At 69.8% G+C, this 55,499-nt stretch carries 50 protein-coding genes, 1 tRNA gene and 3 pseudogenes (2 of these 54 only partly in view); 38 read left to right on the forward strand and 16 right to left on the reverse strand.

The genetic code is table 11. The features are described 5' to 3' along the window. The 3 genes in view from ACO07H_RS09840 to moaA are tightly spaced (at most 40 nt apart) and all read right to left on the reverse strand, a layout consistent with a single transcriptional unit that may run on beyond the window. A protein-coding gene (locus ACO07H_RS09840) for a GNAT family N-acetyltransferase (protein ID WP_422013564.1) crosses the window boundary here: on the reverse strand, positions 1–173 show its beginning. Its footprint begins 355 nt before the window's first position; the window shows 173 of its 528 coding nt (coding positions 1–173); it begins with the start codon at positions 171–173; the stop codon falls past the left edge of the window. Then, positions 166–687 (reverse strand): molybdenum cofactor guanylyltransferase MobA, encoded by a 522-nt coding sequence (mobA, locus tag ACO07H_RS09845; protein ID WP_422018624.1) that lies wholly within the window; start codon positions 685–687, stop codon positions 166–168. Before mobA ends, ACO07H_RS09840 begins: the two co-directional genes overlap by 8 nt. Before the next feature lie 40 nt (positions 688–727). After that, the gene (gene moaA / locus ACO07H_RS09850; protein WP_422013566.1) at positions 728–1,846 is read right to left on the reverse strand and encodes a GTP 3',8-cyclase MoaA; all 1,119 of its coding nucleotides are present in this window, start codon (positions 1,844–1,846) and stop codon (positions 728–730) included. A 73-nt stretch (positions 1,847–1,919) separates the two neighbouring features. Between moaA and ACO07H_RS09855 the strand changes: the two genes are divergently transcribed. The 13 genes from ACO07H_RS09855 (at position 1,920) to ACO07H_RS09915 (ending at position 13,714) form a co-directional block, all read left to right on the forward strand. Then, the gene (locus ACO07H_RS09855; protein WP_422013568.1) at positions 1,920–2,861 is read left to right on the forward strand and encodes a carbohydrate kinase family protein; all 942 of its coding nucleotides are present in this window, start codon (positions 1,920–1,922) and stop codon (positions 2,859–2,861) included. A gap of 74 nt (positions 2,862–2,935) precedes the next feature. Beyond that, the gene (locus tag ACO07H_RS09860; protein WP_422013570.1) at positions 2,936–3,739 is read left to right on the forward strand and encodes an enoyl-CoA hydratase-related protein; all 804 of its coding nucleotides are present in this window, start codon (positions 2,936–2,938) and stop codon (positions 3,737–3,739) included. After that, positions 3,739–4,167 (forward strand): hydroxyphenylacetyl-CoA thioesterase PaaI, encoded by a 429-nt coding sequence (gene paaI, locus ACO07H_RS09865; protein WP_422013572.1) that lies wholly within the window; start codon positions 3,739–3,741, stop codon positions 4,165–4,167. The genes ACO07H_RS09860 and paaI overlap by 1 nt, the downstream gene beginning before the upstream one ends. Next, positions 4,164–5,462 carry a phenylacetate--CoA ligase PaaK gene (gene paaK / locus ACO07H_RS09870; protein ID WP_422013574.1) on the forward strand — a complete coding sequence of 433 codons (1,299 nt, stop codon included), beginning with the start codon at positions 4,164–4,166 and terminating at the stop codon, positions 5,460–5,462. The genes paaI and paaK overlap by 4 nt, the downstream gene beginning before the upstream one ends. 108 nt (positions 5,463–5,570) lie before the next feature. Beyond that, positions 5,571–6,575: a 1,2-phenylacetyl-CoA epoxidase subunit PaaA gene (gene paaA, locus ACO07H_RS09875; protein WP_422013576.1), complete on the forward strand. Its 1,005-nt coding sequence runs from the start codon at positions 5,571–5,573 to the stop codon at positions 6,573–6,575. Between the two features lie 11 nt (positions 6,576–6,586). Further along, complete coding sequence (gene paaB / locus ACO07H_RS09880; protein WP_422013578.1) at positions 6,587–6,880, forward strand: 1,2-phenylacetyl-CoA epoxidase subunit PaaB; 294 nt, start codon at positions 6,587–6,589, stop codon at positions 6,878–6,880. 128 nt (positions 6,881–7,008) lie between these two features. Continuing rightward, a complete protein-coding gene (gene paaC, locus ACO07H_RS09885; protein ID WP_422013580.1) occupies positions 7,009–7,776 on the forward strand; it encodes a 1,2-phenylacetyl-CoA epoxidase subunit PaaC in 768 nt (255 codons plus the stop codon). Beyond that, positions 7,773–8,240 (forward strand): 1,2-phenylacetyl-CoA epoxidase subunit PaaD, encoded by a 468-nt coding sequence (gene paaD, locus ACO07H_RS09890; protein ID WP_422013582.1) that lies wholly within the window; start codon positions 7,773–7,775, stop codon positions 8,238–8,240. The genes paaC and paaD overlap by 4 nt, the downstream gene beginning before the upstream one ends. Before the next feature lie 8 nt (positions 8,241–8,248). Then, on the forward strand, positions 8,249–9,310 hold the full coding sequence (gene paaE / locus ACO07H_RS09895) for a 1,2-phenylacetyl-CoA epoxidase subunit PaaE (protein WP_422013584.1): 1,062 nt from the start codon (positions 8,249–8,251) through the stop codon (positions 9,308–9,310). Between the two features lie 144 nt (positions 9,311–9,454). Continuing rightward, on the forward strand, positions 9,455–10,072 hold the full coding sequence (locus ACO07H_RS09900) for a TetR/AcrR family transcriptional regulator (protein ID WP_422013586.1): 618 nt from the start codon (positions 9,455–9,457) through the stop codon (positions 10,070–10,072). A 20-nt stretch (positions 10,073–10,092) separates the two neighbouring features. After that, complete coding sequence (locus tag ACO07H_RS09905; protein WP_422013588.1) at positions 10,093–11,238, forward strand: ABC transporter substrate-binding protein; 1,146 nt, start codon at positions 10,093–10,095, stop codon at positions 11,236–11,238. A 95-nt stretch (positions 11,239–11,333) separates the two neighbouring features. After that, on the forward strand, positions 11,334–13,382 hold the full coding sequence (paaZ, locus tag ACO07H_RS09910; protein ID WP_422013590.1) for a phenylacetic acid degradation bifunctional protein PaaZ: 2,049 nt from the start codon (positions 11,334–11,336) through the stop codon (positions 13,380–13,382). Continuing rightward, positions 13,382–13,714 carry an MmcQ/YjbR family DNA-binding protein gene (locus ACO07H_RS09915; RefSeq protein WP_422013592.1) on the forward strand — a complete coding sequence of 111 codons (333 nt, stop codon included), beginning with the start codon at positions 13,382–13,384 and terminating at the stop codon, positions 13,712–13,714. The genes paaZ and ACO07H_RS09915 overlap by 1 nt, the downstream gene beginning before the upstream one ends. A 3-nt stretch (positions 13,715–13,717) precedes the next feature. On the opposite strand, the gene ACO07H_RS09920 is transcribed toward ACO07H_RS09915, so the two are convergent. After that, positions 13,718–14,461, reverse strand: a complete 744-nt coding sequence (locus ACO07H_RS09920) for a C40 family peptidase (protein ID WP_422013594.1) — start codon at positions 14,459–14,461, stop codon at positions 13,718–13,720. A 235-nt stretch (positions 14,462–14,696) separates the two neighbouring features. Here ACO07H_RS09920 and ACO07H_RS09925 point away from each other — a divergent pair, with 235 nt between their 5' ends. Then, the gene (locus tag ACO07H_RS09925) at positions 14,697–16,607 is read left to right on the forward strand and encodes a propionate--CoA ligase (RefSeq protein WP_422013596.1); all 1,911 of its coding nucleotides are present in this window, start codon (positions 14,697–14,699) and stop codon (positions 16,605–16,607) included. A 46-nt stretch (positions 16,608–16,653) separates the two neighbouring features. Further along, a complete protein-coding gene (locus tag ACO07H_RS09930; RefSeq protein ID WP_422013598.1) occupies positions 16,654–18,633 on the forward strand; it encodes a M3 family metallopeptidase in 1,980 nt (659 codons plus the stop codon). Positions 18,634–18,902: 269 nt separating this feature from the next. Here ACO07H_RS09930 and ACO07H_RS09935 read toward each other — a convergent pair whose 3' ends face one another. After that, positions 18,903–19,379, reverse strand: a complete 477-nt coding sequence (locus ACO07H_RS09935) for a hemerythrin domain-containing protein (RefSeq protein WP_422013600.1) — start codon at positions 19,377–19,379, stop codon at positions 18,903–18,905. Positions 19,380–19,423: 44 nt separating this feature from the next. Beyond that, positions 19,424–20,821 carry an argininosuccinate lyase gene (gene argH / locus ACO07H_RS09940; RefSeq protein ID WP_422013602.1) on the reverse strand — a complete coding sequence of 466 codons (1,398 nt, stop codon included), beginning with the start codon at positions 20,819–20,821 and terminating at the stop codon, positions 19,424–19,426. 69 nt (positions 20,822–20,890) lie between these two features. Here argH and ACO07H_RS09945 point away from each other — a divergent pair, with 69 nt between their 5' ends. The 4 genes from ACO07H_RS09945 to ACO07H_RS09960 all read left to right on the forward strand — a co-directional run bounded on the left by ACO07H_RS09945 (position 20,891) and on the right by ACO07H_RS09960 (position 25,239). Beyond that, complete coding sequence (locus tag ACO07H_RS09945) at positions 20,891–22,000, forward strand: sensor histidine kinase (protein ID WP_422013604.1); 1,110 nt, start codon at positions 20,891–20,893, stop codon at positions 21,998–22,000. After that, complete coding sequence (locus tag ACO07H_RS09950; protein WP_422013606.1) at positions 21,997–22,818, forward strand: LytR/AlgR family response regulator transcription factor; 822 nt, start codon at positions 21,997–21,999, stop codon at positions 22,816–22,818. The genes ACO07H_RS09945 and ACO07H_RS09950 overlap by 4 nt, the downstream gene beginning before the upstream one ends. A gap of 198 nt (positions 22,819–23,016) precedes the next feature. Then, positions 23,017–24,069 (forward strand): hypothetical protein, encoded by a 1,053-nt coding sequence (locus ACO07H_RS09955; RefSeq protein WP_422013608.1) that lies wholly within the window; start codon positions 23,017–23,019, stop codon positions 24,067–24,069. 105 nt (positions 24,070–24,174) lie between these two features. After that, positions 24,175–25,239, forward strand: a complete 1,065-nt coding sequence (locus ACO07H_RS09960) for a glycine zipper 2TM domain-containing protein (RefSeq protein WP_422013610.1) — start codon at positions 24,175–24,177, stop codon at positions 25,237–25,239. Between the two features lie 141 nt (positions 25,240–25,380). Here the strand turns inward: ACO07H_RS09960 and ppc are convergent, their stop codons facing one another. Further along, positions 25,381–28,182: a phosphoenolpyruvate carboxylase gene (gene ppc / locus ACO07H_RS09965; protein WP_422013612.1), complete on the reverse strand. Its 2,802-nt coding sequence runs from the start codon at positions 28,180–28,182 to the stop codon at positions 25,381–25,383. Between the two features lie 249 nt (positions 28,183–28,431). On the opposite strand from ppc, the gene ACO07H_RS09970 reads away from it, so the two are divergent. The 7 genes from ACO07H_RS09970 to ACO07H_RS10000 all read left to right on the forward strand — a co-directional run bounded on the left by ACO07H_RS09970 (position 28,432) and on the right by ACO07H_RS10000 (position 34,896). After that, positions 28,432–29,868 (forward strand): ATP-binding protein, encoded by a 1,437-nt coding sequence (locus tag ACO07H_RS09970; protein ID WP_422013614.1) that lies wholly within the window; start codon positions 28,432–28,434, stop codon positions 29,866–29,868. Then, positions 29,868–30,554 carry a response regulator gene (locus ACO07H_RS09975; protein ID WP_422013616.1) on the forward strand — a complete coding sequence of 229 codons (687 nt, stop codon included), beginning with the start codon at positions 29,868–29,870 and terminating at the stop codon, positions 30,552–30,554. The genes ACO07H_RS09970 and ACO07H_RS09975 overlap by 1 nt, the downstream gene beginning before the upstream one ends. 49 nt (positions 30,555–30,603) lie before the next feature. Continuing rightward, positions 30,604–31,542, forward strand: a complete 939-nt coding sequence (hemC, locus tag ACO07H_RS09980) for a hydroxymethylbilane synthase (protein WP_422013618.1) — start codon at positions 30,604–30,606, stop codon at positions 31,540–31,542. Next, the gene (locus ACO07H_RS09985) at positions 31,539–32,312 is read left to right on the forward strand and encodes a uroporphyrinogen-III synthase (protein WP_422013620.1); all 774 of its coding nucleotides are present in this window, start codon (positions 31,539–31,541) and stop codon (positions 32,310–32,312) included. The genes hemC and ACO07H_RS09985 overlap by 4 nt, the downstream gene beginning before the upstream one ends. Before the next feature lie 113 nt (positions 32,313–32,425). After that, positions 32,426–33,478: a uroporphyrinogen-III C-methyltransferase gene (locus tag ACO07H_RS09990; protein WP_422013622.1), complete on the forward strand. Its 1,053-nt coding sequence runs from the start codon at positions 32,426–32,428 to the stop codon at positions 33,476–33,478. 2 nt (positions 33,479–33,480) lie between these two features. Beyond that, positions 33,481–34,728, forward strand: a complete 1,248-nt coding sequence (locus ACO07H_RS09995; RefSeq protein ID WP_422013624.1) for a heme biosynthesis HemY N-terminal domain-containing protein — start codon at positions 33,481–33,483, stop codon at positions 34,726–34,728. A gap of 91 nt (positions 34,729–34,819) precedes the next feature. Further along, positions 34,820–34,896, forward strand: a tRNA-Arg gene (locus tag ACO07H_RS10000). Positions 34,897–35,294: 398 nt separating this feature from the next. Here ACO07H_RS10000 and ACO07H_RS10005 read toward each other — a convergent pair. The 3 genes and pseudogenes from ACO07H_RS10005 to ACO07H_RS10015 form a co-directional block, all read right to left on the reverse strand. Then, positions 35,295–35,608: pseudogene (locus tag ACO07H_RS10005) on the reverse strand (ATP-binding protein); the annotation flags it as partial. 91 nt (positions 35,609–35,699) lie between these two features. Continuing rightward, positions 35,700–35,927: pseudogene (locus ACO07H_RS10010) on the reverse strand (Arm DNA-binding domain-containing protein); the annotation flags it as partial. A 200-nt stretch (positions 35,928–36,127) separates the two neighbouring features. After that, the gene (locus tag ACO07H_RS10015) at positions 36,128–37,042 is read right to left on the reverse strand and encodes a YicC/YloC family endoribonuclease (RefSeq protein WP_422013626.1); all 915 of its coding nucleotides are present in this window, start codon (positions 37,040–37,042) and stop codon (positions 36,128–36,130) included. A gap of 45 nt (positions 37,043–37,087) precedes the next feature. Between ACO07H_RS10015 and ACO07H_RS10020 the strand changes: the two genes are divergently transcribed. The 5 genes from ACO07H_RS10020 (at position 37,088) to hemW (ending at position 41,562) form a co-directional block, all read left to right on the forward strand. Then, the gene (locus ACO07H_RS10020; protein ID WP_056195338.1) at positions 37,088–38,056 is read left to right on the forward strand and encodes a serine/threonine protein kinase; all 969 of its coding nucleotides are present in this window, start codon (positions 37,088–37,090) and stop codon (positions 38,054–38,056) included. Beyond that, positions 38,053–38,958, forward strand: a complete 906-nt coding sequence (locus ACO07H_RS10025) for a PP2C family protein-serine/threonine phosphatase (RefSeq protein ID WP_422013629.1) — start codon at positions 38,053–38,055, stop codon at positions 38,956–38,958. Before ACO07H_RS10020 ends, ACO07H_RS10025 begins: the two co-directional genes overlap by 4 nt. A gap of 75 nt (positions 38,959–39,033) precedes the next feature. Beyond that, positions 39,034–39,765, forward strand: coding sequence for a ribonuclease PH (rph, locus tag ACO07H_RS10030; RefSeq protein WP_422013630.1), 732 nt, complete (start codon positions 39,034–39,036; stop codon positions 39,763–39,765). Between the two features lie 2 nt (positions 39,766–39,767). Continuing rightward, positions 39,768–40,373, forward strand: coding sequence for an RdgB/HAM1 family non-canonical purine NTP pyrophosphatase (gene rdgB, locus ACO07H_RS10035; RefSeq protein WP_422013632.1), 606 nt, complete (start codon positions 39,768–39,770; stop codon positions 40,371–40,373). A 4-nt stretch (positions 40,374–40,377) separates the two neighbouring features. Continuing rightward, positions 40,378–41,562: a radical SAM family heme chaperone HemW gene (gene hemW, locus ACO07H_RS10040; RefSeq protein WP_422013634.1), complete on the forward strand. Its 1,185-nt coding sequence runs from the start codon at positions 40,378–40,380 to the stop codon at positions 41,560–41,562. A gap of 43 nt (positions 41,563–41,605) precedes the next feature. Here the strand turns inward: hemW and ACO07H_RS10045 are convergent, their stop codons facing one another. Genes ACO07H_RS10045 through ACO07H_RS10055 form a run of 3 tightly spaced genes read right to left on the reverse strand, consistent with a single transcriptional unit; the run spans position 41,606 to position 44,219 of the window. Next, positions 41,606–42,694, reverse strand: a complete 1,089-nt coding sequence (locus ACO07H_RS10045) for a protein-glutamate methylesterase/protein-glutamine glutaminase (protein WP_422013637.1) — start codon at positions 42,692–42,694, stop codon at positions 41,606–41,608. Positions 42,695–42,704: 10 nt separating this feature from the next. Further along, positions 42,705–43,364: a chemoreceptor glutamine deamidase CheD gene (gene cheD / locus ACO07H_RS10050; protein ID WP_422013639.1), complete on the reverse strand. Its 660-nt coding sequence runs from the start codon at positions 43,362–43,364 to the stop codon at positions 42,705–42,707. 3 nt (positions 43,365–43,367) lie between these two features. Next, a complete protein-coding gene (locus tag ACO07H_RS10055) occupies positions 43,368–44,219 on the reverse strand; it encodes a CheR family methyltransferase (protein ID WP_422013641.1) in 852 nt (283 codons plus the stop codon). Positions 44,220–44,438: 219 nt separating this feature from the next. On the opposite strand from ACO07H_RS10055, the gene ACO07H_RS10060 reads away from it, so the two are divergent. From ACO07H_RS10060 to ACO07H_RS10090, 7 genes are all read left to right on the forward strand, one after another. Beyond that, positions 44,439–45,164: a GGDEF domain-containing protein gene (locus tag ACO07H_RS10060; protein WP_422013643.1), complete on the forward strand. Its 726-nt coding sequence runs from the start codon at positions 44,439–44,441 to the stop codon at positions 45,162–45,164. Next, the gene (locus ACO07H_RS10065; protein ID WP_422013645.1) at positions 45,161–45,973 is read left to right on the forward strand and encodes a MinD/ParA family protein; all 813 of its coding nucleotides are present in this window, start codon (positions 45,161–45,163) and stop codon (positions 45,971–45,973) included. Before ACO07H_RS10060 ends, ACO07H_RS10065 begins: the two co-directional genes overlap by 4 nt. Positions 45,974–46,021: 48 nt before the next feature. Then, positions 46,022–46,420, forward strand: coding sequence for a group II truncated hemoglobin (locus tag ACO07H_RS10070; RefSeq protein ID WP_422013647.1), 399 nt, complete (start codon positions 46,022–46,024; stop codon positions 46,418–46,420). A gap of 320 nt (positions 46,421–46,740) precedes the next feature. Further along, positions 46,741–48,942, forward strand: coding sequence for an ATP-binding protein (locus ACO07H_RS10075; RefSeq protein WP_422013649.1), 2,202 nt, complete (start codon positions 46,741–46,743; stop codon positions 48,940–48,942). A 26-nt stretch (positions 48,943–48,968) separates the two neighbouring features. Continuing rightward, positions 48,969–49,427, forward strand: coding sequence for a response regulator (locus ACO07H_RS10080; protein WP_422013651.1), 459 nt, complete (start codon positions 48,969–48,971; stop codon positions 49,425–49,427). Next, positions 49,420–51,420, forward strand: a complete 2,001-nt coding sequence (locus ACO07H_RS10085) for a response regulator (protein WP_422013653.1) — start codon at positions 49,420–49,422, stop codon at positions 51,418–51,420. Before ACO07H_RS10080 ends, ACO07H_RS10085 begins: the two co-directional genes overlap by 8 nt. Then, positions 51,417–53,594: an ATP-binding protein gene (locus ACO07H_RS10090; RefSeq protein WP_422013655.1), complete on the forward strand. Its 2,178-nt coding sequence runs from the start codon at positions 51,417–51,419 to the stop codon at positions 53,592–53,594. Before ACO07H_RS10085 ends, ACO07H_RS10090 begins: the two co-directional genes overlap by 4 nt. Here the strand turns inward: ACO07H_RS10090 and cysC are convergent. From cysC to ACO07H_RS10105, 3 genes and pseudogenes are all read right to left on the reverse strand, one after another. Further along, positions 53,591–54,154 (reverse strand): annotated as a pseudogene (gene cysC, locus ACO07H_RS10095) (adenylyl-sulfate kinase); the annotation flags it as partial. The gene ACO07H_RS10090 and the pseudogene cysC overlap by 4 nt on opposite strands. Positions 54,155–54,170: 16 nt before the next feature. Then, on the reverse strand, positions 54,171–54,803 hold the full coding sequence (locus tag ACO07H_RS10100; RefSeq protein ID WP_422013657.1) for a hypothetical protein: 633 nt from the start codon (positions 54,801–54,803) through the stop codon (positions 54,171–54,173). A gap of 159 nt (positions 54,804–54,962) precedes the next feature. After that, positions 54,963–55,499 carry the 3' portion of a Smr/MutS family protein gene (locus tag ACO07H_RS10105; RefSeq protein ID WP_422013659.1) on the reverse strand. Its footprint extends 114 nt past the window's final position, so only the last 537 of its 651 coding nucleotides appear in the window; the start codon falls outside the window, past its right edge; the stop codon is at positions 54,963–54,965.

The raw sequence follows: 55,499 nt of genomic DNA on the forward strand, positions 1-55,499 counted from the left end.
CCGTTCGCGCCGCCGGTGAGCCGGCTGCGGTAGCTGGCCAGGTCGCGCCGGCTTTCGGTCTCGGCGTCCGACGTGAAGGCGTCAGGGTGGCGGGTCAGCATCGCGTCGCGCAGCGCCTTGTAGGCCGGCAGGTCCGGCTCCAGCATCGCCCGGATGTTGACGGTGTCAGTCACGCTGCGCCTCCAGTTCGGCCGCCGTATTGAGGTTGGCGAAGGCCGCTTCGTCGTCGAACTGCGCGACGCCGTGCGGCTGAGCGGTCATCCAGCGCAGCACGGCCCGGCCGCCGCCGTCCAGGTAGGCGGCCAGCGGCGCGCGCAGGCGGGCGTGCAGCAACGCGTGCGTCGGGTGGTCGCGGGCCGCGTGCGCGAATGCCAGGCCGTGCGGCTCGGCGGCGGCCCGCAGGCGGGCGGCCAGGTCGTGCGGCAGGCGAGGGCCGTCGCAGGGCGCGGTCAGCAGCCAGGCGTCGTCGGGGATCGCGCGCAGGCCGGCCAGCATGCCGGCCAGCGGCCCGGCGAATTCGAGGCCGGGCGGGTCTGCCAGCACGCCGTGGCCAAGCGCGGCGTAGCGGTCGGCGTTGCGGTTGGCGCTGATGAGCACGCGGCAGGCCTGTGCCGTCAGGCGGGCGACGACGTGGGCGGCGAGCGGCCGGCCGTCCAGCAGTTGCAAGCCCTTGTCCACGCCCCCCATGCGGCTGCCTCGGCCGCCAGCGAGGACGAGGGCGTGGATGTCAGCCACCGATGTAGTGCATCTCGACGCGGCGCTCGCCCTCGGCGGGCATGGCGCCGCCCTGGCCGCGCAGCTGCGAGTAGCGGTCGGCGCGACCCGACCACACGCTGGCCACTGCGGCGGCGATCTGCTCGTCTTCCACCGGCTCGATGCCGCGCAGCAGGCCGCGCAAGTCGTGCCCGCGGGTGGCGAACAGGCAGGTGTAGAGCCGCCCTTCGGTGGACAGCCGCGCGCGGTTGCAGTCGCCGCAGAAGGCCTGCGTGACCGACGAGATGAAGCCGATCTCGCCGCCGCCGTCGGCGTAGGCCCAGCGCTCGGCGGTTTCGCCCGGCGCGCTGTGCGACAGCGGCGTCAGCGCGAACTCGGCGGCGATGCGGCGCTGCACCTCCGCGCTGGGCAGCACTTGGTCCATGCGCCAGCCGTTGGTGGCGCCGACGTCCATGTACTCGATGAAGCGCAGCACGACGCCGCTGTGCCTGAAATGGCGCGCCATCGCCAGGATCTGGTCGTCGTTGACGCCGCGCTGCACGACCATGTTGACCTTGATCGGCCCCAGGCCCGCGGCCTGCGCGGCGCGGATGCCGTCCAGCACGTCGGACACGGGGAAACCCACGTCGTTCATGCGCTGGAAGACGGCGTCGTCCAGCCCGTCCAGGCTGACGGTGAGGCGCTTCAGTCCGGCGGCCTTCAGCGCCGCGGCCTTGCGCGTGAGCAGCGAGCCGTTGGTGGTCAGCGTCAGGTCCAGCTCGCGGCCGTCGGGCGTGCGCAGTTGCGCGAGCTGGCCGATGAGCGTCTCCAGGTGGCGGCGCAGCAGCGGCTCGCCACCGGTGATGCGCAGCTTCTCGACGCCCAGGCCGGCGAAGACGCGGGCCAGCCGCGTGATCTCCTCGAAGCTGAGGAGATCGGCGTGGGGCAGGAACTGGTGGTGTTTGTCGAACACCTGCTTGGGCATGCAGTAGCTGCAGCGGAAGTTGCAGCGGTCCGTCACCGAGATGCGCAGGTCGTGCAGCGGGCGGCCCAGCGTGTCGGCCAGCGGCACACCAGGCGACATGGGTTGCAGCGGCGGCGGCGTGAGGCTCACCAGGCGGGCGTCGTGCAGGGGGATCACGCGGGCGGGCATGCAGCGATTGTGTCAGCGCGGCGATATCCGAGGGGCTTGCGGTGGCTGGCGCTAAGGGGTCGAATCGCCGCAGATGGTTCACATTCTGCATTCCGACCTGCCGCATTTCATTGCTTTCGGCGAGGCGTTGACCGACCTGATCCGCATCGGCCCGGACCGCTGGCGCAGCACCTGCGGCGGCTCGCCCTGGAACGTGGCCGTGGCGATGTCGGCGCTGGGCCGCTTGAGCGCCTTCGCCGGCGCCATCAGCCAGGACCCGTTCGGCGAAGAGATCTGGCGCTGCAGCCAGGAGGCGCACCTGGACATGCGCTTCATCCAGCAACTGGCGCGGCCGCCGCTGCTGGCCATCGTGCACGAGGTGGACCCGCCGCGCTACTTCTTCATCGGCCAGGACAGCGCGGACCTGCACTTCCGCCCCGAGGGCCTGCCCATGGGCTGGACGCGCTCGCTGCGCTGGGCGCATTTCGGCAGCCTGGGCCTGGTGCGCGAGCCGCTGGCGGGCCGGCTGCTGGCGCTGGCCGAGGCCCTCAAGTCCGAAGGCCGGCTCATCAGCTACGACCCCAACTTCCGCGCGCCGCCGATGGACGCCAGCTACGACGACACGCTGGAACAGATGTGCCGGCTGGCCGACGTCATCAAGGTGTCCGACGAGGACTTGCGGGGCCTGTTCCGCGTGAAGGACCACCGCACCGGGCTGGCGCAGATCGCCGCCTGGAACCCCCGTGCCTGGCTGCTGCTGACACGCGGCGCCGAGGGTGCGACGCTGTACCACGGCGTTCAGGAGTGCACGGCGCTGCCGCCGCGGGTCGATGTGGTCGATACCGTCGGCGCTGGCGATTCGGCGCTCGCCGGCCTGCTGGACAGCCTGCTGCGCGATGCCGGCGCACCGGTCGAGCAGCACCTGCGCTGGGCGCTGGCGGCCGGCGCGGCCGCCTGCACCGCGCCGGGCTTCGCGCCGCCGCAGCCCGGCCAGGTGGCGGCGCTGGCGGAGGCCGTCGAGATCATCGAAAACTAGGGTTTTCTCGGGTCCCACTTGATCCCAATCACAGGGAGTCCTACGATTAACCGACCGGTCGGTAGAGAAATCCCATGTCCGAACAAATGATCCAGATCGAACAGCACGGCGGCGTCTGCCTGCTGCGCCTGAATCGCCCCGAGGCGCTGAATGCGTTCACGTCGGCCCTGCTGGTCCAGCTCCGCCAGGCGCTGGAAGCCGCCGCGATTGACGCGCAGACGCGCTGCGTGCTGCTCACCGGCGCCGGCCGCGCCTTCAGCGCCGGCCAGGACCTGGCCGACCCGCATGTGGCGCCCAGCCGCGACCCGGGCGCGGCTCCCAAGGACATCGGCCACATGCTGGACCAGTACTACATCCCGCTGGCGCTGCGGCTGCGCAGCATGCCGGTGCCGGTGGTGGCCGCCGTCAACGGCGTGGCCGCGGGCGCGGGCGCCAACATGGCGCTGGGCTGCGACATCGTGCTGGCGGCGGAGGGAGCCAGTTTCATCCAGGCGTTTTCCCGGATCGGGCTGCTGCCCGACTGCGGCGGCACCTGGCTGCTGCCGCGCCTCGTGGGCCGCGCCAAGGCGCTGGAGCTGGCGCTGCTGGGCGACAAGCTCAAGGCCGTGGACGCCCAGGCGCTCGGTCTGATCGCGCGTGTCGTGCCCGACGCCGAACTGCAGGGCGCCGCGATGGCGCTGGCGCAGAAGCTGGCCGGCATGCCCACCCGCGCGCTGGTCGAGACGCGCCGCGCGATCGACGAGGCTTTGAAGCTCGACTACGAGACCGCGCTGAAGCGCGAGGCGGCGCTGCAGAGCCAGTTGGGCTTTGCGCACGACTACCTGGAAGGCGTGGCCGCGTTCATGGACAAGCGCCAGCCTGAGTTCAAGGACCGCTGATGGACGCGCAAGCCATTGCCGAGAAGGTCCGCGACGTGATGTTCGCGGACGACGCCGCCAGCCGCATGCTGGGGCTGCAGATCACCGAGGTCTCGCCCGGCCGCGCGGTGGCGACGATGACGGTGCGTGCCGACATGCTGAACGGCTTCGCGATCTGCCATGGCGGGTTGATCGCCACGCTGGCCGACTCGGCGTTCGCGTTCGCCTGCAACAGCCGCAACGCGCTGACGGTGGCGTCGGGCTTCGGCATCGACATCCTGAAGAGCGCCCAATTGAATGACGTCTTGACGGCGACGGCGGAGGAGACATCCCTGGCCGGCCGCACGGGGCTGTACGACATCACGGTGAAGAACCAGAACGGCGACCTGATCGCCATGTTCCGTGGCCGTTCGTACCGTCTGGGTGAAAGAAAGGTGTTTGAAGCATGACCGTGAAAGCCCCCCGCCCCGGTGACCTCGACCCCATCGAGACCGCCAGCCGCGACGAACTGCAGGCGCTGCAACTGGAGCGCCTGCGCTGGAGCCTGCAGCACGCCTACGACCACGTGCCGCACTACAAGGCGACGTTCGACGCGAAGGGCGTGCACCCGTCGGACCTGAAGACGCTGGCCGATCTCGCCAAGTTCCCGTTCACGACCAAGCACGACCTGCGCGCGAACTACCCGTTCGGCATGTTCGCGATGCCGCGCGAGAAGATGGCGCGCATCCATGCGTCGTCCGGCACCACGGGCAAGCCGACCGTCGTCGGCTACACGCTCAAGGACATCGACCACTGGGCCAACCTCGTCGCGCGTTCCATCCGCGCCGCGGGCGGCCGTGCGGGCGACCTGGTGCACGTGGCCTACGGCTACGGCCTGTTCACCGGCGGCCTGGGCGCGCACTACGGCGCCGAGCGGCTGGGCTGCACCGTCATCCCGATGAGCGGCGGCCAGACTGAGAAGCAGGTGCAGCTCATCACCGACTTCAAGCCCGACATCATCATGGTGACGCCCAGCTACATGCAGGTGCTGGTGGAGGAGTTCACGCGCCAGGGGCTGGATGCGCGCGAGTCGTCGCTGAAGGTCGGCATCTTCGGCGCCGAGCCGTGGACTGAGGCGATGCGCCGTGACATCGAGGCCAGCGCCGGCATCGACGCGGTGGACATCTACGGGCTGTCCGAAGTGATGGGCCCGGGTGTCGCCAGCGAATGCGTGGAGAGCAAGGACGGCCCGGTCATCTGGGAAGACCATTTCTACCCGGAGATCATCGACCCCGAGACCGGCGAGGTGCTGCCGGACGGTTCGGAGGGCGAACTGGTGTTCACGTCGCTGTCCAAGGAAGCGATGCCCGTCGTCCGCTACCGCACGCGTGACCTGACGCGCCTGCTGCCGCCCACCTCACGCGCCATGCGCCGCATGGGCAAGATCGTCGGCCGCAGCGACGACATGCTCATCATCCGCGGCGTCAACCTGTTCCCGACGCAGGTCGAGGAGCTGGTGCTGCAGGAAAAGGGCCTCGGCGGCCAGTACCAGCTGGTGGTCAGCCGCGACGGCCACATGGACGAACTGGTCATCCGCTGCGAGCTGGCGCTGGGCGCGACCGACGACGGCATCGCCAAGCGCCTGTCCGAGCGCATCAAGAACCTGATCGGCGTGACGGCGCGCATCAGCGTCGAGCCCAACGAATCCATCGAGCGCACGCTGGTCGGCAAGGCCCGCCGCGTCGTGGATCAACGCAAAAAATGAGACCACCCCCTACGCGCTTCGCGCGCCCCCTTCGAGGGGGCACCACCAGCAGCCCGGCAAAGCCGGTTCTGCGGTGGTCGCTCGGTCAATGCATTTAGGAGCCTGCACATGTATACGCAAGCAATGGATTTGATGGCCCGCGAGGCCAAGCCGAAAGTGGTCAAGAGCGCCGAGGACCTGCAGCGCGAGGAGGCCTTCGAAGCCCGCATAGCCGCCGGCGAGTTCATCGAGGCCAAGGACTGGATGCCCGAGCACTACCGCAAGACGCTGGTGCGCCAGATCAGCCAGCATGCGCACAGCGAGATCGTCGGCATGCTGCCCGAGGGCAACTGGATCACGCGCGCGCCGACACTCAAGCGCAAGGCGATTCTTCTCGCCAAGGTGCAGGACGAGGGCGGTCACGGCCTGTACCTCTACGCCGCCGCCGAGACGCTGGGCACCAGCCGTGACGAGATGACCGAGGCGCTGCTGTCGGGCAAGGCCAAGTACAGCTCCATCTTCAACTACCCGACGCTGACCTGGGCCGACATCGGCGTCATCGGCTGGCTGGTGGATGGCGCGGCCATCATGAACCAGGTGCCGCTGTGCCGCTGCTCGTATGCGCCGTATGCGCGGGCCATGATCCGCGTCTGCCGCGAAGAGAGCTTCCACCAGCGCCAGGGCTATGAGAGCCTGCTGACGATGATGACCCACGGCATCGCGGCGCAGAAGGCCATGGTGCAGGACGCCGTGAACCGCTGGTGGTGGCCGTCGCTGATGATGTTCGGCCCGGCGGACAAAGATTCGCCCAACTCCGAGCAGAGCATGCGCTGGGGCATCAAGCGCGTGACCAACGACCAGCTGCGCCAGAAGTTCGTCGACGCGACCATTCCGCAGGCCGACATCCTCGGCGTGACGGTGCCGGACCCGGCGCTGAAGTGGAACGCCGAGCGCGATGCGTACGACTTCGGCGAGATCGACTGGCGCGAGTTCTGGGCCGTGGTGGGCGGCGAGGGCCCCTGCAACCGCGAGCGCCTGGCCGCCCGCAACAAGGCCTGGGACGACGGCGCCTGGGTGCGCGATGCGGCGCTGGCCCACGCACGCAAGCAAGCCACCAGGGCCCAAGCGGCCTGAGGAAGAACAAGATGAGCAATCCGAAGAACGAATGGCCGCTGTGGGAAGTGTTCGTGCGCAGCAAGGCGGGGCTGGACCACAAGCACTGCGGCAGCCTGCACGCGGCCGATTCGGCCATGGCCATCCAGATGGCGCGCGACGTCTACACGCGCCGCCAGGAAGGCACCAGCATCTGGGTCGTGCGCTCCGAGCAGATCGTCGCCAGCGACCCGGCCGAAAAGGGCAGCCTGTTCGACCCGGCCGACGACAAGGTGTATCGCCATCCGACGTTCTATGAACTGCCGGACGAACTGAACCACATGTAAGGACGGACCACCCCCTACTCGCTTCGCGAGCCCCCTCAAGGGGGCGACTCCAACAGCCCGGCAAAGCCGGTTCTGTGGAGTCCGCTGAGTCAGACACCACTTGCCGCGAGTTGAACTGCGAACCCCATATGGCCGATCCCAAATTTGTTTATGTCTTGCGTTTGGCGGACACCTGCCTCATCCACAGCCAGCGGCTGTCCGAATGGGCCGGCCACGCGCCGGTGCTGGAAGAAGACCTGGCGCTGTCCAACATCGCGCTGGACCTGCTGGGCCAGGCGCGGGCGCTGCTGACCCACGCCGGCCAGCTCGAAGGCGCCGGTCGTGATGAAGACCAGCTCGCCTTCCTGCGCGAGGAGCGGGACTACCGCAACGTCGTGCTCGTGGAGCTGCCCAACGCGGCGTCCAGCCCGAGCGACGGCGGCGGCGGGCGCGACTTCGCGCTGACGACGCTGCGCAACGCGGCGATGGCGAGCTGGCTGGAACTGCTGTACGAGCGCCTGCAGACCAGCGCCGACGCCGAGCTGGCCGGCATCGCTGCCAAGTCGCTGAAGGAAGTGCGCTACCACCGCCAGCACAGCAGCGACTGGGTCGTGCGGCTGGGCGACGGCACCGAGGAATCCCAGCGGCGCATGCAGGCGGCCCTGCACCTGCTGTGGCCGTACTTCAACGAGTTGTTCGCGGCTGAAGGCGTGGACGGCGTCGGCCCCGCGTGGCGCGAGCTGGAGCCCGAATGGCGCGCCCGCTGGGCCACGCTGATGCAGCAGGCCACCCTCACGCTGCCGCGCGACAGCGCCATGCAGCCGCGCGGCATCGACGGCATCCACAGCGAGCACATGGGCCACATGCTGGGCACCATGCAGCACCTGCAGCGCACCTATCCCGCAGGCGTGTGGTGAATCTGGACAGCGCCCGAGCCAAGCTCGCCACCGTGCCCGACCCCGAGATCCCGGCGGTCAGCCTGGTGGAGCTGGGCATCGTGCGCGAGCTGCGCGCGACGGCCTCGGGCGTCGAGGTGGTGCTGACGCCCACCTACAGCGGCTGCCCCGCCACCGAACTGATCGCCGACGACGTGCGCGCCGCGCTGGCCGAATTCGGCGATGTGACAGTGACGATGCAGCGCGCGCCCGCGTGGAGCACCGACTGGATCACGCCCGAGGGCCGCGAAAAGCTGCAGCAGTACGGCATCGTGCCGCCGCAATGCAGCGGCGAGCAGGCCATCCGCGTCGTGCCGCGCCTACGCTGCCCGCGTTGCGACAGCAGCAGCACGCAGCAGCTGTCCCGCTTTGGTTCCACCGCCTGCAAGTCCACGTGGCGCTGCATCGAGTGCCTAGAACCTTTCGAATACTTCAAGCCGATTTGAGCCCGACGATGGCCCTCCACTTCCACCCTCTGCGCGTCACTTCCGTCGAGCGCGACACCGAAGACGCCATGGTCGTCGGCTTCGAGCCGCCCGCCGACGGCTTCGGCTTCGAGCCCGGGCAGTACCTGACGCTGCGCGCCAATGTCGGCGGCCAGGAACTGCGCCGCAGCTATTCGATCTGCTCGGACCGTCGCCTGCAGGTCGGCATCCGCCGCGTCGACGGCGGCGCGTTCTCCAACTGGGTGCATGGCGAGCTGAAGGTCGGCGACATCATCGAGTCCTACCCGCCGCAAGGCCGCTTCGTCATGCCGGCCGCGCAGGCCGACGGTCGCCATGTGCTGTTCATCGCCGGTGGCTCGGGCATCACGCCCATCATCGCCATCCTGACAGCGCTGCTGGCGCGCGAGCCCACCGCCCGCGCGACGCTGATCTACGCCAACCGCCGCACCGCGTCGACGATGTTCAAGGAAGAACTCGAAGACCTGAAGAACCGCTTCATGACGCGGCTGTCGCTGCACCTCATCTTCAGCCGTGAAGTCGTGGACGCGCCGCTGTACGGCGGCCGGCTGGACGCCGGCAAGCTCAGTGCCTTCCTGGCCGGCCCGGTGCCGGCGGGCAGCGTGGACGAGGTGTTCGTCTGCGGCCCGTTCGAGATGAACGACCAGGCCGAGGCCGCGCTGCTGGGTGCCGGCATCCCGGCCGGGCGCATCCACATCGAGCGCTTCGGCACGCCCGAGACGATGGCGGGCAAGCCCGTGCCGCACGAGGTCAAGGCCGGTGACGCGCCCGAGGCGCGCGTGACCGTCATCCGCGACGGGCTGTCGCGCGAGATCGAATTCCTGTCCAGCGACCCCAGCCTGCTCGACGCCGCGGCGCGTGAAGGCATGGACGTGCCGTTCTCCTGCAAGAGCGGCGTGTGCTCCACCTGCCGCTGCAAGCTGGTGGCGGGCCGGGTGCGCATGGACAAGAACTTCGCGCTCGACAAGGACGAAGTCGCCGCCGGCTTCATCCTCAGCTGCCAGGCGCATCCGCTGACCGAGCGGGTCGTCATCTCTTTCGACGAACGCTGAGAATGAAGCCCCTCGTCCAAGGATTACCTTGGCCGGTCCCCCGAGGGGACGGCGATGTTTGCGGCATTGAGCCGCAAACACATCGCCGGCGCGTGCCGGCTCGGGAGCGGCCCGGCGCTCGGCACGCAAAAGATCACCACTGACATGGCCAGAAAACGCGCGCCCGGTTTCGAAGCCCAACGCGAGGACATCCTCGCCGCCGCCGCACGGCTGTTCGCCGAGCAGGGCTTCAGTGCCACGTCCATGAACCAGGTCGCCGAGGCCTGCGGCGTGGCCAAGCCCACGCTGTACCACTACGTCCAGGACAAGCAGGCGCTGCTGGCGCAGATCTGCGACGGCCACGTGCATGCGCTGCTGACGCTGGTGGAGGAGACGAAGGCGCTGCAGCTCGCGCCCGACGAGCAACTGCGCACGCTGATCGAGCGCTTCACGCGCGCCTATGCCGATGCGCAGGACCAGCACCGCGTGCTGACCAGCGAGATCAAGTTCCTCGACATGGCCGAGCGTGAGCGGCTGCTGGACGTGGAGCGCCGCGTGGTGGCCGAGTTCGCTGCGGCGCTGTGCGGCGTGCGGCCCGAGCTGCGCGACGCCGGGCTTCACAAGCCGCTGACCATGCTGCTGTTTGGCATGATCAACTGGACCTTCACCTGGCTGCGGCCGGGGGGCGAGCTGTCCCACGATGCCCTCGCAGCCCTGGTCAGCGATCTGTTCTTTGGCGGTCTGGGTGCGGTGCAGTTGCGCCAGCCCGCCCTCGTTCCATAACCCCAACGGAGACCACCACGATGAAACTGTTCAAGCACCTCGCCCTTGCCGCCGCCGCCAGCCTGGCCCTGGGCGCCCAGGCCGACATCAACGTCGGCGTGACCGTCTCTGCCACCGGCCCGGCCGCGTCGCTGGGCATCCCCGAGAAGAACACCATCGCGTTGATGCCGACGACCATCGGCGGCCAGAAGGTCAACTACATCGTCCTGGACGACGCCTCCGACACGACGACAGCCGTCGCCAACACGCGCAAGTTCATCACCGAGAACAAGGTTGACGTCGTCATCGGCTCGACCGTCACGCCCAACTCGCTGGCCATGATCGACGCCGTGTCCGAGAGCGGCACGCCGATGATCTCGATGGCCGCCTCGGCGCGCATCGTCGAGCCCATGGACGCGAAGAAGAAGTGGGTCTTCAAGACACCGCAGAACGACATCATGATGACGCTGGCCATCATGACCCACATGGCCGACAACGGCGTCAAGACCGTGGGCTTCATCGGTTTTGCCGATGCCTACGGTGAAGGCTGGTGGGGCGAGTTCCAGAAGATCGCCGCGACCAAGAAGCTCAACGTCGTCGCGAGCGAACGTTACAACCGCACGGACACGTCCGTCACCGGCCAGGTGCTCAAGCTCGTGGCTGCCAAGCCCGACGCCATCCTCATCGCCGGCTCCGGCACGCCCGCCGCGCTGCCGCAGAAGGCGCTCAAGGAGCGCGGCTACACCGGCAAGATCTACCAGACGCATGGCGTCGCCAACAACGACTTCCTGCGCGTGGGCGGCAAGGACGTGGAAGGCACGCTGCTGCCTTCGGGCCCGGTGCTGGTCGCCGCCCAGCTGCCGGCCGACCACCCGGTGAAGAAGAGCGCGTTGGACTACATCGCCAAGTACGAAGCCGCGAACGGCAAGGGCAGCGTGTCCACCTTCGGCGGCCATGCCTGGGACGCCGGCCTGCTGCTGGCCGCCGCCGCGCCCGAAGCGCTGAAGAAGGCCCAGCCCGGCACGCCGGCCTTCCGCGCGGCGCTGCGTGATGCGCTGGAGAACGTGAAGAACGTGGCCGGCGCGCACGGCGTGTTCAACATGTCGCCGCAGGACCACCTGGGCCTGGACCAGCGCGCCCGCGTGATGGTCACCATCAAGGACGGCGCCTGGGTGTTGATCAAGTAAGCGCTGGGCCGCGGCGCCCGCCGCGGCCCCCAGCCGCCCCGTGCCGGGGCGGCTTGTCGAACGGCCGGCCTGGTGCGCGGCCCTGAGGATTTCAGATGGCAGTTTCCACACTCCAGAGCTACATCGCCGGCCGCTGGGTCGGCGAGCGAGCGGCCAAGCCGCTGGCCAGCGCAATCAACGGCCGCGTCGTCGCCTACACGCACGAGGAGGGCCTGGACTTCGCCGAGGCCATGAGCTTCGCGCGCGGCACCGCGCTGCCCCGCCTGCTGCGCACGCACTTCCAGGACCGCGCCCGCGTGCTGAAGGCGCTGGCCACCTACCTGATGGAGCGCAAGGAGCAGCTCTACGCGATCAGCGCCCACACCGGCTCCACGCGCAGCGACTCGTGGATCGACATCGAAGGCGGCATCGGCACCTTGTTCGCGTACGCCTCCATCGGCGGCAAGGACCTGCCCAGCAGCAACGTGCTGCATGAGGGCCCGACCATGCGGCTGGGCGCCAACAACCACTTCATCGGCAGCCATGTGATGGTGCCCAAGCGCGGCGTCGCGCTGCACATCAACGCCTTCAACTTCCCCATGTGGGGCATGCTGGAGAAGTTCGCGCCCAGCTTCCTGGCCGGCATGCCTTGCCTGGTCAAGCCCGCCACGGCGACGAGTTATGTGGCCGAGGCTTGCGTGCGGCTCATCGTCGAGTCCGGCTTGGTGCCGGTCGGCGCGCTGCAGCTCATCGTCGGCGGCACGGGCGACCTGTTTGAGCGGCTGGATGAATCCGATGTCGTCACCTTCACCGGCAGTGCCGACACCGCGCTGATGCTGAAGGCTCACCCCAACCTGCTCAAGAAGAGCATCCCCTTCAACGCGGAAGCGGACAGCCTGAACTGCGCCATCCTCGCGCCCGACGTGACGCCGGACGATCCGGAATTCGACCTCTTCGTCAAGGAAGTGGCCCGCGAGATGACGGCCAAGGCCGGCCAGAAATGCACGGCCATCCGCCGCACCATCGTGCCGGCCAACCTCGTCGATGCCGTCGCCACGGCGCTGAAGGCGCGACTGTCCAAGACGGTGGTGGGCGACCCCGCCGTCGAGGGCGTGCGCATGGGCGCGCTGGCCAGCAAGGCGCAGCAGGCCGATGTGGCCGAGCGCGTCGCGCAACTGGCACAGAACTGCGAGCTGCTGTTCAGCGAGCGTGATGGCTTCGCGCCCAAGGGCGAGGGCGTCGGCGACGGCGCCTTCTTTGCGCCCACGCTGCTGCTGGCGCGCGACTCCGCCACCAGCGACGCCCATCACCTGGAAGCCTTCGGCCCGGTGACGACGCTGCTGCCCTACGGTGATTTCGACGAGGCGCTGCACCTGGCGACGCTCGGCCGCGGCAGCCTGGTCGGCACCATTTGCACGAAGACCCCGGCGCTGGCCGCGCAGGCCGTGCCGACCTTCGCGGCCTGGCATGGCCGCATGCTGGTGCTGGACCGCGAGGCGGCGCTGGAGAACACCGGCCACGGCTCGCCTCTCCCGAAGCTCAAGCATGGCGGCCCCGGCCGCGCGGGCGGCGGCGAAGAACTGGGCGGCCTGCGTGCCGTCAAGCACTACCTGCAGCGCTGCGCGGTGCAGGGCTCGCCGACGATGATCTCGGCCATCACCGGCGAGTACCAGCGCGGCGGCGTCGTCACCGAGAGCGACATCCACCCGTTCCGCCGCTACTTCGAGGACGTCGAGGTCGGCATGAGCCTGCTGACGCACCGCCGCACGGTGGGCGAGGCCGACATCGTCGCGTTCGGCGGCCTGTCGGGCGACTACTTCTACATGCACTTCGACGACGTGGCGGCCAAGGCCTCGCCCTTCGGCCAGCGCATCGCCCACGGCTACTTCGTGCTGTCGGCCGCCGCTGGCCTGTTCGTCAGCCCGGCGCCGGGCCCGGTGCTCGCGAACTACGGCCTGGAGAACCTGCGCTTCGTGACGCCGGTCGCCATCGGCGACACCATCCAGGCGCGCCTGACCGCCAAACGCAAGATCGACCGCCCGCCGCGCGACGACCAGCCAGCCCAGGGTGTCATCGGCTGGGACGTGGCCGTGACCAACCAGCGCGGCGAGCTGTGCGCGAGCTACGAGATCCTGACGCTGGTGGCCAAGCGGGTGGCGGGCTGATGGATGCCGGCAAGGCCCGCGAACTCGCGCTGGCCTTGCCCGGTGCGGTCGAGACACCGCACCACGACCTGACCTCGTTCCGACTGCCTGGCGCAAAAGCTGGAACGACGGGCCGCATCTTCGCCACGATGACGCCGGACGGTGCCGAGCTGCGCGTGTTCATCCGGAACGACGATGCCCGCGACGCATGGATTGCCCGCGAGGCGGGTGTGGTCGAGCCGTTGTTCTGGGGCGCCAAGCGCTGCGGCGTGAAGCTGCGACTGGCGAAGGCCAGGCCCGGCTGGGTCGCTGAACTGCTGGCCGAAGCCTGGCGCGACCTGGGTGGCCGCTGAAGCTCAGCGCGCCAGCGTGCCTTCGCCGCCCGCTGTGGCCTCGGCCTTCAGGTCCGCACGGCGGGCGCCGGTGAAGCGCTTGGACCAGTACGAATCGCGCATGTCCTCCACGCGCACGGCGCTGCCGGTGCGGGGGGCGTGGATGAACTTGCCCTCGCCGACGTAGATGCCCACGTGGCTGAATGTGGCGCGCATGGTGTTGAAGAACACCAGGTCGCCGGGCTTGAGCTCGTCCTTGCGGATGGGCAGCAGCGTGCTGGACTTGGCCTGTTCATCGGCGCGGCGCGGCAGCACCAGGCCCACGCTCATCTCGAAGATATGGCGCGTGAAGCCGCTGCAGTCGAAGCCGTTCTCCACCGAGTTGCCGCCGCGCGTGTAGCGCACGCCCAGGAAGTTCATCGCCGACAGCACGAGGTCGGACGCCGTGTCGCGCACGCTGCTCAGCAGCCGCGACGGGCCGCTGGGCTCGGCGGCGTTCAACAGGCCGCGCTCGCTGAGGAAGCGGCTGACGGCGTCCTGCGTCGGCGCCTGCTGGACCGGCGCGGGCTGGGCCGTCGTCTTTGCGGAGGCCTTTGCTTCGGCGCTGGCCTGCTGCTGCAGGCTCTGGCCATAGGCGCCCATCATCGTGCCGGGCGGCGGGTTCACGGCAGCCTGGGCCACGCCCTGCGCATGCGCGGCGCAACCGGCGGCCAGGAGGCACACGGCGGCGATGCGATTCAGCAGGGCGACGGGGGAAACCAGGTGCATTCGGGAGAACGGGGACCGGGACCAGGAGCGAGCCGCAAGCGGTCGCGATAGCGGAGGTGGGACAGCGGCACGCAGGGTATTTGGGGGACCTGGCACCGTCAATCGAAGCGGGCGTAAAGCATGTAATTATCAGGGCAAACCCCGGCATGACCGACGAAGAAGTCCGCGTAAACCCTGAATTGCATCACGTCGCCCGGGTCAGATCGCAGTCAGTGCCCCTGCTCACACTTCCCTCATGACGCAGACCTACGCCGATTTCCACCGCCGCTCCTTGACCGACCGCGACGCCTTCTGGGCCGAGCAGGCCGCACGCATCGACTGGCAGACGCCGCCGCAGCAGATCTGCGATGCGAGCCGGCCGCCGTTTGCGCGCTGGTTCGTGGGCGGCACCACCAACCTGTGCCACAACGCCGTGGACCGGCACGCCGCCGCGCGGCCCGAGGACCGCGCGCTGGTGTGGGTCTCCACCGAGGTGGGCCAGGAGCGGGTGTACAGCTTCGCCGAGTTGCTGGCCGAGGTCGAGGCCTTTGCCGCCATCCTCGCCGCGCAGGGCGTGGTGCAGGGCGACCGCGTGCTGATCTACATGCCCATGATCCCCGAGGCGGCGTTTGCCATGCTGGCCTGTGCGCGCATCGGCGCCATCCATTCGGTCGTGTTCGGCGGCTTCGCGTCGGTGAGCCTGGCCAGCCGCATCGACGATGCCGGCCCGAAGCTGATCGTCAGCGCCGATGCCGGCAGCCGCGGCGGCAAGCGCATCGCCTACAAGCCACTGCTCGACGAGGCCATCGCGCTGTCCACGCACCATCCCGCCGCCGTGCTGATGGTGGACCGCGGCCTCGTGGCGTTCGAGCGTGTGGCCGGGCGCGACCTGGACTATGCCGACCTGCGCCGCCGGTACTGGGGCCAGCGCGTGCCCTGCGCCTGGCTGGAGTCCAACACGCCGAGCTACACGCTCTACACCAGCGGCACGACCGGCAAGCCCAAGGGCGTGCAGCGCGACGTGGGCGGGTACGCGGTGGCGCTGGCCACGAGCATGGACTGGATCTTCGGCGGCAAGCCCGGCGAGACCTATTTCTCCACCAGCGACATCGGCTGGGTCGTGGGGCACAGCTACATCGTCTACGGCCCGCTCATCCACGGCATGGCGACGCTGATGTTCGAGGGCACGCCGGTCAACCCTGACGCCGCGGTGCTGTGGCGCCTGGTCGAGAAGTACCGGGTCACGGTGATGTTCAGCGCGCCCACCGCCGTGCGCGTGCTGAAGAAGCACGACGCGGCGCTGCTCAAGCGCCATGACCTGTCTTCCTTGCGCGCGCTGTTCCTGGCCGGCGAGCCGCTGGACGAGCCCACCGTGCGCTGGATCGCGGAGGCCTTGGGCGTGCCCATCATCGACAACTACTGGCAGACCGAGACCGGCTGGCCGCTGCTGACGGTGGCGCATCACATCCCCGGCGTGCAGGCCGTGCCCACGCGCTTCGGCTCGCCCGGCGTGCCCATGTATGGCTACGACGTGAAGTTGCTGGACGAGATCAGCGGCGCCGAGCTGACAGAGCCCGACCAGAAGGGCGTGCTGGTCATCGAGCATCCGCTGCCGCCGGGCGCGCTGCAGACGGTGTGGCGCGACGACGCACGCTTCGTCGACACCTACTGGAAGAGCGTGCCGGGGCGTGACCAGGCCCCGGTCTACTCCACCTTCGACTGGGCCACGCGCGATGCGGACGGCTACACCTTCATCCTCGGCCGCACGGATGACGTCATCAACGTGGCCGGCCACCGCCTGGGCACGCGCGAGATCGAGGAAAGCATCTCCAGCCATGCGGCCGTGGCCGAGGTCGCCGTGGTGGGCGTGGCCGACGCGCTCAAGGGCCAGGTCGCCGTCGCCTTCGCCGTGTTGCGCGACCCCGGCCAGGCCTCGCTGGCGCTGGAGGGCGAGGTCATGAAGCATGTCGACGCGCAACTGGGCGCCGTGGCGCGGCCGGCGCGGGTGCACTTCGTGACGCTGTTGCCCAAGACCCGCTCCGGCAAGCTGCTGCGCCGCGCGCTGCAGGCCGTGGCCGAGGGCCGCGACCCCGGCGACCTGACGACGCTGGACGACCCGACCGCGCTGGCGCAGGTCAAGGCGCTGCTGGGCATGGCGAACGGCTGAGCGGCATTCGCACGCCAGAATCGCGCCCTTCCCACAAGGAGACGCGATGAAACCCGTCCTGACCCCGTTGGCCGTGCTGGCCCTGACCTTCGCTGCCGCGACCGCACAGGCGCAGCCCAAGCTGCCCGCTCCCAACTTCCCGACCTTCGGCGCCGTGGCCGATGTCGACACCGCCTGCGATACCGGGCTGAAAGGTGCGAAACAGCGCGTGCAGGCGCTGGAGAAGCGCCGCGTCGACGCCGGCTGGCTGGCTGCCTACGACGACCTGACGGTCTACCTCGAAGACCACCAGGGCCCGACCGACTTCGTCCTCAACGTGCATCCGGACAAGGCCGTGCGCGACGCCGCGCAGGCCTGCTCGCTGCGCTGGGCCGACTTCGCCTCCAGCCTGGGCCAGAACGAGAAGCTCTACCGCGCGCTGCGCAAGGCGCCCAAGAAGGACGGCATCGACGCCGAGTTCGTGCGTCTGGCCTCGGGCCAGTTCGAAGACAGCGGCGTGGCGCTGCCTGCGCCTAAGCGTGCGCGCGCCAAGCAGATCCTGGACAAGCTGACCGAACTGGACCAGCAGTTCAACAAGAACATCCGTGACGCCGGCACGCGCGTCGCCTTCACCGAGGCCGAACTCAAGGGCGTGCCCGCCGGCGTCTGGGAAACCGCCAAGCGCGACGACCAGGGCCGCATCCTGCTGGGCGTGGACTACCCGAGCTACGTGCCCGTCATGCGCAGCGCCGAGAGCGGCGAGGCGCGCCAGCGCATGTGGCTGGCCAAGACCAACGAGGGCGGCCAGCCCAACCTGGACCTGCTGGCGCAGATCGCGACGCTGCGCGGCGAGTACGCCAGGCTGTTCGGCTACGACAACTACGTGGACTTCAACCTGCGCCGCCAGATGGCCAGGGACGGTGCGACGGCGACCCGCTTCCTCGACTCCGTGACCGGCGCCGTGAATGCCCGCGAGAAGGCCGAGCTGCGGGAGCTGCGCGCCGCCAAGGCCCAGCATCTCGGCACGCAGCTGGAGCTGACCCAGGTGGAGCGCTGGGACGCCACGTTCTACGGCGAGCGCGTGAAGCTGCAGAAGTTCAGCGTCGACCAGAACGCCTTCCGTCCCTACTTCCCGCCGCAGGCCAGCCTGCAGTTCGCGATGCACATCATCGAGAAGCTGATGGGCGTGAAGTACGAGCGCGTCACCAACCCGCTCTGGCACGACGAAGCCCAGACCTATGTCGTCAGCGACGTGGCCACGGGCAAGGCCATCGCGCAGATGTACGTGGACCTGTACCCGCGCGACGGCAAGTACAACCACGCGGCGGTCTGGCCGCTGCGCGGCAGCGCCACGCGCGTCGCCCGCACGCCGGTGGCGGCGCTGGTCGTCAACTTCGACCGCGACGGGCTGACGCTGGACGAGGTGGAGACGCTGCTGCACGAGCTGGGCCATGCGGTGCACGTGAACCTGTCCAAGACCCGCTACGCGGCCACGTCGGGCACGACGGTCATGCACGACTTCGTCGAGGCGCCGTCGCAGATGCTGGAGGACTGGGTCTACGACAAGAACGTGCTCAAGCTGATGCAGGAGGTCTGCCCCACCTGCAAGCCCGTGCCCGACGAGATGGTGGACCAGGCGCTCGCCGCCAAGCACTACGGCAAGGGCGGCCAGTTCGGCCGCCAGCACCTGTACGCGAGCTACGACCTGGCGCTGCACCAAAGCGCCAAGCCCGAGCCGCTGCCGCTGTGGGCCCGCATGGAAGGCACGACACCGCTGGGCTACGTGCCCGGCACGATGTTCCCCGCCGGCTTCGCCCACATCGCCGGCGGCTACGGCGCGGGCTATTACGGCTACCTGTGGAGCCTGGTGGTCGCCATGGACCTGCGCACCGCGTTTGCGGCCGACAAGCTCAGCCCGGAGGTGGGCAAGCGCTACCGCGACCTGGTGCTGGGGCAGGGCGCGCAGAAGCCGGCGCCGTTGCTGGTCAAGGACTTCCTGGGTCGTGAATCGAACTCGCAGGCGTTCTTTGACTATCTGAAGAAGTAATTTGTTGGGTGGGGTGGGGCGCAGGAGGTCGGGTGGGCCTGATGCTCCATGTCCCCCGGCCGCTGCGCGGCCTCCTCCTTTACTTGCGCATCAGGCCCACCCGCCCTCCTGCTTGCGCGGCGTCCGGTTTCTAGGACGAGGCCGTCCGGTAGATGGCCGGGTTGCGGGGGTGTGCAATTGCGCAGGTCAAGGAGGAGGGCCGGCTTGCCGGCCCGGGGGACACGGAGCAATTGCACACCGCCGCGGGCCGACCCAGCCGAATCGTGGCGTCAGCTTGCGCAGCTACCCGACCCGCAACTTTGGCTGGCGCCCTCGGCCGCTACCTCGCGGCACTCGCCGGTCGCCGGGTCGAAACCGCGCTGCGCCATCGTGAACACCAGGGCTGCGTCCATCATCTCGGCATGCTGCGGAAACCACCCGGCCAGCTCCGTGCGCAGGATGTTCAGCGGCTCGCGGTCGTTCAGCTCGTTGGCATAGCGCAGCGCCTCGCGCATCACGTTCAGCACCATCGCGTGCTGGCTGGCGTGGCAGTTCTGCGGCTCGAAGCCGCAGCGGGCCATCCAGTCCTCCTCCATCGCGAAGTGCGCCTCGGTGTGGGCCAGCAGCGCCTGGTAGGCGGGCAGGGCGTCGCCGCCGCCATCCAGCGCGGCGCCGAAGGCGTTCAGCAGGTCGACGAACTCGTGGTGGGTGGTGTCCAGCGTGGGCTGGTTCAACGTGAGGGAATCGGTCCAGGCGAGCGTGGTCATGGCGCAATGCTAGGCAGGCGGTGATGCAGGTGTCTTGACAGGGCTCAAGCCAGGCGAGCGCGGTGGCGTTCGACTTGGGCTCGCACCTGCGCCGGCGCGGTGCCGCCCAGCACATTGCGGGCGTTCAGTGAACCTTCGAGTGACAGCACGTCGAACACATCCGCCTCGACGCGCGCGTCGAACGCCTTCAGTTCGTCCAGCGACAACGCCGCCAGGTCCACGCCCTGGGCCGTCGCCGTCTTCACCGCATGCGCAACGACCTCATGCGCGTCGCGGAAGGCGACACCCTTCTTGACAAGGTAGTCGGCCAGATCGGTCGCGGTCGCGTGGCCCTTCAGCGCGGCAGCGCGCATGGCGTCGGGCTTGACGGTCAGGCCGGCCAGCATGTCGGCAAAGATGCGCAGCGTGTCCTTCAAGGTGTCGACCGTGTCGAACAAGGGTTCCTTGTCCTCCTGGTTGTCCTTGTTGTAGGCCAGCGGCTGGCCCTTCATCAAGGTCACCAGACCCATCAGATGGCCCACGACGCGGCCCGTCTTGCCGCGCGCCAGCTCGGGCACGTCCGGGTTCTTCTTCTGCGGCATGATGCTTGATCCGGTGCAGAACGCATCGGGCAGCGCGATGAAGCCGAAGTTCTGGCTCATCCACAGGATCAGCTCCTCCGACAGCCGCGAGATGTGCAGCATGACCAGCGTGGCGGCTGCACTGAATTCGATGGCGAAGTCCCGGTCGCTGACGGCGTCCAGGCTGTTCTGGCATACGCCCTCCATGCCCAGCGTCCTGGCGACGCGCTCGCGGTCCAGCGGGTAGCTGGTGCCGGCCAGTGCGGCCGCGCCCAGCGGCAGGCGGTTCACGCGCTTGCGGGTGTCAGCCATGCGCTCGGCATCGCGGGCGAACATCTCCACATAGGCCAGCAGGTGGTGGCCGAAGCTGACCGGCTGCGCCACCTGCAGATGCGTGAAGCCGGGGAGGATCACGTCCGCATGCTCGCTGGCCTTCTCGACCATCACGCTTTGCAGCGCCTTGAGCAGCGCGCCGATCTCGTCGATCTCGCCGCGCAGCCACAGCCGCACGTCGGTGGCCACCTGGTCGTTGCGGCTGCGGCCGGTGTGCAGGCGCTTGCCGGCGATACCCACGCGCTCGGTCAGCCGTGCCTCGATGTTCAGGTGCACGTCCTCCAGGTCCAGCTTCCACTCAAACTGGCCGGCCTCGATCTCGGCGGCGATCTCGTTCAGGCCGCGCTGGATGGCGGCATGGTCCTCGGCGCTGAGGATGCCCTGCGCGGCCAGCATCTCCGCGTGGGCCAGGCTGCCGGCGATGTCGGCCCGCCACAGGCGCTGGTCGAAGTCGACGCTGGCCGTGTAGCGCTTGACCAGATCGCTCATCGGCTCGGAAAACAGCGCGGACCAGGCTTGGGATTTGTTGGCGAGTTGGTTGTCGGACATGGGAAGAATCACGGCAGGAGACGCGCAAAATGCGGCGCAGCCCCCGATTATCGGACGCGACCCAGCCCCATGCCCTTCTTCAAGCGCCGCGCCGAGCCCCGACACAGCGTCTGGCAAGACTCCATCCAGGTCAGCCAGTGGCTGGGCTTCGCGCCGACCGAACTGCCCGCGCTGCCGGCGCTGAGCACCGTGCCGCTGCTGGACCCGACCCGCGCCTTCGACGTCTGCCACGTGGGCCTGGTGCTGCGGGCCGTGCTGGGCGTGCAGATGCTGCTGGCGCTGGGCGCGGCGCTGATCGCGCGCGACGCCGGGCAGTGGGTCACGCTGACCGCCAACGGCACGGTCGTGACGATGTTCGCCGTGCTGTCCTGGCTGCTGGTCGTCTGCGCGGCCAAGCGGCTTTGGCCGCGGCTGCCCGAGCCCGCGCAATGGCTGGCGCTGCCCGGGCTGGGGGCGGTCGCCGCGCTGCTGGGTTTCGGGCTGTTGAGCCTGACGAGCGACGAGCCGCCCGGCGCCTGGCGGCTGTTCAGCATCGCCGCGGCCGGCGCCAGCGGTGCGGCCATGCTGCTGGCCTGGCTGAAGCTGCGCGAACACACGCAGCGCCCGGCCGACGCGTTGGCCCAGCTCGTGGAACTGCAGTCGCGCATCCGGCCGCATTTCCTGTTCAACACGTTGAACAGCGCCATCGCGCTGGTGCAGATCGACCCGGCACGCGCCGAGGGCGTGCTGGAGGACCTGGCCGAGCTGTTCCGCGTCGCGCTGGCCGACGCGGCCGAGTCCGTCACGCTGGCCGAGGAGGTGGAGCTGGCCAAGCGCTACCTCGCCATCGAGCAAATCCGCTTCGGCAGGCGGCTGCGTGTCGTCTGGCACCTGGACCCCGAGGCCGATGGCGCGCGCGTGCCGCCGCTGCTGCTGCAGCCGCTGGTGGAGAACGCCGTGCGCCACGGCGTGGAGCCCAATGACGAGGGGGGCGAACTGGAGGTGACCACCGTGCGGCGCGGGGCCGAGGTCGAGATCCGCATCATCAACACCGTCGGTGCGCCGGCACGCACCACCGGCCATGGCCTGGCACTGCGCAACGTGCGGCAGCGGCTGAAGCTGATGCACGACGTCGCGGCGCGTTTTGACATCGACGCCAGTGACAGCCGCTTTTTCTTGCGCATACTCGTGCCGTTATGACCTCGCTGCGCGTTTTCATCGTCGACGACGAACCTCTGGCCAGGCTGCGGCTGCGCGGCCTCATCGACGCCATCCAGGAGCCGCGCTGCGAGGTCGTCGCCGAGGCCGCCACCGGCTCCCAGGCTGCCACCTGGCTGCGCGAGCATGGCTGCGACGTCGTGCTGCTGGACGTGCAGATGCCTGGCGCCGACGGCCTGCAGTTCGCCGACGGCCTGGCCCAGCGCCCGCCGGGCGTGCCGGCGCCGCTGATCATCTTCGTGACGGCGCATGCCATGCACGCGGTGCGCGCCTTCGAGCTGGAGGCGCTGGACTACCTCACCAAGCCCGTGCGCCGCGAGCGCCTGCAAGCCGCGCTGGCGCGCGCGGCGCAGCGCCTGGCCGAGCGCGCTGCGGCCCAGGCGCAGCAGCCGGCCGACCAGCCGGTGGCCTCGGACGCCGCCGCGGACTTCATCGCGCTGAGCGACCGCGGCCGCGTGCTGCGCGTGCCGCTGGCCGAGGTGCTGTACTTCAAGGCCGAGCTGAAGTACCTGACGCTGCGCACGGCGGGCGAGACGCATGTGATGGACGGCGCGCTGTCGGACCTGGAGCAGCGCTTCGGCGAGCGCTTCCTGCGCGTGCACCGCAATGCGCTGGTGGCCCGCTGGGCCGTGCGCGAGCTGCAGCGGCATGCGCCGACGAACTTCGGCGAGCTGGACGGCGGCGATGGCGAGGCGGCCGACAGTTGGGCCGTGCGCGTCGTGCACGTCGACGAATGGCTGGCCGTGTCGCGGCGCCAGGTGGCCGCGGTGCGCGAGGCGTTGGCGGGGCAGGGGCGGTGACCGCATGACGCTGCGGATCCGTTCATGAGGCGCGCCGTACGCTGGGCGGTCGCCGGAGCGGCGGTGCTGGTGGCCGGGGCGCTGGCGTGGTGGCTGATGCCGCGCGAGACGCCGCTGGCGCCCGTTGCGCCAATGCCTGCCGTCGTTGCGGCACCGCTGCCGATGCCGCCCGCCAGTGCGCCCAGTGCGGTCGTCGCCGTGGCGGCCGTCGTGCCGCCGGTGCGTGCCGCTGCGCCGCCGGACAAGGAATTCGTCGAGGTCTGCGGCATTGGCAAGGTGAGGCGCAGCGAGCTGGGGCCGCCCGAGGGCGAGCCCACGCCGGCATGGATGCAGGCCATGGACAAGCGGGTCCAGCAGGGCTTGTCCGATCTGGCTCGACGGCTGGATGCCGGCACACAGGCCCAGCGCGTGGCCGCCGCCGTGTTGCGGGACGACGTGCAGCAGGCGGCTCTGCTGGCGGTTTCGGGCAGCGATGCCGATGCCTATCGGATCGCGCTGCGCGCCTGCCGCAAGAACGCGAACCTGCGCCAAGCTTTGCCCATGCTGCGCAAGTATCGCGATGCTGCTGCGGTCAGCGGTGGCGAGATGGCGCCGTTGCCCGAGTCCGGGCCCGAGCCCACGGCCTGCGACTCGTTGAGCCTCGGCAGGCTGGAAGCCCTGGATGACAACGACGCCTGGCCCTGGCTGGTGCGGCTGAATGAAAGCATGGGGCGCAAGGATGCGCAGGGTGCCGCCGAAGCGTTGCACCAGCTGGGCCGGCGCGACTGGCGCCCGGTGCGCACGGCGCTGGTAGGCGCGGTGACAGCGCCCATGTTCGGCGACGAACCGACCCCGGACGATGCCATGGTGATGACGATGGTGATGGGCTTCGACGCCGGCCTGAGCGACGGCGAGTCGGCCGACATCGAGCAGGCCTGCAGGGCCGACATGTTGAAGGATGCCAACCGTCGTCAGCTGTGCGAGCAGGCCGCGCGTCGCATGCCGGGCATGACATTCGCGCCGGATGATGCGAGAAAGCTGCATGTGCTGGAGGAGCGACTGGGCCTGCCCCACAGTCCCCAGGCCATCTCGGACGAGGAATTGAACCGCGTCAGGGCGGTGCTCGAAGCCGCGATGCTCGGCATGGTGCAGGAGCCCACCTGCGCGAATGTCCAGCGCATGGGCCAGCACTATCTGAAACTGGTACGCCATGGCGTGCGTGCGTACACCACCGAGGCGAAAAGAGAGGCCGCAGCCTTCGCACCCCGCTGAACCGCACGCTGTAGGCCCGCGCCTACCCCCACGCCTCCCTGGAACCGATAGCTGCCGTCACACGCCCGGCCTAGGCTGTGCGCCATCCCTATAACGGAGTGCGCCATGAAGCCCTCGATGCATCTTTCCGCCACCCTCATGGCCTGCCTGCTGGCGGCCGTGCCGCCGTTCCTGGCCGACGCCGCGTCAGCCCAGGGCAGCCGCCAGACGGCCCCCGCGCCGCTGCGCGTGACGGGCTTCGACGTGGAGCAGGTGGACCGGCTGGAGCCGGGCGTCGACCTCAACTTCACCGTCTGGGGCACGGCGGGTGCGACGGTGCTGGTGCAGATCGACGGCGGCCGCCGCACGGTGCAGCTGGCCGAGACGACGCCGGGCCGCTACCAGGGCAGCTACACGGTGAGCCGCCAGGATCGCATCGGGCCGGAGTCGCGCGTGCACGCCAACCTGCGGCGCGACAACCGTGTCGCCACGGCCGTGCTGGGCGAGGCCTTGCAGGCGGGCTGGCCCAGCCAGGCGGCGGCCGCGCAGGCGCCGGCCATCCAGTCGGTCGCCGTCTCGCGCGAGCCGGGCCGTGTGGAGGCGTTGCGCTACACGGTGCGTGGCACGCCGGGCGGCCAGGCGTCGGTGCAACTGCAGGGCAGCCAGTCGCGCAACATCGTGCTGGACGAGGTGCGCCCGGGCGAGTACTCCGGCACCTACGTGCTGCCGCAGGGCGCCTGGGTGGACACCGAGCAGCCGCTCGTCGCGCAACTGCGCGTGGGCAACAACACCGTGCGCTCGACGATGGCGAACGCCTATGAGCGCGTGAACGTCAGTTCCCGCCGCGGCCCGCCGCCGTGCCCGGACTGCGCTGTCGTGCAGTCGGTCAATGCGGTGACGGTGGACGGTGACGGCCGCGTGCTGGGCACGGTGGCCGGTGGCGTGCTGGGCGCCGTGGTGGGCAGCCAGTTCGGCAAGGGCGATGGCCGCACGGCCGCCGGCGTGGCCGGCGCGGTGGGCGGTGCGCTGCTGGGCCGAGAGATCCAGAAGCGCAACAGCCAGCGCACGCAGTACGAGGTGCTGGTGCGCATGAACGACGGCACGCAGCGCACCGTGGTGTATGCGGATCCGCCGCCGTTCCGCAACGGCGATGCCGTGCGGGTGGTCGGCGACGCGTTGGAGCGTCGCTGAACTGTTAGCCCCTCGTCCAACGGGTACGTTGGTCGGTCCCCCGAGGGGACGGCGATGCTTGCCGGTTCGACCGGCAAGCACATCGCCAGCGCGGGCCGGCTAGGGAGCGGCCCGTCGCTCGGCCCGCCAATCAATGTCCGGTCAGCCTGTATTGCGCAGGCCCGCCGCAATGCCGTTGATCGACAGGTGGATGCCGCGCTGCACGCGCTCCATCGCCGGGTCGTCGTCGGCGATGCGGCGGTAGCGGCGCATCAGCTCCACCTGCAGGTGGTTCAGCGGGTCGATGTACGGGAAGCGGTGCTCGATGGAGCGCGCCAGCGACGGGTTGGCGGCCAGGCGGGTGTCTTCGCCGGTGATGAGGCTGAGCGCGGCCTGCGTGCGGTCGAACTCGGCGCGGATCGCCGCGAAGATGCGCTTGCCCAGCTTCTTGTCTTCCACCAGCTCCACGTAGCGCTCGGCCAGCGTCAGGTCCGTCTTGGCCAGCACCATGTCGAGGTTGGACAGCACCGCGCGGAAGAACGGCCAGTCCTTGAGCATGCGCTTGAGCAGCTTCAGGTGCTTGGCGCGCTGCGCGGGCTCGTCGCCGAGGAAGGTCTCGATGCCCGAGCCGAAGCCGCACCAGCCGGGCAGCGCCACGCGCGCCTGGCCCCAGGAGAAGCCCCAGGGGATGGCGCGCAGGTCTTCGATGGCGCGCGTGGCCTTGCGTGACGCGGGCCGCGAGCCGATGTTGAGTTCCGCGATCTCGCGGATGGGTGTGCTGGCGAAGAAGTAGTCGGCAAAGCCCGGCGTGTCGTAGACGAGGCCGCGGTAGGCTGCGAAGCTCGCGTCCGATAGCGCCTGCGCGGCCTGCAGGAAGCTCTTGGGCGCGCTCTGCGTCGGGTGCAGCAGCGTGGCCTCCAGCGTGGCGGCCACCAGCGTCTCCAGGTTGCGCCGGCCGATCTCCGGGTGGGCGTACTTGGAGGCGATAACCTCGCCCTGCTCGGTCAGGCGGATCTGGCCGTTCACGGTGCCCGGGGGCTGGGCCAGGATGGCCTGGTAGCTGGGGCCGCCGCCGCGGCCCACGGTGCCGCCGCGGCCATGGAACAGGCGCAACGTCAGCGGCCCCTGCTCGCGCAGTCGGTCGAACAGCTCGACGAGGGCGATCTCGGCGCGGTACAGCTCCCAGGACGACGTGAACATGCCGCCGTCCTTGTTGCTGTCCGAGTAGCCCAGCATGATGTCCTGCTCGGCGCCGCTGCGGTCGATCAGGCCGCGCACGCCGGGCAGCGCGTAGAACTCGCCCATGATCTCAGGCGCGATGCGCAGGTCGCCGATGGTCTCGAACAGCGGCACGATGATGAGGTCGCTGATGGCTTGTTCGGAGAGCACCCCGCGCAGCAAGCCGGTCTCTTTGAGCAGCAGCGCCACCTCTAGCAGGTCCGACACCGACTCCGTGTGGCTGATGATGTAGTGCCGCAGCGCCTGCCGGCCGAAGCGGGCCAGCGCCTCGCGGGCGGCTTCGAAGGTGGCGATCTCGAACAGCGTCTTGTCCGAATAGCTCGCGCCGATGACGCGCAGCGGGCGCGCGTCGTTCAGCAGGCCCAGCAGCAGCGTGCGCTTGGCCGCCTCGTCCAGTGCCGAGTAGTCGGCCTCGATGCGCGCCGTGGCCAGCAGTTCGGCGATGACCGCCTCGTGCTGGTCGCTGCTCTGGCGCAGGTCCAGCGTCGCGAGGTGGAAGCCGAACACCTGCACCGCGCGGATCAGCGGCCCCAGGCGCGGCGCGACCAGCGCCTCGGCGTGGTGGCCCTTCAGCGACGCCTCGATGGTGCGCAGGTCCGCTAGCAGTTCGCCCGAATCGCGGTAGGGGTCCTGCGGTGCGACGGCATGGCGCAGCGCCTCGGTGCCGGTCAGCTCGTGCAGCGTGGCGGCCAGGCGGGCGTACATGCCGGTCAGCGCGCGGCGGTAGGGCTCGTCCAGGCGGTGCACGTTCTGGTCGGGGCTGCGCTCGGCCAGGGTCTGCATGTCGGGCGACACACCGGTCAGCCGCAGCGAGATGGACAGGTCCGCACCCAGCTCGTGCAGCTCGGTCAGGTAGTGGCGCAGCGCCACCTCGGATTGGCGCTTCATCGCCTGGCGCAGCGTCGCGGCGCCGACGTTGGGGTTGCCGTCGCGGTCGCCGCCTATCCAGTTGCCCATGCGCAGGAAGGCCGGCAGCGTCGCGCCGGGCAGGTGCTCTTCCAGCTCGGCGTAGAGCTTGGGGATCTGGCGCAGGAAGGTGGACTGGTAGTACGACAGTGCATTCTCGATCTCGTCGGCCACCGTCAGCTTGGAGTAGCGCAGCATGCGGGTCTGCCACAGCTGCGTGATGCGGGCGCGCAGCAGCGCCTCGGTGTCGCGCAGCTCGCGCTCCGTGCCGGCGCGGTCGCGCGATTCCAGCAGGCCGGCAATGGCGCGCTCGGCGTCCAGGATGCTCTTGCGCTGCACCTCGGTCGGGTGGGCCGTCAGCACCGGCGAGATGAAGCCGCGCTGCAGCACCTCGGCGATCTCGGCCGGGCGGATGCCGGCGTCGTGCAGGTGGTCCAGGCAGTAGGCCAGCGAGCCGGGCTGCACGCTGCCGGCGCGCTCGTGCACCTCGCGGCGGCGGACGTGGTGGCGGTCCTCGGCGATGTTGGCCAGGTGCGAGAAATAGCTGAACGCACGGATGACGCTGACGGCCTGCTCGCCGGACAGGCCCTTGAGCAGCTTGTCGAAGCGCTTGCCGGCCTCCTTGTCATGCTTGTGCCGGTAGGCCACCGACAGCTGGCGGATGCGCTCGACCAGCTCGTAGGCCTCGCGCCCCTCCTGTTCGCGGATCACCTCGCCGAGGATGCGGCCGAGCAGCCGGATGTCGGCCAGCAGCGGCTCGTTCTTGTCGACTTTCGCTTCGACGGCTGGGCGGCGGGCAGGGGCGGCTCGTGAGGGCATGGCGGGTCGTCCAAGGAGGGGATTTGCGGCGGGTTAGGTAACTGAGTTACCAGAATCTGACTCTAGCAGTTTCTTCCTCCGGGCTCACTTCCGGCAACCCCTTGCAACACGGTTCATGAACGGCGCTGCACTCGGCGGCGGCAACGTGCTTCGACCGCCGCGAAGCGCACGTTGCGAAAGTACGGCGCCGTGCGTTCGCCTGCAGCAACTGTGGAGGCGGCCTCCACAGTTGGGCGGCAAGATGCGCGCATGCGCTTCGTCCACCAGCTCTCGCTGCTCCTCATCGCCACCGCGCTGGCGTCCGTCGCGGCCGTGGCCGGGCTGGTCGGCTGGAATCTGCGTGAGGGCTTCTCGGACTACCTGCAGGCCCAGGACGGCGAGCGCCTGGTGCGGCTGGCCGAGGCTGCCGAGCGCGACCTGTCGCGGCGCGACGCCCCGCCGCAGGACTGGCGGCCGGTGTTGCGTGAATGGCTGGAGGCCTCGCGCATGTCGGCGCGCGGCGTGTCGCTGGACGAGCCGCCACCGCCCGAACTGCACCGCGATGGGCCACCGCCACCGCGGCGCGACCCGGCCAACTTCGGTGCGCGCGTGATGGTGCTGTCCGCGGACGGGGCGGCGCTGCTGGCGGGACGGCGCGACATGCTGGGCCGTGCCAGCCAGGCGCGCGACGTCAAGGTCGACGGCCGGACGGTGGCGGTGCTGCGCGTGGCCGAGCGCGCGGGGCCGGCGGAGGGCGTGGACGCGAACTTCCTGCGCCGGCAGTACCTGGGCCTGGCCGTGGTGGCGGGCGGCGTGCTCGTCGTGGCGCTGGTGGTGGCGCGGCTGCTGGCGGTGCGCTGGTCGCGGCCGCTGGCCCAGGCGCAGGCCGCGGCCCGGCGCATCGCGGCCGGCGAGCTGGACGTGCGCCTGCCGCGCCCGCGCGACGGCGGCGGTGCCAGCGAGATCGTCGGGCTGCAGGCGGACATCAACGTGATGGCCGAGTCGCTGCAGCGGCTGGAGACCAGCCGGCGGCGCTGGATCGCCGAGCTGTCCCACGAGCTGCGCACGCCGCTGGCCGTGCTGCGCGGCGAGGTGGAGGCGATGGTGGACGGCATCCGGCCGCTGGATGGCGCGGCGCTGGCGTCGCTGCAGGAGGAGATCAAGCGGCTGTCGCGCCTGGTGGAGGACTTCCACCAGCTCGCCACGTCGGAGCTGCGCGCGCTGCCGCATGACTTCGACCCGGTCGCGCCGGCGGCCTTGCTGCAGGCGGCTATCGAGCGCGTGGCGCCGCGCGCCCGGGCCGCCGGGTTGGTCATCACCGTCGACGTGCCGCCGTCGCTGCCCACCGCCTGCTGGGACGCCACGCGTATCTCGCAACTGCTCGCCAACCTGCTGGAGAACAGCCTGCGCTACACCGCGGTGCCCGGCCGGATGCAGGTGGCGGCGCGCTCGCTGGGCGAGGCCATCGAGATCCGCCTGGACGACACGCCGCCCGGCGTGCCCGAGGCCGACCTGGACCGGCTGTTCGACCCCCTGTACCGCGCCGACCCGTCGCGCAGCCGGGCCTTCGGCGGCTCGGGCCTGGGCCTGGCGATCGCGCGGGCCATCGCGCAGGCGCATGGCGGTCGGTTGCAGGCCGAGGCCTCGCCGCTGGGCGGCGTGGCCATGGTGCTCACACTGCCGCTGCAACAGGAAGGACACCGCTGATGGGCGACCTCATCCTCATCGTCGAAGACGAGCCCAAGCTCGCCGCGCTGGTGCGCGACTACCTGCAGGCCGGTGGCTACCGCACCGAGTGGCTGGCGGACGGTCGCGAGGCGCTGCACCGGCTCAAGGCCGACCCCATGCCGTCCGCCGTGCTGCTGGACGTGATGCTGCCGGGCATGGACGGCCTGGAGGTCTGCCGCGCGGTGCGTGCCTTCAGCGACGTGCCCATCGTCATCTGCAGCGCCCGCGTGGAAGAACTGGACCGGCTGCTGGGGTTGGAGCTGGGCGCGGACGACTACGTCTGCAAGCCGTTCAGCCCGCGCGAGCTGGTGGCGCGCGTGAAGTCGCTGCTGCGCCGCGCGCAGGGCCGGCTCGCGCCCGCGACGCTGTTGCCGGCGGCCGGCGGCTTCGCCATCGACGAGGCGGGGCAGCGCATCGTCTGGCAGGACCAGGTGCTGTCGCTGACGCCGGTGGAGTTCCGCCTGCTGCGCCACCTGCTGCAGCACCCGGGCCGCGTGTTCGAGCGCGCGCAGCTGCTGGACCTGATCCACGAGGATTTCCGCGACGTGTCCGACCGCGTCGTCGACAGCCACGTGAAGAACATCCGCCGCAAGCTCGCCGCGCTGGACCCGCCGCAGGAATGCATCACGGCGGTCTACGGCGTGGGGTACCGGCTGGACGCATGAGTGCTGCGTCCCGGCGGTGCATCGTGCGGCGGGCCTAATAATCGGGGGCATGACCACCCCCATCACCATTGCCACGCGTGAAAGCCGCCTCGCCCTGTGGCAGGCCGAGCATGTGCAGGCCCGGCTGCGCGACGAACTCGGGCTGCGGGCCGAACTGCTCGGCATGACGACGCGTGGCGACCAGATCCTTGACCGGGCGCTGTCCAAGGTTGGCGGCAAGGGCTTGTTCGTGAAGGAGCTCGAAGCGGCACTCGCCGAAGGCCGGGCCCAGCTCGCCGTGCATTCGCTGAAGGACGTGCCGATGGAGCTGCCCGAGGGCTTCGTGCTCGCGGCGGTGCTGGAGCGCGAGGACCCGCGCGATGCCTTCGTGTCCGGCGACTACGCGTCCGTCGCCGAGCTGCCCGAAGGTGCGGTGATCGGCAGCTCCAGCCTGCGCCGCGTGACGCAGCTGCTGAGCCTGCGCCCGGATCTGCGCGTGGAGCCGTTGCGCGGCAACCTCGACACGCGGCTGCGCAAGCTCGACGAGGGCGGTTACCACGCCATCGTGCTCGCGGCGGCCGGCCTGAAGCGCCTGGGCATGGCGGGCCGCGTGCGCAGCCTTTTCGCCGTGGACCAGATGCTGCCCTGCGCCGGCCAGGGCGCGCTGGGCATCGAGATCCGTGCCGACGACGAGGCGCTCGCCGCCTCGCTGGCGCGCCTCACGCACCTGCCCACGCTGCTGGCCTGCGAGGCCGAGCGCGCCGTGTCCCGCGCGTTGGGCGGCAGCTGCAGCCTGCCGCTGGCGGCGCATGCGCACTGGCAGGGCGCGACGCTGTGCCTGGATGCCGCACTGGGCCATGCCGAGATCCACACGTCGCCGCTGCTGCGCGCCAGCGTGGCGGCCGACCTGCCTGTCAAGGCGGGGGGCGTGGCCGCGGCCCGGGCGCTGGGGCAGCAGGCCGCCGAGCGGCTGCGCGAGCTGGGCGCGGGCTCGTACCTGCCCGGATGACCGCCGCTCGGCCGCCCGAAGGGGCTCGTCGGACCCTGCTGGTCACGCGCCCGCGGCCGCAGTGCGCGGCCTGGCTGGCGCGGCTGGCGGCGCTGGGCGTGCCAGCCGCGGCCTTGCCGCTCATCGAGATCCTGCCGGCCCGCGACCGCGGTGCCGTGGCCGCGGCCTGGGCGGCGCTGCCCGCGGCTGACCTGGCGGTCTTCGTCAGTCCGAACGCGGTGGAGCAGTTCTTTGCGCAGGCCGGCGCCGCGCCGTGGCCCGCCGACACGCTGGCGGCCTGCGTCGGCCCGGGCAGCGCGCAGGCGCTCGTGGCGCACGGCGTGCCGCTGGCGCAGGTCGTGCAGCCGGCCGCCGATGCGGCCAGCCTGGATTCCGAGCACCTGTGGTCGCAACTGGCGCCCCGGCGCGACTGGGCGGGCGCGCGCGTGCTGCTGCTGCGCGGCGACGGCGGGCGCGAATGGCTGGCCGAACGGCTGGCCGAGTCTGGTGCGCATGTCGATGCGGTGACGGTCTATCACCGCGCCGCACCTGGCTTCGAGCCGGCCGAGGCCGCCTTGCTGGCCGATGTGCTCGCCGCGCCGTCCCGCTATGCGTGGCTGTTCAGCAGCGCGGAGGCCATCGGCCACCTGCGCGGGCTGGCCCTGGCCGGCCAGTGCGGCATCGCCACGCACCCCCGCATTGCCGAGGCCGCGCGGTCTGCGGGTTTCGATCCTGTGGTTTTGGCGCGACCGGACCCCGAAGCGGTGGCTCGGGCGCTGAAAGCCCTCTGACAGAATCAAGCGCTGTGAGTGAGCCGCTATCCCCCGTCCCGGCGCCGGCCCCAGCGGCCGAACCTGTCGCCACCCCGCCGTCCCCATCCGCTGCCGCCGCCTTGCCGGCCTGGTTGCCCTGGCTGCTTGCGCTGCTGGGCGCTGCCGTGCTGCTGGGCGTGGTCCTGGCCTGGCAAAGCCTGTCGCGCCAGCAGTCGCTGGAGCAGGAGCTGGTGCGTCGCCAGGAGGCCAGCCAGGCCCAGTCCACCGAGGCGCGCCTCGCGGCCAAGCAGTCGGGCGACCTCGTGCGCGATACCGCCGCCAAGGTGTCGCTGCTGGAAGCGCGCCTGGCCGAGGTCGCGCTGCAACGCGGCCAGCTGGAAGACCTGATCCAGTCCATGTCCCGCTCGCGCGACGAGAACGTCGTGGGCGACATCGAGGCGGCGCTGCGCGTGGCGCTGCAGCAGACGCAGATCACCGGCAGCGCCGAACCGCTGGTGGCCGCGCTGAAGCAGGCCGACGAGCGCCTGCAGCGTTACAAGCAGCCGCGCATGGAAGGCGTGCGCCGCGCCGTCGTGCGCGACCTGGACCGCGTCCGCGCGGTGGCCGTGGTGGATGTGTCCACGCTGACCATCAAGCTCGACGAGGTCGTGCGCATGGCCGACGAGCTGCCGCTGGTGTCGGGCAGCGAAGCCGCACCCAAGCCGCGCGACGAGCGCAACGGCGATGCCGCCAAGGAGCGCGAGCGCGCGCTGAAACTGCAGCGCGAGCAGGCAGCCGCGGCGGTGGATGGCAAGCTGTCGCTGTGGTGGTGGCAGGCCTCGCAGCAGTTGTCGGCGTGGACCGGCATCATCTGGGGCGAGGCCAAGACGCTGCTGCGTGTGACGCGCATCGACCACCCGGAAGCCGCGCTGATCTCGCCCGACCAGAGCTTCTTCCTGCGCGAGAACCTGAAGCTGCGCCTGCTGAACGCCCGCCTGGCGCTGCTGAGCCGCCAGTTCGACACCGCCCAGTCCGACCTGCGCGACAGCCAGGAGATGCTGAACCGCTACTTTGACACGCGCTCGCGCAAGGTGACCGGTGCGGCGGAGCTGCTGCGCCAGGTGGCCGGCCAGGCCCGCCAGGTCAGCGTGCCGCGGCCCGATGACACGCTGGCGGCGCTGACGGCGGCCGCTGCGGGACGTTGAGCATGCGTCTGGTCATCTGGCTGGTCCTGTTGTTCGTCGCCGCTGTCGTCGCGGCTTTGTATTTGGGTTCCAACGACGGTCTCGTCAGCTTCTACGCGGGCAATTGGCGGCTCGACCTTTCGCTGAACCTGTTCCTGTTGCTGCTCGTCGCGAGCTGCTTCGCGCTCGTCACCGCCATCCAGGCAGTGGAGGCGCTGACGACGCTGCCCCGGCGCGCCCGCGAATGGCGGCTGGCCCAGCGCGAGCGTAGCGCCCAGCTGGCGCTGCGCGAGGCGCTGGTCGAGCTGTTCGGCGCCCGCTTCAGCCGGGCGCAGAAGGCGGCGCAGAAGGCGCTCGCCATCCAGTCGGCCACGCCCGAACTGGCGGCCGACCAGTCCTTCATGGCGCTGGCCCATCTGCTGGCGGCCGCCAGCGCGCACCGCCTGCAGGACCGCCGCCACCGCGACGAGCAACTGGCCCGCGCGCTCGACCTGGCCCGCCGCACCGGTGGCGCACGCGCCCAGGAAGACGGCGCCCGGCTGCTGGCCGCCGAATGGGCGCTGGACGACCGCGATGCGACGCGCGCGCTGAGCCTGCTGAGCGAACTGGCCCCCGGCGTCGCCCGCCGCACCCAGGCGTTGCGGCTGCGCCTGCAGGCCTCGCGACTGGCCCAGCAGCCGCTGGACGCGCTGCGCACGGCCCGCCTGCTGGCCAAGCACCAGGCCTTCTCCAAGGTGGCGGCCCAGGGCCTGCTGCGCTCGCTCGCCTTCGAGGCGTTGGACGGCGCACGCGACGTGGACCAGCTCCGCTCGGCCTGGCAGCAGCTCGACCCCGCCGACCGCCGCGACGCGATGGTGGCGGCGCGCGCCGCGCAATGCGCCGGGCAACTCGGTGCGCCGGACGACGGCCGCGGCTGGCTGCGGCCCTTCTTCGACGATCTCGCCGAACTGCAGTCCGACGACCGTGCTGCGCTGGCCACCGCACTGGTGCCGGTGCTGGCCGGTTGCGGCCCTGACTGGCTGCAGCGGCTGGAGTCGGCGCAGGCCCGCTTCCCGCGTGAACGCGCACTGGCCTACGCGCTGGGCCACGCGCTGGCCGAGCGGCAGTTGTGGGGCAAGGCGCGGCTGATGCTGGAGGCCGCGGCCGACGACGCGGCCATGCCCAGTCCGATGCGCCGCCGCAGTTGGCTGGCCCTGGCCGCGCTGGCGGAACAGGAGGGCGACGATGTCCGCCGCGCACGCTGTTTCGAAGCCGCTGCCCGCGTGCCGTGAAGCCGTGTTCACGCATCGCCGCAAGTATTTTCAAAAAAAGCAGGCAACTCTTGATGCGACCGTAAAAATCTGGCTATACTGTGAGGCTTCAGCGGCTGTAGCTCAGTTGGATAGAGTACTTGGCTACGAACCAAGGGGTCGTGGGTTCGAATCCTGCCAGCCGCACCAGAAAAACAAGAAATGAATCAACAGCCTAGCGGCTCCAACCCGCTAGGCTGTTTTTCTTTGCGCAACCTCAATTCGGATTCAGGAGTCCACTGAGGGGTCCACTGACAGAGGGCTTCCCTGAGCGGGCCGAGACGTCTCCCTGCAAACTGCCTTGCGCGTTGCCGCGTGGCGGGTCAACGTTGTCGCGCTAAGCGTCGCGCCACCGGCATGGGTCCAGCCGCGGCTGGTAGGCTTCATCCTTCTCGCATTTCGGTCAGACTAGCGGCGCCGGTGCGCATGCTGAGGCGGTCCTGTCCGATCTGGTTGGCAGAGGCTTCGGTCCAAGCTGGAGTTGACGTGTTGACACTCGCGGTCGACTGACCCGTGCTGCTCGTTCAATACTGACCCACCCCTGAAGGCTACCCGAGGGAGCCTGTGTCTGTGGATATCTCTGAGTTCTTGGGGTCTCCTTTCTTGCGTTGAGTGGGTCGAGCACGTGCCGCCGCGACGGTCGTGCTGCTGTGCTTGAAGCGCCAGGACTCGTGCCGGTCTCGACGATGTGGCAGTGATGCGTGAGCCGATCTAGCAAGGCCGTGGTCATCTTGGCGTCGCCGAAGACGCTGGCCCAATCGCCGAAGCTCAGGTTGGTGGTGATGATCACGCTGGTGTGCTCGTAGAGCTTGCTCAGCAGATGGAACAGCAGCGCCCCGCCGGCTTGGCTGAACGGGAGGTACCGTCTGCGTTTCGGTGATGTGCACCTTGACAGCTTGCTTTGCTGCTGCGACGTCGACACCACGTTCGATCTCGCCACGATCCTTTCGGGCTTGATCGCGTGCCGCCTTGAGCGATAGTTCCGGATAGCGGCTCAGGACCTTCTCCCTTGGCCGGCCGTTGAACCGGAAGCGAAGGATCCAGGACGCCTTCCCCTTGCTTGCTGAGGACGCGCTGGCGACGAAGGTGAGCCCTTCGCCGATGCTGCGGTCGGTCTGGCCCGCAGCCAGCCAGGCCCTAAGCTCACGATCTGTGAGTGGTCTTCGTTGCTGTGTTTCCATGTCCCATCTGCTCCATGAGGCTGTGGGGTTTTTTGTCGGCAAAAGCGCCTCGACGCGGCGCACCCTGAAAAACCCCACAATAAACCCCACAGGCTGCGTGCGCTTCACTGCGACGCCCTGGGACGGTCTGGGACAAGAAAATCCTTATAGATCAGTCAGTTATTGAGATTTTTTGGACGTCCTGGGACGCCCCCGAAAACCTACTCAATGTTCTGCACCTGCTCCCGCATCTGCTCGATGGCGACCTTCATCTCGACGGAAATGTTGGTGAGTTCCAGCGCGGCAGATTTGGAGCCCAGCGTGTTGGCCTCGCGGTGCAGTTCCTGGATCAGGAAGTCCAGCCGCTTGCCCAACTCGCCGCCCTTCTTCAGCAGGCGGCTCAGTTCCTCGAGGTGGGCGCGCAGGCGGGCCAGTTCCTCGGCCACGTCGATGCGGATGGCGAACGCGGCGGCCTCGTTGAGGGCGCGTTCCTGCAGCGCGTCCTGCGGCACGCTGGACGCGGCACCGGTGGTCGCCAGCGCCTCCTGCCAGCGTTCCAGAAAACGCTGCTGCTGACGCTTGACGACCGCGGGCAGCAGGGGCTCGGCTTCGTCGGCCAGCACGCGCAGCCGGGCGATGCGCTCCGCCAGGATGGCCACCAGCTTCTCGCCTTCGCGCTCACGGGATTCCGCCAGACCGTCGACACAGGCCTTGGCGGCTTCCAGCGTCGCGCTGTCGAGTTGCGCGGGCGCGCCGCCGCCGCTCTTGCACCAGTTCATGGCCTCGTGCACGGACAGCGGCGCGGCTTGCGGCAGCCATGCGCGCACCTTGGCCTCCAGGTTGGCCAGGCGGTTGAGCTGTTCCGGCTGCGGTTGAGGCCAGCCGCTGTCGGTGTCGCGCTGGGTGTTGATGCGCAGCTCGATCTTGCCGCGCTTGAAGCGCGCGGCGATCAGATCGCGCAGCTGCGGTTCCAGGCCGCGCAGCTCTTCCGGCATGCGCATGGACAGGTCCAGGAAGCGGCCGTTGACCGACCGCAATTCGACGCTGACCGAGGCTTGGACAGTGGGGCTGCCATCCTCGGCTTTAGGGGGCTGCGCCAGGGAATTGGCGTACCCGGTCATGCTGTAGACTGGCATTTCGCACTCGCAAAACAGACGTTAACTAAGAGACTTAACGCGATTATGTCCAAGCCGAAGCCGGCGCCCTTGCCCGCAGGCACGGTGGTTGGGGGCTACCAGATCATCAAGCGTCTGGCAGCAGGCGGTTTCGGCGTCGTCTACCTCGCCGAGGATCCCGACCATCACCTGGTGGCGCTGAAGGAGTACCTGCCTTCGTCGCTGGCCGAGCGCTCGCCGGGCGAGTTGACGCCCCGCGTCAAGCCCGAGAAGCAGCCGTTGTACCGGCTGGGCTTGAAGAGCTTCTTCGAAGAAGGCCGCTCGCTGGCGCAGATCTCGCACCCCAGCGTCGTCTCTGTGCTGAACTTCCTGCGCGAGAACGAGACCGTCTACATGGTCATGAACTACCTGCAGGGCGACACGCTGCAGGACTTCATCGTCACCGCGCGCGACATGAAGCGCGACAAGGTGTTCCGCGAGTCCACCATCCGCAGCCTGTTCGACGAGATCCTGCGCGGCCTGCGCATCGTGCACCAGCACAAGATGCTGCACCTGGACATCAAGCCGGCCAACATCTTCATCACGAACGACAACAAGGCCGTGCTGCTGGACTTCGGCGCCGCGCGCGAGGTGCTGAGCAAGGAAGGCAACTTCATCCGCCCCATGTACACGCCGGGCTTTGCCGCGCCCGAGATGTACCGGCGCGACGGCTCGCTGGGCCCCTGGACCGACATCTACGCCATCGGCGCCTGCATCTACGCCTGCATGCAGGGCTATCCGCCCAACGACGCACCGCAGCGGCTGGAGAAGGACCGCCTGTCCCTGAGCCTGTCGCGGCTGCGCAATGTCTACTCCGACAACCTGCTCGAAGTGACCGAGTGGTGCATGTCGCTCGACGCGCTGTCGCGCCCGCAGAGCGTTTTTGCGCTGCAGAAGGAACTGGCCCGCGAGACCGAGCGGCGCTACACCAAGCTGTCGTTCAGCGAGCGGCTCAAGCTCCAGCTCGAAAACCTCAAGTCCGGGGCGAAGGCTTGAGGTTCGACGTCTTCCAGGTCAGCCGCCGCGGCGGGCGCGAGACCAACGAAGACCGCATGGGCTATTGCTTCACGCGGGAAGCCGGCCTGTTCGCGCTGGCCGACGGCATGGGCGGGCATCCGGAAGGCGAGGTCGCCGCGCAGATCGCGCTGCAGACGCTGGCCGCGCTGTTCCAGCAGGAAGCCCGCCCGGTGCTGGAAGACCCGCAGCGTTTCCTGCAGGAAACCATCCTCATCGCGCACCAGCAGTTGCTGCGTTATGCGGAGGGCAAAGGTTTGTCCGACACCCCGCGCACGACCGTCGTGGCCTGCATCCTGCAGGGCAACCAGGCCTGGTGGGCGCATTGCGGCGACTCCCGGCTGTATCTCGTGCGTTCGGCCAAGCTGATCGCCCGCACGCGTGACCACTCCTACTCCGAGCTGCAGGAGGCACTGGGCCGCGTGGGGCGCGGCGCGGACGCCTTCAACCGCAACGTGCTGTTCACCTGCCTGGGCAGCCCCGGCAAGCCCATGGTGGACTGCCAGGGCCCGCTGGTCATGGAGCCGTCGGACCGCCTGCTGCTGTGCTCGGACGGCCTGTGGGGCAGCATCGAGGATCACGAGATCGTCCAGCACATCGCTGACAAGACGATCTCCGAGGCCGTGCCCGATCTGGTCGAGCAGGCCTTGCGCCGTGGTGGCGCGCGCTGCGACAACGTCACCGTGCTCGCCGTCGAATGGGAAGGCGAGGGCGAGCCCAGCGGCGACACCACGCAGAACCTGGGCAACTCCGGGTTCGCCTCCACCATCCAGGGCGCGCTGGACGCCGACCTCGTCGCAGCCATGGATGACGAAGAGATCGAGCGCGCGGTGCGCGAGATCAACGAGGCCATTCGCCAGTCCGGCCGCGGCGCCAGGCGCTGAGCGGCCAAGGCCGGAGACAATCCGGCTTTTGCTGGGGCGGATCAACCGTCCTGGCATCCAACCCGCCAGAACCGCATGACCAAGACCTTCACGCGCAGCGCCGACCGCGCCGCCCACCAGCTGCGCCCGGTGCGCATCACCCGCGGTTTCACCGCCCACGCCGAGGGTTCGGTGCTGATCGAGTTCGGCGGCACGCGCGTGCTGTGCACGGCGTCCGTCGAGGAGCGCGTGCCGCCGCACAAGCGCGGCTCGGGCGAAGGCTGGGTGACGGCCGAGTACGGCATGCTGCCGCGCGCCACGCACACCCGCAGCGACCGCGAGGCGGCCAAGGGCAAGCAAAGCGGCCGCACGCAGGAGATCCAGCGCCTCATCGGCCGCTCGCTGCGCGCCGTGTTCGACCTGGCCGCGCTGGGTGAACGCACCATCACGCTGGACTGCGACGTGCTGCAGGCCGACGGCGGCACGCGCACGGCCGCCATCACCGGCGCGTTCGTCGCCGCGCAGGACGCGGTCAACCGGCTGCTGGCCGACAGCAAGCTGTCGCGCTCGCCGATCAAGGAGGCTGTGGCCGCAATCTCGGTGGGCATCGTCGACGGTGTGCCGCTGCTGGACCTGGAGTATGTCGAAGACGCCGCCTGCGACACCGACATGAACGTCGTCATGACCGCCTCCGGCGGCTTCGTCGAGCTGCAGGGCACGGCCGAAGGCGTCGTCTTCACGCGCACCGAGATGAACGCGCTGCTGGACCTGGCCGAGAAGGGCATCGCCGAGCTGCTGGCGGCCCAGCAGGCTGCGTTGAAGGCCTGAGCATGAAGCTCGTCCTCGCTTCCAACAACGCCAAGAAGCTCGTCGAGCTGCAGGCGCTGTTCACGCCGCTGGGCATCGCCCTCGTGAACCAGGGCAGTCTGGGCATCCCCGAGGCCGAGGAGCCGTTCGACACCTTCGTCGAGAACGCCCTCGTCAAGGCCCGCCACGCGGCGAAGTTGAGCGGCCTGTCGGCGCTGGCGGACGACTCCGGCCTGAGCGTCGATGCGCTGGGCGGCGCGCCGGGCGTGCGCTCGGCCCGCTACGCGCTGGACGCCGGTGGCGAGAAGAGCGACGCGGCGAACAACCAGCGCCTGCTGCGCGAGCTGGCCGGTGTGGCCGACCGCCGTGGGCGTTTCGTCTGCGCGCTGGTCGCGGTGCGCCGTGCCGACGACCCCGAGCCGCTGATCGCGATGGGCCGTTGGGACGGCGAGATCCTGGCCGCGCCGCGCGGGGCAGGGGGCTTCGGCTATGACCCGCTGATGCACATCCCCGCGCTGGGCGAGACGGTGGCCGGCCTGGCGGCCGAGGTGAAGAACCGCCACAGCCACCGTGCGTTGGCCGCCGCGCAACTGATTGCTCAGTTCCGCGAGGTCTGGCAGCTCGGTTGACCGCATGGCTGATCTCGTCCACCTGATGCGCCCGGGCACGCTGCAACTGCCCGCGCTGCCGCCGCTCGCGCTGTACGTGCACCTGCCCTGGTGCCTGCGCAAATGCCCGTACTGCGACTTCAACTCGCACGAAGTCCAGGCCGGCGGGCTCACGGCCGACACGGCCGAGGCCTACCTGGCCGCGCTGCGCGCCGACCTGGAGGCCGCGCTGCCGCTGATCTGGGGCCGGCCGGTGGTCAGCATCTTCATCGGCGGCGGCACGCCCAGCCTGTTCAACCCCGCGCAGATCGCGCAGCTGATCTCGGACATCCGCGCCCGCCTGCCGCTGGAGGCCGGCTGCGAGATCACGCTGGAGGCCAACCCGGGCACGTTCGAGCGCGAGCGCTTCAAGGGCTTCCGCGCAGCGGGCGTCACGCGGCTGTCGGTCGGCGTGCAGAGCTTCGATGACGCGCAGCTGAAGCAGCTGGGCCGCATGCACAGCGCCAGTCAGGCCCGCGAGGCACTGGCCGAGGCGGCGGAGGCCTTCGAGACCTTCAACCTCGACCTGATGTATGCGCTGCCCGGCCAGACGCTGGACGACCTGTCGCAGGAGCTCGACACGGCGCTGAGCTTCAAGCCGCCGCACCTGTCCATCTACCACCTGACCATCGAGCCCAACACGGTGTTCGCGACGCGCACGCCGGCCGGCCTGCCGGACCCGGACCTCGCCAGTGACATGCTGGACCTGATCACCGGCAAGACCGCAGGCGCGGGCCTGTCGCGCTACGAGGTCTCGGCTTTTGCGCGCGACGGCCACCGCTGCACGCACAACCTGAACTACTGGCAGTTCGGCGACTACCTGGGCATCGGCGCCGGCGCGCACAGCAAGCTGAGCTTCCCGAACCGCGTGCTGCGCCAGGTGCGCTGGCGCGAGCCGGCGGCGTTCGTGGCGCAGGCCAACAAGGTCAGCAACGAGCACGAGGTGGCGCGCAAGGCGCTGCCGTTCGAGTTCATGTTGAACGCGCTGCGCCTGAAGGAGGGCGTCACGCTGACGCAGTTCCTGGAGCGCACCGGCTTGCCGGTGTCGGCCATCGCCACCGCCCTGGCGACAGCGCGCGGCCGCGGCCTGCTGACCGCCGACCCGACCCGCATCCAGCCCACGGAGCGTGGGTTCGACTTCCTCAGCGATCTGCAGCAGCTGTTCCTCTGAGGCCGCGCGGCGCGGTGAACGCCGCCGGCTGCCGCGCCGAGGGTCAGACCCGGTTCAGCGAGATGCCGGACGTGGCGCGCAGCCGCTCCAGCACCTTGGCGGCGATCTGGTTCAGCGGCAGCACCTCGTCCGCCGCGCCGGCCGCGATGGCTTCGCGCGGCATGCCGAAGACGACGCAACTGGCTTCGTCTTGGCAGTAGTTGTAGGCGCCGGCGTCTTTCATGACCTTCATCGCGCGGGCGCCGTCTGCGCCCATGCCGGTCAGCATGATGCCGATGGCGTTGGGGCCGACGACCTTGGCGGCCGACAGGAACAGCGCCTCGACCGACGGCTTGTGGCGGTTGACGGGCTCGCCGTCCTGCACGCGGGCGATGTAGTTCGCGCCGCTGCGTTCCACGGTCAGGTGCAGGCCGCCGGGCGCGATGTAGCCATGGCCGGGCAGGATGCGCTCGCCGTCCTGGGCTTCCTTCACACGGATCTTGCACAGCCCGTCCAGCCGCGCGGCATAGCTCTTCGTGAAGCCGGGTGGCATGTGCTGCGTGATGACCACCGCCGGGCTGTCAGCCGGCAGGTTGACGATCACGTCCTTGGTCGCCTCGGTGCCGCCGGTGGAGGCGCCGATGAAGATGATCTTCTCGGTCGAGGCCCGGCCGAGGCTGGCCATGGTCACGGCCTTGACCGGTGCCGGCGCAGCCGTGCCCGGGGCGGCAGGCGCCGGCGCGCGGCGGATGTGCGCCTTGGCGGCGATGCGGATCTTGTCGGTGATGTCCTGGGCCAGCAGCTTGATGCCGTCGGCCACGCCGATCTTGGGCTTGGCGACGAAGTCCACGGCGCCCAGCTCCAGCGCCTTGAGCGTCACCTCCGCGCCGCGCTCGGTCAGCGTGGACACCATCACCACCGGCATGGGTCGCAGCCTCATCAGGCGCGACAGGAAGTCGAGCCCGTCCATGCGCGGCATCTCGACATCCAGCGTGATGACGTCGGGGTTCAGGTTGCGGATCATCTCGCGCGCAACCAGCGGGTCCGACGCCGCGCCTATGCATTCCATGTCGGGCTGGCGGTTGATGATCTCGGTCAGGATCGACCGCACCAATGCGGAATCGTCCACCACCACGACCTTGGTTTTGGCCATTGGTGTCTCCTCAGAACAGGTCGATGGAGCCGCCGCTGCTCGCGACCGGCTGCACCTTCTGGATGGCGGCCCGGTCCTGCTGGACCAGCGCGTCGGTATTCGTCGGCGCCAGGCGCTTGACCATGGCCTTGCCACTCGCGGGCAGGAAGCAGACCTTGCGCGGGTACACGTCCATCACGTCCTTGGAGACGATGGGGATGCGCTCCAGCTTCAGGTAGTCGATGACGAAGTTGGTGTTGCGTTCGCCCACGTTGAGCGAGTTCATGCCCGAGATGACGGCGCCGCCGCCGAAGATCTTGGCTTCCATGCGGCTCTTGCTGGCGCCGCGCTTCATCATCTCGTTGATCAGCAACTCCATCGCGAACGACCCGTAGCGGCCCGAGTCGCCGTTGCCCTCGGGCAGCATGAAGTGGTTCATGCCGCCGACCTTGGCGACGCGGTCCCACAGGCAGGCGGCGATGCAGGAGCCCAGCGTCGTCATGACGAGCAGGTCCTCGGTGTCGACGAAGTACTCGCCCGGCAGGATCTTGACGGCGGCGTTCTTGAAGTGCGCGTCGTAGAAGAAGAACGAGGCCTCGCCCTGCTTGCGGGGCGCGGCCTTGAGCTGGGCGACGCGAGCCGCCGCGGCCGGGTTGCCGAAGGTCGATGCAGAGGCGAGAGGCGTGCTCATGGATCAGACCCGTTCGTAGATCGTCTTGCCGCGCAGCTTGAACAGGTCGCGGGATTCGGTGAAGTTCTCGGAATGGCCCACGAAAAGCAGGCCGCCCGGTCGCATCACGCGGTGGATGCGCTCCAGCACCTTGCGCTGCGTGGGGGCATCGAAATAGATCATCACATTGCGGCAGAACACCATGTGGAAGGGGTCGCCCAGCTGCCATTGCGCGTCCATCAGGTTCAGCGGCCGGAAGTCCACCCAGCGCTGCAACTCGGGCTTCACGCGGATCTTGCCGGCGTTCGCACCGGTGCCGCGCATGAAGAAGTGCTTCAGCCGCGCCGCGTCCAGCCCGCGCGCGTCGGCGTTGTAGACGCCGCGCTTGGCGGTGGCCAGCACGTTGGTGTCGATGTCGCTGGCGACCAGTTGCACCGAGGCGCTGGGCCCCAGGGCTTCGCTGCAGGTCATCAGGATGGAGTAGGGTTCCTCGCCGGTGGACGCGGCGCAGCACCACACGCGGAGCTGCTTGCCGACATAGGGCTTCAGGTCCTCCTTCATCGCGTGGAAGTGGTGGTCCTCGCGGAAGAACGAAGTCAGGTTGGTCGTCAGGCAGTTGACGAACTCCTGCCATTCGACCGCGCTGGCCGGGCCCGTCGAGGCCTCCAGCCACTGCAGGTAGCTCGCGAAGCTCTTGTGCCCGGTCTCGCGCAGCCGGCGCGACAACCGGCTGTAGACCATCGCATGCTTGCCGTCATGCAGGCTGATGCCCGCATGCTTGTAGATCAGCTCGCGGACCCGGTCGAAGTCGGCCTTGCTGAAGCTGAACTCATGGTCTAGCGAGTCGTTGCCGTGGGCGAGGTCGGGTGCGGGCATGTCGAGGTGTGATTTGTGGGTGCTCGCAGCAGTTCTGGCGTTGGCGCGCCGATTCTGCACCGCAGGGCCGTTGTGCGGCTCTTGTGCGATTCAGCATAGTGCAAACAGGTCGCAGGAACGTGCCTGTTTCACGACCTGACAGGGGAACGGCCGCTGCTAGACTGCCTCGCCACCACAATTCGGCCAACCGCTTTTCTGGCTTTGCCTTTGGAACACCGATTGCCAGCCGCTGCCTTGATCGACGCCCATGCGCTTGATCTCGATCTGGCCCTGCAACTGCTGCAGCAGGCTGGAGCGCTGTTGCCGGACGAGGCACCCTACAGCGCCGCCTGGCTGCAGGCCGTGTTGAACGCCTTGTGCGACCTCTCCAGCCGGGATGCGTTGACCGGCCTCGTCAACCGGCGCAGTTTCGAGATGGCGCTGGCCCGCGAGGTGGACCGCGTGGCCCGTTCCGGCGAGGCGGCGCTGCTGCTGATGCTGGACATCGACCACTTCAAGGCGGTCAACGACACGCATGGCCATGGTGCCGGCGACCAGGTCATCTGCGCCGTCGCTCGCGCCGTCGAGCAGAGCGTGCGGCCCATGGACCTCGTGGCCCGGGTGGGCGGTGAAGAGTTCGCCATCATCCTGCCCAACTGCGCGACGCACGTGGGCCTGGTCGTCGCGCAGCGCGTGCGCGAGCGCGTGTCCGGGCTGGACATCGAGATCGCACCCGGGCAGATGCTCAACGTGACGGTCAGCCTGGGCGGCGCCTTCGCCCCGCAGTGGGTGCGTTCGTCGCCGCTGCTGTGGATGGAACGTGCGGACCGCCAGCTCTACCGTGCCAAGGCGGAAGGCCGCAACCGCGCCTGCCTCGAACCCCAGATCGACTCCCTGGTCAGCGCCGAAGAAAAGGGCATGTTGTTTGCCTCCCTGAATCTCGAAACGCAACAGGACATGCCATGAGCACGACCTCCGATCCTGCTGCCCCCGCAACATCGCCGCCGCGCCCGCCGCGTGCCGGTGCGCGCACACTTGCCGTCACCAGCGGCAAGGGCGGCGTCGGCAAGACTTTCGTCACCGCCAACCTCGCGGCGGCGCTGGCCGCCCACGGCCTGAAGGTGCTGGTGCTGGATGCCGACCTGGGCCTTGCCAACCTCGACGTGGTGCTGAACCTGCACCCCAAGCTGACGCTGCACGACGTCTTCACCGACAAGTGCACGCTGGAACAGGCCATCCTGCCCGCGCCGGGGGGCTTTTCCGTGCTGCTGGCCGGCTCCGGCATGGTGGAGTACTCGCGCCTCACACCGGAGGTGCGCGACAAGCTGCTGCACATCATCGACCTGGTCAAGCCGCGCTTCGACTGGGTGCTGCTGGACACCGGCGCCGGCATCTCCGACGTGGTGCTCTACGCCGTCTCGCTGGCGCAGGACGTGCTCGTCGTCGCGACACCCGAGCCCACGTCGCTGACCGACGCCTACGCCACCATCAAGGTGCTCGCCACGCAGCAGGAGCGCCGCCACGTGGGCCTGCTCGTCAACCAGGCCAACCGGGTCGGCGAAGGCAAGCTGATCTGCGGCCAGTTGCAGCAGGTGCTGCAGCGCTTCATCGGCCCGATGCCGGGCCAGGGTTTCAAGCTCGAACTGCTGGGCGAGGTGAAGGCCGACCAGGCGGTGCGCCAGGCGGTGCTGAAGCGCCAACTGGTGCTGGAGCACTACCCGGGCTGCGATGCCGCCCAGGCCATCCGGGCGCTGGCGAGCAAGCTGCTCGGCTGAAGGCCGCCCTGCCGGCTCCACGAGGCCCTTCGGCAAACGCGACACCGCATGTCTTCAGAGCAGACGCCGGCAACGGCCTTCGAATGGGTGGGCGGCGAAGCGCGCGTGCGCGAGCTGGTCGACCGCTTCTACGACCTGATGGACCTGGAGCCGGCCTATGCACGGCTGCGCGCCGCCCATGGCACCGGCCTGGATGACGCCCGCGACAAGCTGTTCTGGTTCCTGTGCGGCTGGCTCGGCGGGCCGGACCACTACACCAGCCGCTTCGGCCACCCGCGGCTGCGGGCGCGGCACCTGCCGTTTCGCATCGGCGTTGCCGAGCGCGACCAGTGGTTGGCCTGCATGGGCCAGGCCATGCAGGAGACCGGCGTGGACCCGGCCCTGCAGGCGCGGCTGGCCGAATCGTTTGCCGGCACGGCAGACTGGATGCGCAACGTCGGTGCGTGACCGCACACGGCGGATGTAACAGTCCGCTCGGGGTGTCTGCTTCGGCGCCTGGCGCCGACTGGGCGCGATAGCATTCCGACGGCATGACGGGCGCGGCCTGCGCCGGTGTGCGAGGTGGCGAATCCCTTGCCGCTGCTCCGATGCGCACGGCCTGTCATGCGTGTCGTTTCGGGACAGGAACTTCGATTGATGTTGCCGACTTCTTCGCCAACGCGAACTGCTGAGGGTGTCTGGGCCGCGTTGTGCGCAGCGGCGCGCCGGGAGCACCACAAGCCCCGCGCAGCGGCGGCGCTGCATCCGCTGGCCGGGTCGCCGTCGCCATGAGCCTGCCGCAGATGCCCACCGCGGCCGACGCCGCCGATTGCGCCAGCGAACCCATCCGCGTGCCGGGCGCCATCCAGCCCCACGGCTGGCTGCTGTGCGTGGATGCCGCGGATGGCAGCGTGGTGGCGTGGAGCGACAACTGGGCCGGGCTGCTAGGCGGCGACCCACGGGACGGCCTCGCCACGTTCGCGGCGTCGATGCGCGAGCAGACGGCCCGGCTCGTCGATGGCGAAGGCGCCCTGTCCCTGGGCCTGTGCGTGCTGGCGGGCCGGACCTTGCACGTGTCCGCCCACCGATTGGGTGCGCTGGTGTATCTGGAGCTGGAGCTGTCTTCAGCGGAGCCGGGCGCGCGGGCGCCCATCTACGGGCTGGCCCGGCACGTCGTGCCGCTGATGCAGCGCACGGCGTCCGTGCACGAGGTGTGCGCCGTCGCCACGGTCGAGATGAAGCGGCTGACGGGCTTCGGCCGCTGCCTCATCTACCGCTTCGACCCCGACGGGCACGGGGAAGTGCTGACCGAGGCCTGCGACGAGGGTTACGACGCCTACCAGGCGCACCACTTTCCGGCCACGGACATCCCGGCGCAGGCGCGCGAGCTGTACCTGCTGAACCACCTGCGGCTGATCCCGGACGCCCACTACACGCCGGTGCCCGTGCGCTTCGCGGACGGCCGCAGCGCCGCGCTGTCGCTGGACCTGTCGCAGACGCAGTTGCGCAGCGTCTCGCCCGTGCACCTGGAGTACATGCGCAACATGGGGACGCTGGCGTCCATGTCGGTGTCCCTCATCGTGCGCGGCGAGCTGTGGGGGCTGGTGTCCTGCCACGACCATGCGCCCCGGCTGCTCCCCTACCAGACCCGCATGGCCTGCGAACACCTCGGCCAGCTGCTGTCGCTGCAGATCGAGGCCAAGGAAGAGAACGAGCAGGTGACCGAGCAGCTGCGCCTGCGCCAGCTGACGCTGGCGATGGTGGCCCACCTGGCGGACAGCGATGCGACGCTGCAGCGCCTCGTCGACGAACCCGGGCCGCTGCTGCGCCTGGGGCGCGCAGCCGGTGCGGCGGTCATCCTCAACGACCAGTGCTGGTGCGTCGGCGACACGCCCGCCCGGGAGACCGTGCTGCGCATCGGCGAATGGCTGGCCCACCACATCGAGGAGGTCGCGCACACGGACCGGCTCGCGCAGGACGCACCGGCGTTCGCCGCCGACATGGACACCGCCGCCGGCCTGCTGGCCATCTCCATCTCGCGGCTGCACCGTCACTACGTCGTCTGGTTCAGGCCGGAGATCGTGCAGACCATCACCTGGGCCGGCGACCCGCGCAAGCAGGCGCTGCCGGGCGGCGCGCTGCATCCGCGCCGCAGCTTTGCGAGCTGGGTGGAGGACGTGCGGGGCCGTTGCACGCCGTGGCGGCCCGCGGAGGTGCACGCGGTGCTGGAGTTGCGGCACGCGCTGATCGGCATCGTGCTGCGCCGCGCGCAGGAAATGGCCGAGGTCGCCGCCGAACTGGGCCGCGTGAACAAGGAACTGGAGGCCTTCTCGTACACCGTGTCGCACGACCTGCGCGCGCCGATGCGCCACATCGCCGGCTTCGTGGACCTGGTGCTGGAACTGGAAGGCCAGGGCATCAGCGACCGCGGGCGGCGCTATCTGCTGCATGTGAAGGAGGCGTCGGCGCACGCCGGGCTGCTGGTCGATGCGCTGCTGGACTTCTCGCGCATGGGCCGCTCGGCGTTGAAGCGCACGTGGATCAACACCGACGTGCTGGTCGACGACCTCGTGGCCGAGCAGGCCTCGGCGGCGCGTGGCGGACGCATCGAGTGGGTCGTGCAGCACCCGTTGCCGCGGCTGTGGGCCGACCCCGTGCTGATCCAGGTCGCACTGCGCAACCTGATCAGCAATGCCGTGAAGTACAGCCGCACCCGCGATGTTGCCCGCATCGAGATCGCCCCCATCCGCGACGAACGCGGCGCGGGGCTGTCGATCAGTGACAACGGCGTCGGCTTCCAGATGAAGTACGTCGACAAGCTGTTCGGCGTGTTCCAGCGCCTGCACCGCAGCGAGGCCTTCGAGGGCACGGGCATCGGCCTGGCCAGCGTGCGCCGCATCGTGGAGCGCCACGACGGCAGCGTGCAGGCCTTCGGCGAGGTCGACCGCGGCGCGCGCTTTTCCTTCGTCCTGCCGGTGCCGGCGCAATGACCCCTGAACCCCTGCAGAGTCAACACATGCTCAAACCCATCCTGCTCGTCGAGGACGATCCGCGCGACCTGGAGCTGACGCTCGTCGCGCTGGAGAAGAGCCAGCTCGCCAACGAAGTCATCATCGTGCGCGACGGCGCCGAGGCGCTGGACTACCTGAACCGCGAAGGCATCCATGCCGGCCGCAGCGAGGGCAATCCGGCCGTCGTGCTGCTGGACCTGAAGCTGCCCAAGGTCAATGGCCTGGAGGTGCTGGGCAGCGTGCGCAGCACCGCGGCGCTGAAGAGCATCCCGGTCGTCATGCTGACGTCGTCGCAGGCCGAGTCGGACGTCGTGCAGAGCTACGAGCTGGGCGTGAACGCGTATGTCGTCAAGCCGGTGGAGTTCAACCAGTTCGTCGCGGCGATTGCCGATCTGGGCATGTTCTGGGCCGTGTTGAACGAGCCGCCGCCGGGGTCGTTGCGCACCGCACGCCGCTATGAATGACGCCGCGGACGGCAAGCGGACAGCGCCGCGCGTGCCGGGCCTGAACATCTTGCTGCTGGAGGACTCGGCGTTCGATGCCGAACTGCTGGAGGCGGCGCTGCAGGCCGCCTATCCGGGCATGCGCCTGCTCTGGGTGAAGGACGAGACGGGCTTCAAGCAGGCCTTGGCCGGGCAGCATTTCGACCTGATCCTGTCGGACTACCAGCTGCCCGAATTCAATGGCGCCGACGCGCTGGACCACGCGCAGGCGGTGGCGCCGCTGACGCCCTTCGTCTTTGTGTCCGGCGTCATCGGCGAAGAGAACACGGTCGAGCTGCTCAAGCGTGGTGCGACCGACTACATCATGAAGGGGCGCCTGACGCGGCTGCCCATCGTCATCGAGCGCGCCTTGCGCGAGGTGGCGCAGCGCGAGAAGCAGCAGCGCACGCAGGCGCAGCTGCGTGAGGCGGATGCGTTGTATGCACGCGTGGTCGACTCGCTGCAGGACTACGCCGTCATCCTGCTGGATCGCGGCGGCCTGATCCGCGACTGGAACCGCGCTGCCGCCAGCATCTTCGGCATGTCGCTGGACGAGGCGCGCGGCCTGCCGGCCGAGGTGCTGTTCTCGCCCGAGGACCGGGCCGCCGACGTGCTGGAGCGCGAGATGGCTGCAGCGCTCGCCGATGGGTCGGCGCGTGACGACCGCTGGCTGATGCGCAAGGACGGCACGCGCCTGCGCGCGGAAGGCGTGCTGACACCGCTGTACAGCGCGGCCGGCGAGCACACCGGCTTCTCCAAGATCGTGCGCGACGTGACGCCGGCCTACCGGGCCTCGGAGCAGCTGCGCCAGGCCAAGGACGAAGCCGAGCACAGCAACGAACTCAAGGACCAGTTCCTCGCCGTGCTGTCGCACGAGCTGCGCTCGCCGCTCAGTGCCATCCGGGGCTGGGCCGACATCCTGGAGCGGCGCGGCAGCGGCGACGAACTGCTCGCCAAGGCGGCGCTCGTGATCCGGCGCAATGCCGAGTTGCAGGCCCGCATGATCAACGACCTGCTCGACATGAGCGCCGTGGCGGCCGGCAAGCTCGCGCTGCAGCGGGAAACGCTGGACCTGTCGGCGCTGGCGGCGGAATCGCTGCTGTCGCACCTGCATGTCGCGCAGGCCCGCAACATCGTGCTGGACTTCGAGGGCAGCGTCGTGCTGTGGGTACACGGGGATGCCCAGCGGCTCATGCAGGTGATCTCCAACCTCGTGGGCAATGCGTTGAAGTTCAGCGCCGACGCCGGTCGCATCGTCGTCAGGCTGGGCGTGGAGGACGGCATGGGGCTGTTGTCCGTGAAGGACTCGGGCAGCGGCATTTCGCCGGAGTTCCTGCCGCATGTGTTCGACCGCCTGCGCCAGGAGGACGGTTCGCGCACGCGCAAGGCCGGCGGCCTGGGGCTCGGGCTGGCCATTGCCCGCGCCATCGTCGATCTGCACGGTGGCCGCATCAGTGCGCACAGCGAGGGGACGGATCGCGGGGCGCGCTTCGACGTGCGCCTGCCGTTGGCCGAAGCGCCGGCCAGCCAGCCCGCGGCGCCGCTGGCCGTGGCGTCGGCGGACAACCTGCCGCGCCTGGACGGCGTGCGGCTGCTGCTGGTCGACGACGAGGAGGATGCGCGCGACGTCGGCCAGGCCGCACTGCGGGAGCTGGGCGCCGACGTGACCACGGCGACGGGGGCTCGCGAGGCGCTGGCGTTGCTGGAGCGCGAGCGCTTTGATGTGCTGGTGTCGGACATCGGCATGCCCGGAATGGATGGCTTGTCGCTGATGCGCGCGGCGCGCGCGCGCCCGGCCACGGCGGACCTGCCCGCCGTCGCATTGACGGCCTTCGCTATGCTGCCGGACCGCCAGGCCGGCCTCGCCGCGGGGTTTCAGCGCTACGTTGCCAAACCCATCGATGTCCGCAACCTCGGCAGCGCGATCCGCGACGTGCTGCGCGTGGCCGCGCCCGCGGAAAGTGCGCGTGAATGAACCCCCTGCACCCCGCCGAGCCCGTCACGCTGGACAACTGCGAGCGCGAGCCCATCCACATCCCCGGCTCCATCCAGCCGCACGGCGCCTTACTGGCGTTCGATCGCCTGGGCCGGCTGGTGTCGGTGAGCGCCAATGCGCAGGCGCTGCTTGGCCTGAGCCTGACGCTGGGCCGCGCGCCGCGCGCCGCCGAGCTGGGCGTGGATGCCGACGTCTACCGCGTCATCCAGCAGGGCGTCGCCAACCTGAGCCTGGGCGAGTCCATGCCGGATTCGCGCGAGCTGGTGCTGAATGGCCGCAGCTTCGACCTCGTCGTGCATGCCGACGGCGGCCTGTGCCTGTGCGAGTTCGAGCAGCGCGACGACAACGCCGACCGGCTCAGTGCCTTTGCGCAGAGGGCCTACCGGTCGATGGAGAAACTCAAGCGCCAGCACAGCATCGACAAGCTGCTGGAGGTGGCGGTGTCCGAGGTGCAGGCCATGACCGGGTTCGACCGCGTGATGGCCTATCGCTTTCGCCACGACGACAGCGGCGAGGTGGTGGCCGAGGCCTGCCGCCATGACCTGGAGCCCTACCTCGGCCGGCGCTACCCGGCCAGCGACATCCCCGCGCAGGCGCGGCGGCTGTACGTGCTCAACACGCTGCGGCTGATCGCCGATGTGGGCTACCAGTCCGTGCCGCTGCTGGTCGAGGCGGGGCACACCGCGCCGCTGGACCTCAGCCACAGCGTGCTGCGCAGCGTCTCGCCCATCCACGTCGAGTACCTGACCAACATGGGCGTGGGCGCGTCGATGAGCGTGTCCATCGTCGTCGCCGGGCGGCTGTGGGGCATGCTGGCCTGCCACCACATGGCGCCGTTGCGCGTGCCCTACGCCATCCGCATGGCCAGCGATGTCATCGCGCAGTTGATCGCCGCGTCGGTGCAGTCGCTGTGCGCGCGCGACCGCGAGGCGGCGATGGCCCGGGCGGCGCTGCTGCGCACCGACATCACGGGCCAGATCGCGCAGGGCCACGAGGCAGCCGACGTGCTGACCCGCGAGGCACTGGCCCTGTGCGCGAGCCTGGACTGCGATGCCATCTTCGTCGGCATCGACGGTCGCGTACGCAGCCATGGCGCGGTGGACGAGCGCTGGGCCGCCCGGTTGATCGACTGGCTGCAGGCGCGCGAACAGCCGCTGGTGCATGTCGACCGCTGCGACGAGCTGCCTGCCGCCACGGGTGGCGACCGCTATTGCGGCGTGCTGGCGCTGCGCTTCGATGCGCCGCGCCACGGCTGGCTGGTGGCGCTGCGGCGCGAGCAGATCGAGACCATCCGCTGGGGCGGCAAGCCCGAGAAGGAGGTTGCGCATGGCCCGATGGGCCCGCGGCTGACGCCGCGCGGCTCCTTTGCAGAATGGCGCGAGACGGTGCGGGACACGGCGGTGCCGTGGTCCGACGTGGTGCTGGAGAGCGCGCGGCTGCTGCACGACGCCGTCAGCCGCGTCAACGTGGACCGCGTGCTCGAGATGGACCGCCTGCGCTCGCAGCTGTGGGCCGTGCTGGGCCACGATCTGCGTGACCCGCTGCACATGCTGAGCATGGCCTCGGTCGTGCTGGACCGGCAGTCGTCATCGGACCGCGTCGCCTCGGTGATCCGCAACTCCACGAACCGCATGCAGCGGCTGCTTCGCGACCTGCAGGACATCACCCGCATCCAGAACGGCCTGGCGCTGTCGATCGAGTACGAGGACACCGACGTGGCCGCGCTGCTCGGCCAGTTGCTGGATGACCAGCGCAGCGCCTACCCCGACGTGGCCGTCGACGCCACGCTGCCCGCGGCGATGGTGGCGCGCGTCGACCCGATGCGCTACCTGCAGATGACGGCCAACCTGCTGAGCAATGCGCGCCACCACGGCAAGGGGCGCATCGCGCTGCAGCTGCTTGCGCGGGACGGGCACGCCGAGCTGAGCATCCGCAACCCGGCCGACCCCATCGCCGCAGAACTGGTGGAGGGCTTGTTCGACCCGTTCAAGCGACGGTCGCTGAACAACGCCGGCAACCCCGGCAGCATGGGCCTGGGCCTGTACATCGTGCACCAGGTGGCCACGGCGCATGGCGGCACCATCCGCTACGAGCCGGGTGACGGCGAGGTGGCCTTCGTGCTGCGGCTGCCGCTGCAGCCGCCGGTTGCCTAAGGCGTGTTGGCACTACGGGAGCGAGGCTGCAGCAGGCCGGCCAGGTGCAGCTGCTCGATGATCCGGTCGGCCGCGCGGTCGGCTGACATGGATGACGTGTCGACGCGCACCTCGGGGCTGGCGGGCGCCTCGTAGGGCGACGAGATGCCGGTGAAGTTCGGCAACTGGCCGGCCCGCGCACGCCGGTACAGGCCCTTGGGATCGCGCGCCTCGGCCACGGACAGCGGCGCGTCGATGAACACCTCCAGGAAGCGTCCCTCGGGCAGCCGGGCCCGGGCGGCGGCGCGGTCGCGTGCGAACGGGGAGATGAAGGTCGCGACGACGATCAGCCCGGCGTCGAACATCAGCCGGGCCACTTCGGCGGCGCGGCGGATGTTTTCCTGGCGGTCGGCATCGCCGAAGCCCAGGTCGGCGCACAGGCCGGCGCGCAGGTGGTCGCCGTCCAGCAGTGTGGCGTGCAGTGCCCGCGCGTTCAGGCGCTGCAACACCAGGTTGCCGATGGTCGACTTGCCCGCGCCGGACAACCCGGTGAGCCAGAGTACGAAGGGTTGGGCGGCGAGGCTGTGGGTCATCCGGTCAATCGAGCCTGAAGGCGAATTCCTGTTCGAACAGGGCGTCGCCGGCGCACTGGTAGCCGGCGAGCGCCGTTTCCACCGAGCGTTGCAGTGCCCGGCGCGATTTGGCGTCCAGCGCGCCCTGCGTGACGCGGATGTCGCTGCCCACGACGCGGCCGCCGCGCACCGTGGCCACGGCATGCAGTACCGCCTGGCCGCTCCAGCCCAGCATCGGCAGCTCGGGCCGCGGCATCACGCTGCAGACGGCACCGGGCGCGCGCACGGCCGCAGGCTCCTGCGCAGTCGCGAGCGGCGCCGCGCCGGTGCCGCCGCTGGTCGGCACCGGCGTGCCCTCGCTGCGCAGCGGCGCGGCCGTGACGGTCGGTGCCTCGGTCTGCCAGTCTGGGATGGGCACGTCGGGCACGGGCACGCGGGGCAGGTCGGGCCGCGCCGCCTTCACCACCGGTGGCGGCTCGCGGGGCGTGTCGGGTGTGTCCAGGGGCGGCGGCAGCAGCACGATGGGCGCCTGCTTGGGCTGGGCCGCAGGCGGCATGAATGCGAGGCTCAACGCCGTGATCGCGACGACGTGCACCCCGATGACAAGGCCCAGGCCCGTGTAGCGGGCGGGCGCGGGGGCGTGGCGGGACAGTTCCATGGGCTCTTCTCCTGGTGGTGGGTGGGAAACCGGGTGTCGCGCGCAGGCTGCGGCTTTGAACCCAGGCTACCCCGGCAGCAGGAGGCCGGTCAACGGTGGCGTCAGCACGTGTCGGCCGCGCGACGGCGGCCGGCGTGTCGACGCGTCGTCAGCGCCGCGTCAGGGCGTGCCGGCCAGCAGCACCATCAGCGCACCGGCCCCACCATCGCTGGCGCGCGCCTGCACGAAGGCCAGCACCTCGCTCTTCTGCACCAGCCAGCGCCGCACGCGGCCCTTGAGCACCGGCTCGCGCCCCGGCGAGCCGTGGCCTTTGCCGTGGATGACGCGCACGCAGCGCAGGCCGCGCCGCGCGCTGTCGTGGATGAACAGGCCCAGCGCCTCGCGCGCGCCGTCGCGGCGCAGGCCGTGCAGGTCCAGCTGCGCCTGCAGCGACCAGTGGCCGCGGCGCAGCTTGCGCACCACTTCCAGCGAGATGCCCTCGCGTCGGAAGGACAGTGTCTCGTCGGTCTCCAGCAGCGAGTCGATGTCGATCTCGTCCGACAGCGCCTGCAGCAGCACCGCGCGTTCGTCGGCCTGCCGTTGGCGCGGTTCGGGCTCGGGCGGCTCGCGGTCATGGATGACGCGCGCCACGCGGCGCATCGGCGTCACCGGGCCGACCGTCAGCTCGAAGACGCGCCGCTCCTGTTCGGCCAGCCG

Source organism: Roseateles sp., from assembly GCF_965229315.1.
In the GTDB taxonomy this organism is placed as follows: domain Bacteria; phylum Pseudomonadota; class Gammaproteobacteria; order Burkholderiales; family Burkholderiaceae_C; genus Pelomonas.

What these genes read in the sequence shown, in the direction of transcription:
- paaC (WP_422013580.1), top strand. Translation starts at nt 7,009, where the DNA reads ATGGCCGATCCCAAATTTGTTTATGTCTTGCGTTTGGCGGACACCTGC.
- ACO07H_RS10100 (WP_422013657.1), bottom strand. Translation starts at nt 54,803, where the DNA reads ATGGAACTGTCCCGCCACGCCCCCGCGCCCGCCCGCTACACGGGCCTG.
- ACO07H_RS09860 (WP_422013570.1), top strand. Translation starts at nt 2,936, where the DNA reads ATGTCCGAACAAATGATCCAGATCGAACAGCACGGCGGCGTCTGCCTG.
- hemW (WP_422013634.1), top strand. Translation starts at nt 40,378, where the DNA reads ATGGCTGATCTCGTCCACCTGATGCGCCCGGGCACGCTGCAACTGCCC.
- rdgB (WP_422013632.1), top strand. Translation starts at nt 39,768, where the DNA reads ATGAAGCTCGTCCTCGCTTCCAACAACGCCAAGAAGCTCGTCGAGCTG.
- ACO07H_RS09945 (WP_422013604.1), top strand. Translation starts at nt 20,891, where the DNA reads ATGCCCTTCTTCAAGCGCCGCGCCGAGCCCCGACACAGCGTCTGGCAA.
- moaA (WP_422013566.1), bottom strand. Translation starts at nt 1,846, where the DNA reads ATGCCCGCCCGCGTGATCCCCCTGCACGACGCCCGCCTGGTGAGCCTC.
- ACO07H_RS09975 (WP_422013616.1), top strand. Translation starts at nt 29,868, where the DNA reads ATGGGCGACCTCATCCTCATCGTCGAAGACGAGCCCAAGCTCGCCGCG.
- argH (WP_422013602.1), bottom strand. Translation starts at nt 20,821, where the DNA reads ATGTCCGACAACCAACTCGCCAACAAATCCCAAGCCTGGTCCGCGCTG.
- ACO07H_RS09930 (WP_422013598.1), top strand. Translation starts at nt 16,654, where the DNA reads ATGAAACCCGTCCTGACCCCGTTGGCCGTGCTGGCCCTGACCTTCGCT.
- ppc (WP_422013612.1), bottom strand. Translation starts at nt 28,182, where the DNA reads ATGCCCTCACGAGCCGCCCCTGCCCGCCGCCCAGCCGTCGAAGCGAAA.
- ACO07H_RS09960 (WP_422013610.1), top strand. Translation starts at nt 24,175, where the DNA reads ATGAAGCCCTCGATGCATCTTTCCGCCACCCTCATGGCCTGCCTGCTG.
- ACO07H_RS09900 (WP_422013586.1), top strand. Translation starts at nt 9,455, where the DNA reads ATGGCCAGAAAACGCGCGCCCGGTTTCGAAGCCCAACGCGAGGACATC.
- ACO07H_RS09950 (WP_422013606.1), top strand. Translation starts at nt 21,997, where the DNA reads ATGACCTCGCTGCGCGTTTTCATCGTCGACGACGAACCTCTGGCCAGG.
- hemC (WP_422013618.1), top strand. Translation starts at nt 30,604, where the DNA reads ATGACCACCCCCATCACCATTGCCACGCGTGAAAGCCGCCTCGCCCTG.
- paaA (WP_422013576.1), top strand. Translation starts at nt 5,571, where the DNA reads ATGTATACGCAAGCAATGGATTTGATGGCCCGCGAGGCCAAGCCGAAA.
- ACO07H_RS10080 (WP_422013651.1), top strand. Translation starts at nt 48,969, where the DNA reads ATGCTCAAACCCATCCTGCTCGTCGAGGACGATCCGCGCGACCTGGAG.
- paaB (WP_422013578.1), top strand. Translation starts at nt 6,587, where the DNA reads ATGAGCAATCCGAAGAACGAATGGCCGCTGTGGGAAGTGTTCGTGCGC.
- ACO07H_RS10075 (WP_422013649.1), top strand. Translation starts at nt 46,741, where the DNA reads ATGAGCCTGCCGCAGATGCCCACCGCGGCCGACGCCGCCGATTGCGCC.
- rph (WP_422013630.1), top strand. Translation starts at nt 39,034, where the DNA reads ATGACCAAGACCTTCACGCGCAGCGCCGACCGCGCCGCCCACCAGCTG.
- ACO07H_RS10020 (WP_056195338.1), top strand. Translation starts at nt 37,088, where the DNA reads ATGTCCAAGCCGAAGCCGGCGCCCTTGCCCGCAGGCACGGTGGTTGGG.
- mobA (WP_422018624.1), bottom strand. Translation starts at nt 687, where the DNA reads ATGGGGGGCGTGGACAAGGGCTTGCAACTGCTGGACGGCCGGCCGCTC.
- ACO07H_RS09905 (WP_422013588.1), top strand. Translation starts at nt 10,093, where the DNA reads ATGAAACTGTTCAAGCACCTCGCCCTTGCCGCCGCCGCCAGCCTGGCC.
- ACO07H_RS09970 (WP_422013614.1), top strand. Translation starts at nt 28,432, where the DNA reads ATGCGCTTCGTCCACCAGCTCTCGCTGCTCCTCATCGCCACCGCGCTG.
- paaZ (WP_422013590.1), top strand. Translation starts at nt 11,334, where the DNA reads ATGGCAGTTTCCACACTCCAGAGCTACATCGCCGGCCGCTGGGTCGGC.
- paaE (WP_422013584.1), top strand. Translation starts at nt 8,249, where the DNA reads ATGGCCCTCCACTTCCACCCTCTGCGCGTCACTTCCGTCGAGCGCGAC.
- paaK (WP_422013574.1), top strand. Translation starts at nt 4,164, where the DNA reads ATGACCGTGAAAGCCCCCCGCCCCGGTGACCTCGACCCCATCGAGACC.
- cheD (WP_422013639.1), bottom strand. Translation starts at nt 43,364, where the DNA reads ATGAGCACGCCTCTCGCCTCTGCATCGACCTTCGGCAACCCGGCCGCG.
- ACO07H_RS09855 (WP_422013568.1), top strand. Translation starts at nt 1,920, where the DNA reads ATGGTTCACATTCTGCATTCCGACCTGCCGCATTTCATTGCTTTCGGC.
- ACO07H_RS10090 (WP_422013655.1), top strand. Translation starts at nt 51,417, where the DNA reads ATGAACCCCCTGCACCCCGCCGAGCCCGTCACGCTGGACAACTGCGAG.
- ACO07H_RS09995 (WP_422013624.1), top strand. Translation starts at nt 33,481, where the DNA reads ATGCGTCTGGTCATCTGGCTGGTCCTGTTGTTCGTCGCCGCTGTCGTC.
- ACO07H_RS10065 (WP_422013645.1), top strand. Translation starts at nt 45,161, where the DNA reads ATGAGCACGACCTCCGATCCTGCTGCCCCCGCAACATCGCCGCCGCGC.
- ACO07H_RS09935 (WP_422013600.1), bottom strand. Translation starts at nt 19,379, where the DNA reads ATGACCACGCTCGCCTGGACCGATTCCCTCACGTTGAACCAGCCCACG.
- ACO07H_RS10085 (WP_422013653.1), top strand. Translation starts at nt 49,420, where the DNA reads ATGAATGACGCCGCGGACGGCAAGCGGACAGCGCCGCGCGTGCCGGGC.
- ACO07H_RS09985 (WP_422013620.1), top strand. Translation starts at nt 31,539, where the DNA reads ATGACCGCCGCTCGGCCGCCCGAAGGGGCTCGTCGGACCCTGCTGGTC.
- ACO07H_RS10055 (WP_422013641.1), bottom strand. Translation starts at nt 44,219, where the DNA reads ATGCCCGCACCCGACCTCGCCCACGGCAACGACTCGCTAGACCATGAG.
- ACO07H_RS10015 (WP_422013626.1), bottom strand. Translation starts at nt 37,042, where the DNA reads ATGCCAGTCTACAGCATGACCGGGTACGCCAATTCCCTGGCGCAGCCC.
- ACO07H_RS09920 (WP_422013594.1), bottom strand. Translation starts at nt 14,461, where the DNA reads ATGCACCTGGTTTCCCCCGTCGCCCTGCTGAATCGCATCGCCGCCGTG.
- ACO07H_RS10070 (WP_422013647.1), top strand. Translation starts at nt 46,022, where the DNA reads ATGTCTTCAGAGCAGACGCCGGCAACGGCCTTCGAATGGGTGGGCGGC.
- ACO07H_RS09925 (WP_422013596.1), top strand. Translation starts at nt 14,697, where the DNA reads ATGACGCAGACCTACGCCGATTTCCACCGCCGCTCCTTGACCGACCGC.
- paaI (WP_422013572.1), top strand. Translation starts at nt 3,739, where the DNA reads ATGGACGCGCAAGCCATTGCCGAGAAGGTCCGCGACGTGATGTTCGCG.
- ACO07H_RS10045 (WP_422013637.1), bottom strand. Translation starts at nt 42,694, where the DNA reads ATGGCCAAAACCAAGGTCGTGGTGGTGGACGATTCCGCATTGGTGCGG.
- ACO07H_RS09915 (WP_422013592.1), top strand. Translation starts at nt 13,382, where the DNA reads ATGGATGCCGGCAAGGCCCGCGAACTCGCGCTGGCCTTGCCCGGTGCG.